Genomic DNA, 55,965 nt, shown 5'->3' with positions numbered 1-55,965 from the left:
GTCCGGTACCGGCGAACCCCTACCAGTGGCCGTACGACGGCACGGTCGACACCGTGCGTACCGCACTGCTCTGTGTGGACTGGCAGACCGACTTCTGCGGGCCGGGTGGCTACGTCGACGCCATGGGCTACGACATCGGCCTGACCCGAGCCGGCCTGCCCGCCACCGCCCGGCTGCTGGCGCACGTCCGGTCGCTCGGCATGCTGGTGGTGCACACCCGGGAGGGACACGACCCCGACCTGTCCGACCTGCCGGCGAACAAGCGATGGCGCTCGGCGCGGATCGGCGCCGAGATCGGCGGGGCCGGTCCGTGCGGCCGGATCCTGGTCAAGGGCGAACCGGGCTGGGAGATCGTGCCCGAGGTCGCCCCGGCCCCCGGCGAGGTGGTCGTCGACAAGCCGGGCAAGGGCGCGTTCTACGCCACCAACCTCGACCTGGTACTGCGTACCCGGGGCATCACCCACCTGATCCTCACCGGCATCACCACCGACGTCTGTGTGCACACCACGATGCGCGAGGCGAACGACCGGGGCTACGAGTGCCTGATCCTGTCGGACTGCACCGGCGCCACCGACAAGGGCAACCACGAGGCCGCCCTGCACATGGTGACCATGCAGGGTGGCGTCTTCGGCTGTGTGGCCACCTCCGACGACGTCATCGCCGCCACGACCGGGTGAGGTGGACCATGCCGACCATCGCCGCCGCGCGACCCTTCCCGTACACCTTCGACCTCTCGACCACGGCGCTGCTCGTCATCGACATGCAGCGCGACTTCCTGGAACCGGGTGGTTTCGGCGAGAGCCTGGGCAACGACGTCGACCAGTTGCGGCGCACGATCGGGCCGCTCGGCGCGCTGCTGGCCGCCGCCCGCGCCGCCGGCCTGACCGTCGTGCACACCCGCGAGGGCCACCTGCCGGACCTCTCCGACTGCCCACCGGCCAAGCTCCAGCGGGGCGCCCCGCGCATGCGCATCGGCGACCCCGGACCCAACGGCCGGATCCTGGTCCGCGGCGAGTACGGCCACGACATCGTCGACGAGTTGGCGCCGCTGCCCGGCGAGCCGGTCGTCGACAAGCCCGGCAAGGGCGCCTTCCACGCCACCGGCCTGGCGGAACTGCTCGCCGAACGGAAGATCGACAGTCTCCTGGTCACCGGCGTCACCACCGAGGTGTGCGTGCACACCACCGTCCGGGAGGCGAACGACCGCGGATACGAGTGCCTCGTGCTCGCCGACTGCGTCGGGTCCTACTTCCCGGAGTTCCACCGGGTCGGACTCGACATGATCGCCGCCCAGGGCGGCATCTTCGGCTGGGTGGCCGACTCGACGGACGTACTCGCCGTGCTGCCCAGCGCCCCCTCGTCGCCCGCCTCCTCCTGACCGGGAGCCGCTCATGGACCCCACCACGACCTCCGCGCCGCGCCTGCCGTACTGGGTGCGCGGCGACACCAACGCGTTCTTCGGCTTCGGCGTCAACGTCCTGGTCAACGTCCTCACCCTGACCGGGCTCTGCATCTTCGTGGTGAACCTGCCCGAAGGCGAGGTGTTCGGCACGATCCTGCCGGCCCTCGGCATCGCCCTGGTGGCCGGCAACGTCTACTACACCCACCTGGCCCGGCGGCTGGCACGACGGGAAGGGCGTACCGACGTGACCGCCCTGCCGTACGGGCCGAGCGTGCCGCACATGTTCATCGTCATCTTCGTCATCATGCTGCCGATCTTCCTGAGCACCGGAGATCCGAGGCGGGCCTGGGAGGCCGGGCTCGCGTGGGCGTTCATCATCGGTGTGATCGTGCTGATCGGTGCGTTCGTCGGCCCGTACATCCGCCGGTACACCCCACGCGCCGCGCTGCTCGGCACGCTGGCCGGCATCAGCGTCACCTTCATCTCGATGAACCCGGCAGGACAGATGTGGCGGATGGCCTGGATCGCCCTGCCGGTCCTCGCGTTGCTCCTGATCGGGCTGCTCACCGACGTGAAACTGCCGTTCAACTTCCCGATCGGGCTGGCCGCCCTGCTGCTGGGTACGGCGATCGGTTGGCTCGGCGGGGCGATGTCGGTGCCGGACGTGACGGCGGCGGCGCGGGACATCGCCGTCGCCTTCCCGACGTTTCAGCTCGACCTGCTGGGGCGCGGCCTGTCCGACATGGCGCCGCTGCTGGCGACCGCGATCCCGCTCGGGGTCTACAACTTCACCGAGGCGATGACCAACGTGGAGAGCGCCGCCACCGCCGGGGACAACTACAACCTGCGCAGTGTCCTGCTCGCCGACGGCGCCGGGGCGGTGGTCGGTGCGGCCCTCGGCTCACCCTTCCCGCCCGCCGTGTACGTCGGGCACCCCGGCTGGAAGGCCGCCGGAGGGCGGACCGGTTACTCGATGGCGACCGGGGTGGTCATCGCGCTGCTCTGCTTCCTCGGGATGTTCTCCCTGCTCGGTGCGATCTTCCCGACCGCGGCGATCGTGCCGATCCTGCTCTACATCGGGCTGCTGATCGGCGCGCAGGCGTTCCAGGCCACGCCCCGGGCCCACGCGGCAGCGGTGGTGGCGGCGCTGATCCCCAACATTGCGGCCTGGGCGACCGGGCAGATGAACAACGCCCTGGCGGCGGCCGGCACCACTGCCGCCGAGGTCGGCAACGAGGCGCTCGCCGGTGCCGGGGTGGTCTACGACGGGCTGCGGATACTCGGGGAAGGGGCCATCCTCGCCGGTCTGGTGCTCGGCGCGATCGTGGCGTTCATCATCGACAAACGCTTCGTCCACGCGGCCGTGTTCGCCGCGTCGGGTGCGGTGCTCGCCTTCATCGGCCTGATCCACGGCGAGGAGGTCCGGTGGAACGCCAACGGGCAGGTGGCCCTCGGGTATCTCTTCGTCGCGGTGATCTGCGGGATCTTCGCGCTCGGGGCGCACCCGCCCCGGGTGCCCGCGCCGGAGGAGGCCGAACTGGATCGCCTGCACAGCGGCGCCACCCCGCCCGGAACCCGGGACGCCCCGACCACCTCGGTCTCCGCGCCGGGCCGTCCGACCGGTGCCGCCCCGGCGGACGACGACACCCGCGAGGCGGCGGTGAGTGGCTGAGGCGGTGTCCCGGTCGGGCGGCAGGTTCCGCCGCCCGACCGGGACACCCCGCCGCCCGCTGTCGTTCCGACTGGAGAGGACGAACCCGATGGAGATCGACCGCGCCGACGTGGTGGCCGAGGTCGCGGCCGTGTTCGCCGGCTACGAGCAGGCCCTGGTCGACGGGGACGCGGAGCGGATCTGCGGCTACTTCCGGGATTCCGACCGGACGGTGCGCTTCGGCCTCGCCGACCACCAGTACGGCTTGGAGGAGCAGCGGAAATGGCGGGCCGCACAGCCACCGCTGCCACCGGGTCGCCGGTTGGTCGACACGGTGATCACCACCTTCGGCCTGGACCTCGCGGTCGTCACCACCCGGTTCGGCTACGCCGGTACGGTCGCCACCGGCCGGCAGACCCAGACCTGGGTACGCCTGCCCGTCGGCTGGCGCATCGTCACCGCGCACGTCTCCGAGCCGCTGCCCGCTGCGCCTGAGGTGTAAGGAGGGGTCCCCTGCTATGCACGAGGCGTTAGCAGGGGGCCCTTCCTTCCAACAAGGCCGGAGCGCGTCAGACGCGGTCGCGGACGTCCCAGAGCCAGACGTCGTCCACCCGCTGCGGCTCGCCGAGCAGGCCGGTCAGCAGATCCCGCAGCACGGCCTCCCGGGGGTGGGCGCCGAGCACCACCACCGAGGCCCGCCAGAAGCGCAGGTCCTCGACGGCCTGCTTGCGGTTCTCGTCGGTCAGATCGGGCACCTCACCGGCGTCGATGGTGCGATAGACGAGGGTGCTGGTGGGCCGGTTCGGCGCACCGAAGACGCCCTCACCGTCGAGGTTGGGGCCGATGAAGTACCCCGCCGGGATCGGGAACTCGTGCTGGGTCAGCGCGCTCCAGCGCAACGTGGACAGACCGTGCACGTTGCTTGGGATGGGCACCGGTACCAGCGTCCGGCCCTCCGGCACGTACGGCCGCCAGGCGCCCGAGGTGATGAAGGTCGGCGGCGGCGGAACCTCCTCGGCGGGCAGCGGGGTGGGGAGCAGCGGCAGGACGGCGAGCGAGATGGCCGCGTACCCGACGCCGCGCTGCCAGGGCGGCCGGTTGCGGGCGGCGGGCGGCGCGGGTTCGCCGGAGCGCGGTGCCGGCACCGGCGACCGGCGGTTGCCGGCCACCGCGTCCCAGGCCAGGGCGAGCAGGACACCGAGCGCGGCGGTGGTGACCAGGGCCAGCCGCGTCGGCATCATCATCTCGACCAGCGGCAGGTCCTCCGAGATGTACGACCACGGACCGGCGATGCCGGTCAACTCGCCGTTGAACCGGATCTCCGGGCCGAGCGAGCCCACCGAGAAGAGCACCACCAGCACGGCGAGGATCCGGGCCACCATCGACCGGCGCACCAGCAGCGCCAGCGCCACCACCGTGAACAGCACCATCGGCCAGCCGAACCAACTGTTCTGCTCGGTCAGTCCGATGGTCGCCTCCACCGCCTCGGTGCCGGCGATGGTGTCGCGGGGGAAGGTGACGAAGGCGACGACGTCCTCACCCCAACTGTGGAACACCCCGCCCTGTAGACCCCGGTAGGACTGTGGGCCGTTGAACTGGTACCAGATCGGGTAGGCGGTGAGCAGCAGGGCGACGACGCCGCCGAGGCCCAGTCCGGCACCGAACGTGCCGGCACGGTCGCGCGCCTGGCGTGGCCGCATGACCGCGTACGCGATCACGATGACCAGGCAGGCCAGCGCGGTGAGCAGCAGCATCTCCTCGTTGATGAAGATCTGGTACGCCACCAGCAGGCCCAGCACCAGCCCGTTGCGCCGCCACCGGCCGGGTTCGGTCAGCCGGAACACCCGCACCACGATCAGTGGCAGCAGGAAGTTGGAGACGAAGTTCGGCTGGCCGTTGGCGTGGTGCACGATGCCGGGGGCGAAGCCGAGGAACGCGCCGCCGACGAAGGCGGCGGCCCGGGAGCGCACCAGGTGCCGGGAGAGCATCCAGTACGAGGTGGCGGCGGTGGCCGCCAGCGCACCGCCCAGGTAGAGCGCGTACACCACCTGCGGGCCGAGCAGCCAGGTGAGCGGGGCCAGCGGCAGGGTCACCCCGAGCAGCGAGGTGTTGGCCATCATGTTCACCCCGTCCGGGGCGTTCTGCCGCGTACTGAACAGCGGGTTCTCCAGGTGCATCACCGAGTACGCACCGTGCGAGAACAACCACTCGAACCAACTGTGGTCGGTGGGCAGATGGGACGAGACGCGGTTCTGCACGTCCACCCAGTAATAGAGGCAGACGAGGACGCCGAGCAGGACGTAGGCTCCGATGGCCAGTACGTCGACGCGCGTCGGCCCGCGTCGGCGACGTCTTGTCGCTGACTCCGCCTCGACGGTCTCGGGGACGGGGTTCAACGAGGAATCAATCACCGGCACAGCCACGACGGGCCATCGTACAGGCGGTCGCCGGGGCGGCCGACGGCTGTGAGGGGCCGTGTCGGCGCACCGCAGGAAGGACGACCGTGACGTTGATCGACCTCGGTGAGATCACCGAGCCGACCGACCACCCGCCGAGACGTCACCGGACCTTCGCCGGCTCGCGCCGCTGGGCAGCCGCGCTGCTCGCGGTGGTCGTGCTGGTGACGATGGCCGGCGCCGCACCGCCGCCCCGCCGGGTGTACGCGACGGTGCCGGTGCCTCTCGGCGCCAGCCTGCTCCTCTCGGCGGACCAGATCTTCGCCGTCATCCCCGGCACCGAGGCCACCGGCGACCGCCCCGAGTTGCTCGCCTTTCCCCATCCCGAGCCGGCCACCGGCACGCCGCCGAAGCTGACTCCGTCGTGGCGGGTCGCCCTGTCGCACGGCCATCGGGTCTTCCGGGTGCAGCCCGTCGCCGAGGACGGGGTGCTGGTCTCGATGTCCGCCGAGGAGACCGAGACCAGCCAGAGCGTGCTGCTCGATGCCCGTACCGGTCGGGAACGCTGGCGCGAGCCGGGCGTGGCGATGTTCGACGACCCCCGCCGCGCACTGCTGCGGACCCATCGCGAGAGCATGCCGAACACGCTGCGGATGATCGAGCTGCCGAGCGCCCGCGAGCTGTGGTCCATTCCGCTCTCGGCGTCCAGCGTCGACTACCGGCTCCGCGACGGAGCGGTCGACGCGGTCGTGGTGTCCACGCTCGACGGCGGCGTCGAGGTGCGCGACCCGGAGACCGGGAAGATCCGGCACCGCCTGCCGCCGCCCGCCGACGACCCGGCCGGCTACCAGTCGGCGTGGGTGGTCGGCGACCTGGTGGCGGTGGTCCGGAACTCGAACACCGTCGCCGCCTACACGGTCGACGGGCTGGTTCCGGTCTGGCAGACCACCGTGCCGACGGTCTACCACGTCACCGACTGCGCCGCGCTGCTCTGCGCCTTTCTGGCCAGCGGCGGGGTGCAGGTCCTCGACCCGGCCACCGGCGCCATCCGGTGGGACAACCGGGACATCGCCGACCTCCTGCTGGTGGGGGAGCGGCGTGCGCTGGTCCTGTCCAGGTGGGCCGAGGGGACGATGGAGTTGGCCACCTTCGACATGACGACCGGGGCGGCGCTCGTCGACCACGGGCCGTGGGAGCAGGTCCACCGGTACGAGTACGCGCCGCACCTGCTCGCCGTACGACCAGTGGCCGATGTCGGCCTGGTGCTCGCCGAGCTCCACCCGGACGCCGACCGGGCCCGGCCGATCGACGTGCTGGTCGGGGGGCGTGGCGAATGCCAGGCCCGCCAAGACCTCGTGGCCTGCCGTCGGCAGGACGGCGACTTCGGGGTCTGGCGACTGCCGGAGTGACACCGGCCCGGGGTGGCACGCCCGACTTGGCGGCCGGCGCTAGGTTGTCGGGTGGTCACCGGCGGAAAAGGGGCGTGACATGCGGGTACTGGTGGTCGAGGACGAGCGCAACCTCGCCGACGCGATCGCGCGCGGCCTGCGCAAACGCGGCATGGCGGTGGATGTCGCGTACGACGGTGACAGCGGACACGAGATGGCCTTCGTCACCCGGTACGACGTGGTGGTGCTCGACCGTGACCTGCCGGGCATGCACGGTGACCAGATCTGCGCCGAGCTGGCCGCCTCCGGCGCGCTGACCCGGGTGCTGATGCTCACCGCCAGCGGCACCGTCGCCGACCGGGTCGAGGGCCTGCAACTCGGTGCCGACGACTACCTGCCCAAGCCGTTCGCCTTCGACGAGTTGGTGGCCCGGGTGCAGGCGTTGGGCCGACGGGCCACTCCGGCGGCACCTCCGGTACTGGAACTGGCCGATCTGGTCGTCGACCCGGCCCGGCGGGTGGCCACCCGGGCCGGGCAGCCGGTGGAGCTGACCAACAAGGAGTTCGGGGTGCTCTGCGAGCTGCTCAAGGCGCGCGGGGCGGTGGTGTCCAGCGAGGAACTGCTGGAACGGGTGTGGGACGCGAACACCGACCCGTTCACCACCATCGTCCGGGTCACCGTGATGACCCTGCGCCGCAAGCTCGGTGATCCGCCGCTGATCGAGACCGTGGTGGGGGCCGGTTACCGCACCGCCGAGGGGCCGGCGTGACGCCCGCCCTGGGGATCGGGCCGGTCACGCGACTGCGACCGCGGCCCACCCTGCGACTGCGACTGACCCTGCTCAACGGCGTCCTGCTGATCGGCGCCGGGGCGATCCTGCTGCTGCTGGCCTGGTTGCTGGTGCGCGACGCGTTGCGCCCCACCGACGAGCTGTTGCCCGGCACCACCGTGGTGCTGGCCGACGGCAGCACCCTGGAAGCCGGGGCGTGGCAGCGGCAACTGGTCAGCGCGGCCTCCGGCGAACTGCTGGCGAAGGGGCTGGCCGCGCTGCTGGCGGTCGGCGCGGCCGGCGTGGTCGGGGCGTACGCGGTCGTCGGGCGGGCACTGCGACCACTGCACCAGGTGACCGCCACCGCGCGGCGACTCGGCGAGACCACCCTGCACCAGCGCATCGGCTACTCGGGGGCGGACGACGAGGTGGCCGAGCTGGCCGACACCTTCGACGCGATGCTGGACCGGATCGGTGCCGCCTTCGAGTCGCAGAAACGGTTCGTCGCCAACGCCTCGCACGAGTTACGCACGCCGCTGGCGGTGATGCGGACCGAGATCGACGTGACGCTCAGCGACGACGACGCGGACGCGGCCGAGTACCGCCGGATGGCGACCGTGGTGCGCGACGCCTCCGAACGGGCCAACGGACTGGTCGACGCCCTGCTGGTGCTGGCCCGCAGCGAGGCGCAGACGGGCCGGCGGCTCGCTCGGCGTACCGAGTGCGACCTGGCCGCCGGCACGCTCAACGCGCTGTCCGCGGTGCGCCGCGAGGTGGACCGGATCAAGCTGGACGTGCGGACCTCGCTCCAGCCGGCACCGGTGGTCGGCGACCCCGGTCTGCTGGACCGGTTGGCCGGCAACCTGATCGAGAACGCGGTCCGCTACAACCACCTGCACGGGCGGCTCTGGGTGCGGACCGGCTCCGACGGCCAGCGGTCGTGGCTGGTGGTGGGCAACACCGGCTTCGAGGTCGACCCGGCCGACGTACCCGGGCTGTTCGAGCCGTTCCGGCGCGGCGGCCGGGAACGGACCGGTGCCCGCGGGTCCGGCCTCGGCCTGTCCATCGTGCGGGCGGTCTGTGACGCGCACGGCGGCACGGTGACGGCGGTGGCACAGTCCGGGGGCGGCCTGGAGGTGACGGTCAACCTGCCGGCGGCCGACTCCGCGCCGACCGTGGAGCAGGGCACACGCTGACCCGATGCGCTGATAATCGCTTGATCCCGGTGAGAGGTTGGGGTCATGACTTCCCGAGTGCGTTGGATCGACGTCGACTGTGCCGACCCGTACACCATGGCGACCTTCTGGGCGGCGGCCACCGGGCTGCGTCCCGACCCGGACGACCGGCCGGGGGACGAGGAGTGCGCGTTGCTGTCCGGCCCGGACACGGCCGGCGGCGGGATGCTCTTCCAGCGGGTGCCCGAGGGCAAGACCGTGAAGAACCGCATCCACCTGGATCTCCAACCGACCGACCGGACCCGGGACGAGGAGGTGGAACGCCTGCTCGGCCTGGGCGCCACGCCGGTCGCCGACCACCGTCGGCCGGACGGCAGGGGATGGGTGGTGCTGGCCGACCCGGAGGGCAACGAGTTCTGCGTGGAACGCAGTCTGGCGGAACACGCCCTGATGGACGGGTGATCGCCCGCCACCGGCCGCAGCGACGCGACGGCCGGGCGGGGGATTCACCCCGCCCGGCCACCGGTGCGTCCGTCAGGACCGTTGTTCGACCTGGCCACGGATGGTGAGGAACTCGGATGCGGCGTCGTCGCGGGAGGACCAGAACAAGACGATCATGCCGACGCTGCCACGGTCCGCCCAGACGCAGATGCCCAGCGCCACGTCGGCCCGGCCGTCGCCGCAGCGGGCCTCGCCGCCGAGCGGGCCCGGCTCGACCGACGTCATGTTGCTGACCGTCAGCTCGGTCGAGATGGCCTGGACCGCCTCGTCGAGTTCCCGCTTGGGGTCGGCCATCAGCCCGGAGACGGCCACGATCATCACGAGGTTCTCCTGCGACGGGTTGCCGTAGAAGGCACCCACCGCACCCGTCTCGTTCTGGATCGAGGACTTGAGTTCCCGGACCATCGAGTCGGAGAGCTGCTGCAACTCCGGTTCGGTGACCTTCTGTCGGCCGGCCAGGGTCTCCGGCGCCACCACCCGGGTCCGGCTGGCGTCGACCGCCTCGCCGACGGTGTCCCGGACCACGAACCAGACGACCGAGCCGCCGCCGACGCAGAGCACCACGAGGACGGCGAAGACGATCAGCACGATCTTCCCCGCGTGGGACTTCTTCGGCGGAGGGGGCGGCGGGAAGGCGCCGTACGGCTGACCGGGCGTGGGATACCCGCCGGCCGGTGGGGGCGGGGGATAGCCGGTCCCCGGCGGCGGGTAGCCACCGGCCTGCGGATACGACCCGCCCGGCGGGTACTGGTCGCCGCTGCGCGGTGGGTAGCTGCCGCCCGGCGGGTACGGGCCGGCGCCGTGCGGATTGTGGTGCTGGTCCGGGTGGGACATGCGGTCGGCTCCTGACGAGGGGTGGAACCGGGATGGTAGCCAGCCGCCGCTCGTGCCGCTTGCCCCGACCGCCGGTCACGGTGGTCACCCCGGGTGGGGCGACCACCGTGACCCGGCTCGACTCAGCCCGCCAGGCCGGCCACGCTGCGCGGCAGGAAGCGCTGACCGGTGACCTGCTCACTGGTGCCGGTCCGGTCCAGGTACGGCGTGACGCCGCCCAGGTGGAACGGCCACCCGGCACCGAGGATCATGCACAGGTCGATGTCCTGCGCCTCGGCGACGACCCCCTCGTCCAGCATCAGCCGGATCTCCTGGGCCAGCGCGTCGAGCGCCTGCTGGCGTACCTGCTCCTCGGTGAGCGGCCGGTCGCCGACCACCAGCAGCTTCGCCACCTCGGCGTTGATCTCGTCGTCCACCACGATCGGCTGGCCGGAGTCCGCGATCCGCTTGAGGTTGTCGCTGACCGTGAACCGGTCCGGGTAGGCCGCGTGCAGCGTGCCGCCGACGTGGTGGGCGACGGCCGGGCCGACGAGCTGGAGCAGTGCCAGCGGTCGCATCGGCAGACCCAGCGGGTCCAGCGCGCGGTTCGCCACCTCCAGCGGGGTGCCCGCGTCCACGGCGGCGAAGACGGTGCCGAGGAAACGGGTGAGCAGCCGGTTGACCACGAACGCCGGGGCGTCCTTCACCAGCACCGACGACTTCTTGAGCTGCTTGCCCACCGCGAAGGCGGTGGCCAGGGTGGCGTCGTCGGTCCGCTCACCACGGACGATCTCCAGCAGCGGCAGTACCGCGACCGGGTTGAAGAAGTGGAAGCCGACCACCCGCTCCGGGTGCTCCAGCTCCTCGGCCATCGCGGTGATCGACAGCGAGGAGGTGTTCGTCGCCAACACCGCCTCCGGCGCGACGATCTTCTCCAGCTCGGCCCAGACCTGCTTCTTGACGGACAGGTCCTCGAAGACGGCCTCGATGACGAAGTCGGCGTCGGCGAACGCGCTCTTGTCGACCGTGCCGCTGACCAGGCCGTACAGCTTGGCGGCGGTGCCCTTGTCCATCCGGCCCCTGCTGACGGCCTTCTCGATCTGGGTGTGCACGTAGCCGACGCCGGAGTCCACCCGGGCCTGGTCCAGGTCGGTGAGCACCACCGGGACCTGGAGGCGGCGGGCGAACAGCAGCGCCAACTGGCCCGCCATCAGGCCCGCGCCGACGATGCCGACCTTGGTCACCGGACGGGCCAGCCCCTTGTCCGGCGCGCCGGCCGGTCGCTTGGCCCGCCGCTGGACCAGGTCGAAGGCGTACAGGCCGCTGCGCAACTCCTCGGAGAAGACCAGGTCGGCCAGGGCCTCGTCCTCGGCGGCGGTGCCGGTGGCGAAGTCGGCGTCCTTCGCCGTCTCCAGCAGGTCCAGCGCCCGGTACGCGGCCGGGACCGCGCCGTGCAGCCGCTGGTCCAGCGTCTGCCGGGCGAAGTAGAGCACGCCCGCCCACATGTCCTTGTCGACCTCGGGGCGGGTGACGGTCACCTCGCCGCGTACCACCCCGGCGGCCCACTCCAGCGACCGCTCCAGGAAGTCGGCCGGCTCCAGCAGCACGTCGGCGATGCCCAGCTCGGCGGCCTGCTTCGGCTTGAGCATCTTGTTCTGCATCAGCGGGTTCTGGATGATCACCTGGGTGGCCGCGGGGATGCCGATCAGGTTCGGCAGGAGCTGGGTGCCGCCCCAACCCGGGATCAGGCCGAGCGACACCTCGGGCAGCGCCAGCGCCGCCGCGCCGCCGGACAGCGTCCGGTAGTGGCAGTGCAACGCCAGCTCCAGGCCACCGCCCATCGCCGCGCCGTTGACGAAGGCGAAGGTCGGGACCGGGCTGTCCTTCAGCCGGGCGAAGACCCGGTGCCCCAGCCGGCCGATCTCCAACGCCTGCGCCCGGTCCGCCAGCAGCGGCAGGCTGGTCAGGTCCGCGCCGACGCAGAAGATGTACGGCTTGCCGGTCACCGCGACGAACGCCGGGTCGGCCGCCAGCGCGGCGCTGATCGCCTCGTCCAGGCTGGTCAGGCCGCCCGGACCGAAGGTGTTCGGCTTGGTGTGGTCGAGTCCGTTGTCGAGGGTGATCAGGGCGGCCGGACGGTCCAGCCCCGGCACGTTCACCTGACGCAGCAGCGCCCTGGTGACCACCTCGTTGGGTGCCGCGAGGCTCATTTGTCTCCACCCTCCCGCTGCGCTGGCTGGCCGGACTCCGTCCAGTGTGGGTTCTCCCAGATGACCGTGCCGCCCATGCCGATGCCGATGCACATCGCGGTGAGGCCGTAACGGACCTCGGGGTGCTCGGCGAACTGCCGGGCGAGCTGGGTCATCAGCCGTACGCCGGAGGAGGCGAGCGGGTGCCCGATGGCGATCGCGCCGCCCCACTGGTTGACCCGGGGGTCGTCGTCGGCGATGCCGAAGTGGTCGAGGAAGGCGAGCACCTGCACGGCGAACGCCTCGTTCAGCTCGAACAGGCCGATGTCGTCGATGGTCAGGCCGGCGATGCGCAGCGCCTTCTCGGTCGACGGGATCGGGCCCACGCCCATCACCTCGGGCTCGACGCCGACGAAGCCGTACGACACCAGCCGCATGGCGATCGGCAGGCCCAGTTCGCGGGCGACGTCCTCGGCGACCAGCAGGCTGGCGGTCGCGCCGTCGTTCAGCCCGGCCGCGTTGCCTGCGGTCACCTTGCCGTGCGGGCGGAACGGGGTCTTCAGCGTGGCCAGCTTCTCCAGGGAGGTGTCCCGGGGGGCCTCGTCGACGGTGGCCAGGCCCCAGCCGGTCTCCGGGTCGCGGATCGCCACCGAGACCAGGTCGTCCTGGAACTTGCCGTTGGCGTACGCCTTCGCGGTCTTCTGCTGCGAGGCGAGCGCGAACGCGTCGGTGCGCTCCTTGGTGATGTGCGGGACCCGGTCGTGCAGGTTCTCCGCCGTGGAGCCCATCACCAGCGCGGACGGGTCGACCAGCTTCTCCGCGACGATGCGCGGGTTCGGGTCGACGCCCTCGCCCATCGGGTGGCGGCCCATGTGCTCGACACCGCCGGCGATCGCGACGTCGTACGCGCCCACGGCGATGCCGCTGGCGACGGTGGTCACCGCGGTCATCGCGCCGGCGCACATCCGGTCGATGGCGAAGCCGGGAACCGTCTTGGGCAGGCCGGCCAGCAGCGCGGCGGTACGGCCGATGGTCAGGCCCTGGTCACCGATCTGGGTGGTGGCGGCGATGGCCACCTCCTCGACCCGTTCCGGGGGGAGCTGCGGATTGCGGCGCAGCAGTTCGCGGATGCATCGGATCACCAGGTCGTCGGCGCGGGTGTCGGCGTACATCCCACCCGCCTTACCGAACGGGGTGCGGACGCCGTCCACGAAGACGACATCCCGAACTTCACGGGGCACTTGAGCCTCCTAGCCAGCACTGGCGTTTCCCTCGAATGCTACTCGCCAGTAATAACCCGTGCCCGCGACCCCGCTGTGGCCCACCCCACACCCCCGCTCGCGCCGACGGCCCGCGCCGACGGCCCGCGTTGATCAAGAGGTTTGCGTCGGCTACCGGCCGCCCATCGGACGCAAACCTCTTGATCAACGCCGGATCAGGTGGGTGGGGAGGGGGAGGTGGGGGGTGGGGTGGTTAGGGCTTCGGCCAGGTCGGGGAGGAGGAGGTTGATCTGCCAGTCTCGGGCGTGGTGGCTGCGGAGCGCCTCGGCGACCGTGTGTTCGGTGATCTCCTCGGGCGGCTGCCAGGCGACCCGACGGATGGTGTCGGGGGAGATCAGGTTCTCCGGCGGCAGGTGGTGCGCGCCGGCCACCCGGAGCACCACCTCGCGGGACCGGGTCAGCCGGGCCGCGGCGGCCGGGTCCCGTTCCGCCCACCGGTGCGGCGGGGGCGGTCCCTCCACCGTCGGCGTCACCGGCAACTCGTCGTCCGGCAAGTGCCGGGCGTCGTCCAACGCCGCCAGCCAGGTCCGGGCCAGCCGGCGTACCGACCGACCGCCGAAACCGGGCAGGGTGAGCAGCGTCTTCTCGTCCTTCGGGTCCAGCTCGGCGGCGGCCACGATGGCCGAGTCGGGCAGCACCCGCCCCGGCGCCGCGTCCCGCCGGGCGGCGATCTGGTCGCGGGCGTACCAGAGCGAACGCACCCGCGCCTGCGCCCGCGCCCCGCGAACCCGGTGGATGCCGGAGGTGCGCCGCCACGGATCGGCCCGGACCCGGGGCGGACGGTCCCCGCTGGCCACCAGCGCGGCGAACTCCTCGGCCGCCCACGCGGACTTGCCCTGCCGGGACAGCTCCGCGTCGAGCGCGTCGCGCAGGTCGGTCAGCAGCTCCACGTCCAACGCGGCGTAGGTGAGCCAGGACTCCGGCAACGGCCGGCTCGACCAGTCCGCCGCCGAATGGTGCTTCTCCAGGCTGAACCCGAGCAACTGCTCGGTGAGCGCGGCCAGGCCGACCCGCTCGAACCCGGCCAGCCGGGCGGCCAGCTCGGTGTCGAACAGTCGGCGTGGTCGCAACCCCAGCTCGGCGAGACAGGGCAGATCCTGGTTGGCCGCGTGCAACACCCACTCGGTGTCCGCGATCGCCGCGTCGAGGCTGCTCAGGTCGGGTAGCGGCAACGGGTCGATCAGCACGGTGCCGGCGCCCTGGCGGCGCAACTGCACCAGGTACGCCCGCTGGCTGTAGCGGTAGCCGGAGGCGCGCTCGGCGTCCAGGGCCACCGGGCCGGTGCCGGCCGCGAAACGGGCCACCACCTCGGCGAGCTGGTCCGGTGTCGCCACCGGTTCGGGAGTGCCCTCACGTGGGGCGGTCAACGGCACGGACTCGCCGCCGGTGGGTTCGGTCCCCGCGTCCGACGGTTCCGGCCGCGCCGACGGCTCGTGGTGCGTGTCGTTTCCCGTACGGCTTGCGGCGGTCCGACGGCGCAGGGGTGGTTCGTCGGTCACCTGGCAACCCTAGTGCGCCAACGGATCGTGCCGCGCGCACCCGCCCCGCCGCGTGTCGGCGGTTCGTCGCCGGGGGGCCGTACCCGCCCCGTCAACCGGCGGCCGCGGCGCGACGCTCGTCCAGCGCGGTGACGCCGGGCGGCGGCAGGCCCGCCGTGGAGGCGAGCAGCGTGCACCAGGCGTACAGGTGCGGGGTCAGCTCCACACCGGTCGGGGTCCACGACGCGCGGATCTCGATGTCGCAGGCGGCCGGCGGCCCGGCCAGGTCACCGAACCGGGTCGACGCGGTCTGGGTGACCGTGCCGCCGATCGCCCGGTGCCCGGCATCGTGCGCCTCCAGCGCGTCGGTGAGCCAGGTCCAGGCCACCCCGGGCAACAGCGGGTCGGCGGCCAGGTCGACCTCCAGCTCGGCGGTCACGTAGGTGACCAGTCGCAGGGTGCCCTGCCAGCCCTCGTGCCCGGCGGGATCGTGCAGCAGGATCAGCCGGGCGGTGGCCACCTCGTCGCCGTCGCGCAGCACCGCCGCGGAGAGCGCGAACGAGTACGGCGCCAGCCGCTGCGGCGCGCCGACCTCCTCCAGCACGATCTCCGGTCGAGGCGCCGTCACCCGGAGCCCGGTGACCGCGCGGGCGAAGGTGTCCGGAAGCGCGATCGGGGCGGCCATGTTCGCAGCCTAAGCCGCCGCCCGGTTCCCGGCTCGGACGGCGCGCCGACGATCTCCCCACACCGCCGCTCCCGCGCGCCGTGCGCGGGCTTCGTGCGCGCGTCGCGCGCGGGCTTCGTGCGCGCGTCGGGAGCGGGCTTGCTGCGTCGCGCGCGGGCTTACTGCAAGGAGGGGTCCCCTGCTATACCGCAGGCGTTAGCAAGGTGCCCTTCCTTTCACGTCACAAAGCCGGCGGTGGGCGCGGAGCGGGCACCGGGCGCGTGGCACGATTGCCGCGATGGCCACCGACACCACGGGCGATGCTGCCCGAGACGACGCAACCCGCCCCGACAGGCCGACCGACTCGCCCTTCGTGCGGGCGTGCCGCCGCCGGTCCGTCCCACACACCCCGGTCTGGTTCATGCGCCAGGCCGGCCGCTCGCTGCCGGAGTACCGCCAGATCCGGGCCAACGTGGCGATGCTGGAGTCCTGCCGCCGCCCCGAGCTGGTCACCGAGATCACCCTCCAGCCGGTACGCCGGCACAACGTGGACGCGGCGATCCTGTTCAGCGACATCGTGGTGCCGGTCGCCGCCGCCGGGGTCGACCTGGACATCGTCCCCGGAACCGGGCCGGTGGTGGCCGAACCGGTACGTTCCGCCGCCGACGTCGAGCGGATCCGGCCGATCGACCTCAGCGACGTCGGGTACGTCGACGAGGCGGTTCGGATGCTGGTCAAGGAACTGGGCGACACGCCGCTGATCGGCTTCGCCGGTGCCCCCTTCACGTTGGCCAGCTACCTGGTCGAGGGCGGTCCGTCGCGGACCCACGCCAAGACCAAGGCGCTGATGTACGGCGAGCCCGACCTGTGGCACGCGCTGGCCGGCCGCTTGGCCGAGGTGACGTTGGCGTTCCTGCGCGTACAGATCGAGGCCGGGGTCTCCGCCGTACAGCTCTTCGACTCCTGGGCCGGTGCGCTCTCCGAGGCCGACTACCGCCGTTTCGTGCTGCCCCACTCGACGACCGTGCTCGGCGGGCTGGCCGACGCCGGTGTGCCCCGGATCCACTTCGGGGTGGGCACCGCCGAACTGCTCGGCGCGATGGGCGAGGCCGGCGCCGACGTGGTCGGCGTGGACTGGCGTACGCCGCTGGACGTCGCGACCGGCCGGATCGGGCCGGACAAGGCCGTGCAGGGCAACCTCGACCCGTGTCTGCTGTTCGCCCCCTGGCCGGTGATCGAGGCCGAGGTGCGGCGGATCCTCGACGAGGGCCGGGCTGCCCCCGGGCACGTGTTCAACCTCGGCCACGGCGTACTGCCGGAGACCGACCCGGAGGTGCTGACCCGGGTGGTCGCGCTGGTGCACGAACTCTCCGCCCGGAACTGACCACCATGGCGACGCGGTGGCGGGTGGCGGTGGTCGGCGGCGGCATCACCGGGCTGGCCGCCGCGCTGCGGTTGCGCGACCGGGCCCCCGAGGGCACCGACATCACCGTGTACGAGCAGTCCGGTGCGCTCGGCGGCAAGCTGCGCACCGGCGAACTGGCCGGCGGACCGGTCGAGTTCGGCGCGGAGTCGTTCCTGATGCGGGACCCGGCCGGCGGCGAGTCGGCGGCGGTGACCCTGGTGCGCCGGCTCGGGCTGGCCGACCGGATCGTGCACCCGACCGTCGGGCAGGCGGCCCTCGCCGTCGACGGCGGGCTGCGCCCGATCCCGGGCGGGACGCTGGTGGGCGTACCCGGGGATCTGGCGAAGGTGGCGGCGGTGGCCCGGCCGACGCCGGAGGCCGACCACGACGGCGGACGGCCACTGCTCGGCCCGGACGAGGACGTCGCCGTCGGCGCGCTGGTCCGCGCCCGCTTCGGCGACGAGGTGGTGGACCGGCTGGTCGACCCGATGCTCGGCGGTGTGTACGCCGGACGCGCCGACGACCTCTCGCTGGCCACCACCATGCCGGCGCTGGCCCGGGCGGCCCGGACGGAGCACACGCTGCTCGGTGCGGTACGCGCGGCGCAGGCCGCCGCCCCCCGCGCCCCCGGTGAGCCGGTATTCGGCACCCTGGCCGGTGGACTGAGCACCCTGGTCGACGCCGCCGCGACGGCCGGCGCGGCGACCGTACGCCGTAACGCGGCGGTCCGCGAACTGACCCCGGTCGGCCCCGGCTGGCGGCTCACCGTCGGACCCACCCGCGACCCGGAGCACGTCGACGTCGACGCGGTGGTGCTGGCCGTCCCGGCCCGCCCGGCGGCCCGCCTGCTCGCCGAGTCGGCCGCCGACGTGGCGGCGCGAATCGGCGACCTGGACTACGCCAGCGTCGCCCTGGTCACCCTGGCCCTGCCGGAACCGGCGCTGCCGGCGCTCTCCGGCTTCCTGGTGCCGAGCACCGAGGGCCTGCTGATCAAGGCGTCCACCTTCTTCACCACCAAGTGGGGACACCTGCGCCGGTCCGACGGGCTGGCCCTGGTCCGCGCCTCGGTGGGCCGCTACCGCGACGAGGCCCAGCTCCAGCGCCCCGACCAGGACCTGGCCGCCACCGTGCACCGGGAGCTGTCGGGGGTACTCGACACGCCACTGCCCGCCCCGGTGGACGGGCACGTGCAGCGGTGGGGCGGCGCGTTGCCGCAGTACACCCCCGGTCATCTCGACCGGGTGGCCGCCGCGCGGGCCGCGCTGCGGGCGACACGCCCGACGCTGGCCCTGGCCGGCGCGGGTTACGACGGGGTCGGCATTCCGGTCTGCGTCCGCTCCGGCGAGGCGGCGGCCGAAGAGATCATCACAGCACTGGGAGGACCGGGGAGATGACCGAGCAGACCAACGCGGCCCGGCTGCGGGAGCTCAACGACACCATCCGCTACACCATGTGGTCGGTGTTCCGGGCCAGCGCGCCGCTGCCGTCGCTACGCGACAACGTCACCGGCGAGGTCGAGTCGCTGATCGAGGAGTTGGCCGGCAAGGACGTCGTGGTGCGCGGCACGTACGACGTGTCCGGCCTGCGCGCCGACGCGGACCTGATGATCTGGTGGCACTCCTCGTCCAGCGACGACCTCCAGGACGCGTACCTGCGGTTGCGGCGCACCACGCTGGGCCGGGCGTTGACCCCGGTCTGGTCGCAGATGGCGCTGCACCGACCGGCCGAGTTCAACAAGAGCCACATCCCGGCGTTCCTGGCCGGCGAGGAGGCCCGCGCCTACCTCTGCGTCTACCCGTTCGTCCGCTCGTACGACTGGTATCTGCTGCCCGACGCCGAGCGGCGTGAGCTGCTCGCCGAACACGGCAAGATGGCCCGGGGCTACCCGGACGTACGCGCCAACACGGTCGCCTCGTTCGCGCTCGGCGACTACGAGTGGATGCTGGCCTTCGAGGCCGACGAGCTGCACCGCATCGTCGACCTGATGCGTGACCTGCGCGGCTCGCGGGCGCGCCTGCACGTCCGCGAGGAGGTGCCGTTCTACACCGGCCGTCGTCGCCCGATCGCCGACATCGTCTCCGCGCTCGCCTAGCTGCTGGGCCGAGGTGTAAGGAAGGGCACCCTGCTAACGCCTCGTGCATAGCAGGGGACCCCTCCTAACGCCGACAGCCGACAGCCGACGCCCGCCGCCCAACGTCGACGTGCCGCGTCGACGGGAGTGTGCCGGGCGGGGCCGCGCCCGAGGGAGGTAGGCGCGGCCCCGCTCGGGGTCAGGTGGTCGCCGTGCAGGTCAGCGTCGGCGCGCTCGACCCGCTGCCGGAGGCCAGGAAGCCGAAGGTGGCGCTGGCACCGGCCCCCAGACCGCCGTTGTAGCCGACGTTCTGGGCGGTCACCGTCGACCCGCTGGACGTGACGGTGGCGTTCCACGCCTGGCTGACCTGCTGGCCACCGGCGTACGTCCAGGTCACCCGCCAGCTCCGGATGGCCGCGCTGCCCGCGGTCACCTGCACCTCACCCTGGAAACCACCGGACCAGGTCGAGGTGACCCGGTACGTCGCCGAGCAGGCACCCGTCGCGGGCGGTGCGGTGGTCGGCGGGGGCGTGGTGGGCGGGTCGAAGGTCGGCGTCGGCGTCGGCGAGGCCGGCGGGGTGGTCGGAGGCGGCGTGGTGCCGCCACCGAACTGCACGTCGCTGCAGATGTAGTACGACTGGTCCGTGTGGCTGGCCTGCCAGACGGTGAACAGCACGTGCCGTCCGCTGCGTCCCGGCGCGTTCACCGGGATCTCGGTGGACACCCCGTCGACCTCGCGCTGCCACTGCGAGGCCGGAGTGTTGCCGATCTGGCCGACCAGTTCCAGGTCGGACCAGGCCAGCGGCTTGGTCAGCGCGTCGTAGCCCTGCCGGGTCGCGTACACCCGGATGTAGTCGGCACCGTGGCTGGCCTGGTCGAAGAACTTGAGCCGGAAGCTGTTGGCCACCGAGGTGGTCCGCCAGGCGCCGACGGCGTCCAACGCGTTGTAGCGTCCGCTCTCGGTACGGCCACCGGAGCAGAGCTGGCCGTTCGGGATGGCGCCCTGGTGGTTGCCGGCCACCCCCTCGCGGAACAGGCCGTTCCAGTTCCACATGGCGTTCGGGTTGGCCTGCCAGGCCTGCCAGCACATCGGGTCCTCGGTGGCCATCCGCGGGTTCTGGAAGTCACCGCCCCAGCGCTGCCAGCAGCCGTAGTTGCGGGAGACCGGGTTGGCCACGGAACCGTGCGCGGACACCGGAGCGACGAGCGCGGTGGAGAGCAGCAGCATGGCACCGGCCGCCACACCCAACAGCGACAGTGCCCGTGATCTTCTGAGTAGCTTGGACATGGAGCCCCCAGGGGGAGTCGTCGGATCGCGACATCGCCCGGATCGCTCGGGAGTTGCCCCTCCCGGCCTGATCACGTTGCCCTGGCTTCGCCCGAAGGATGGCACACACCATCGCCACTGGTCAATGCGGTGGCGGGGTCGGCGGTGCTCGTGGCCGGAGCCGATGTGAAGCGGTTCAGCTCGTACGGCGCATCGGGGTGTGCGAGATGCCGTCCTCGACGTACTCCGGTCCGCTGGTCGTGAAGCCGTACCGGGCGTAGAGCGCCACCAGGTGCGACTGGGCGTCCAGCACGCAGGGCCGGTCACCGATCCGGGCCAGCGCCTCCGTCATCAGGCGCCCGGCGTGCCCGCCGCCGCGTGCCGCCGGGGCCACCACCACCCGTCCGATCCGGGCCACGTCGTCGGGGTCGGCCAGGATCCGCAGGTACGCGACGGGAGCGCCGTCGTGGGTCAGCCAGAGGTGCCAGGTGTCCGGCTCGACGTCCCGCCCGTCGAGTTCCGGGTACGGGCACTGCTGCTCGACCACGAACACGTCGGCGCGTAGGCGTACCAGGTCGTGGAAGGTTCGGGCGTCCAGGTCGGCGAAGCGCGCGACCCGCAGTTCGGTGCTCGACACCCGGCCAGGTTAGGCCGTGCCCACCCGGCGGACCCGGCGGGGCCTGGTGTGAAAGGAGGGGTCCCCTGCTATCGCCTCGTGTATAGCAGGGGACCCCTCCTTTCACCGCGACCAGGCGGTCAGGCGGGTCGGGCGCCCACGGCGTCCCGGATCTGTGCACCCTGCTCGGTCTCCACGGCGCGCGCGCAGTGCCCGCAGCAGAAGAAGCGGCCGGAGACCTCCACGCCGTGCCCGAGGATCTTGACGCCGCAGTGTTCGCAGATCGGGGCCAGCTTGTGGCCGGCGCATTCGAAGCTGTCGAACGTGTGCACGTCGCCGCTGACCGTACGCACCTCGAACGCCAGCCAGTAGTCGTTACCGCAGACCTCGCACGTCGCCACGACACTCACCTCCACTGATAGCCCTTTTGTCCAATCTTGCCCCTGTATCGGGTTTTCTCGACGGGAAATCTCGGCGACTCCTCCGGCCGGTGCGGCGTGTCGGCGGTGGCGGGTCGCCCGTTGTGCGAGGTGTCCTGGCCGAACGGGGGCGATCCGGCGGCCGGTGGCGTCGACGTACCGGTGGTCGTCAACCGGAGGGATCATGATCAAGCGCAGTCGGCTGTTCGGCAGTCAGACCCGTGTCACGTTCTGCCTGCCCCGGGACGCCCCGCCGGGCACGGTGAGCGTGGTCGGCTGCTTCAACGACTGGCGGCCCGGCCGACACGAGTTGATCGCACGCCGCGACGGCACCCGGACGGTGACCGTGCGCCTCGGCCCGGGCCGGTACCGCTTCCGCTATCTCGCCACCGGTGGGCTGTGGTTCGACGACGAGTCGGCCGATCGGATCGACGAGCGGGGGAGCCTGCTGGTCCTCTGATGTGCGGACCGCGCGTTTTATCGATAGCGGTCTTTACTGTTAACAAGGTTTAAATTATGTTGGTGGCACCTCACCAGGCAACATGCCGAAAGGGATTGCCGCCATGCGTCGAAGAATCACCCTCCCGCTCGTCGCCGCCGGGGCCATGGTCTCCACCCTGGCCGTCGCCACCCCGGCCCAGGCCCACGGCTACGTCTCGTCACCGCCGAGCCGCCAGGCGCTCTGCGCCCAGAACCGCGTCCCGGACTGCGGCCAGATCCGCTGGGAGCCGCAGAGCGTGGAAGGCCCCAAGGGACTGCGCAACTGCCACGCCAACATCTCCCACTTCGCCGTCCTCAACGACGACAACCGGGGCTGGCCCGCCACCTCGGTCGGCACCACGGTCACCTTCACCTGGGTCAACACCGCGCAGCACGCCACCCGTGACTGGGAGTACTTCATCGGAAACACCCGGGTCGCGGTGTTCAGCGGCGGCGGTCGCCAACCGGGCGCCACCGTCTCGCACACCGTCAACCTGTCCGGCTACCCGGGTCGCCAGAAGCTCCTCGCCGTGTGGAACATCTCGGACACCGCCAACGCCTTCTACTCCTGCGTCGACCTGCAGGTCGGTGGCGGTACCGGCAACCCCACGCCGAGCCCGAGCCCGACCACCCCGCCGGCACCGTCGCCGACCCCGACGGCCGGCCCGACCACCAACCCGCCGGTCGGAGGCACCTGGACGGCCGGCCGCGCGTACACCGTCGGGGACCAGGTCACCTACGGCGGTCGCACCTACCGCTGCCGGCAGGCGCACACCGCCATCGCCGGATGGGAGCCGCCGAACGTACCGGCGCTGTGGACCCAGGTCTGACCGGCGTGAGGTGCGGTCGGGCCCGGCCCGCACCGCACCTCACGCCGGCTCCCCGACCGGCGGTACGCGCCGTCGTGTCCCGCCCGCGGCACCACCGGCGTACCGTGCCGTCCGTCGTGCCGCATCGCCGACCTGCCGCACTGTCCGTGCAGCCCGCGCTGTCCGCCCTGCTCGTCGTGCTGCTCGCCGCCGGATGCGGCTCGTCCGAGCCGACTGCGGACCGTGCGCCGAGCGGTACGCCGGCAGCGGTCGCCACCCCGGGAGCGCCGTCCGCCCCGACCGAGATGACCGGCATCGACCTGCTGTTCCTGTCGATGATGGCCGGGCACACCGAGCAGACCCTGGAGATCGTCCGGCTGGTCCGGGACCGGCTTGTCGACACCGAGCTGCGGACCCTGGTGGCCGCCGTCGAGGTGACCGAGACCGACGAACTGGCCGACGCCCGCGCCTGGTTGGGGCAGGCCGGACGTACCGCGCGGGCCGACGACCACGCCGGGCACGGCACCGGCCCCGACCAGTTGGCCCGGTTGCGCGACGCCGCACCCGGCGAGGTCGACGCGGTCCTGGTCGAGGTGCTCGGCGCGCACCAGCAGGCCGCCGCCGACCTGGCCCGGGCGCACCTCGCCGCCGGCACCGACGAGCGGGTACGTGACCTGGCGCGGCGCGTCGCCCAGTCGCGTACCGCCCAGGTGGCGATGCTGACGGCGCGCCCGGCAGCCGACGGCTGACCGATCCCGGCGCGGTCTCGGCGTGGTGGCTGGCCGGTCTCGGCGCGGTGGCTGGCCGGGACCGAATGCGGCGCGGGGCTGGCCGGACGCGGCGCGGTGGCTGGCCGGGACCTAACGTGGCCCGGCGGCTGACCGGGCCGGGCTTGGGTTGACGTCTGACGGGGACGCGGCCTGGGCCGACGTCTGACCGCCAGGCGGGCTGGGGCGACGGGGACCGCCACGCGGCGTGGCCCGGCGGTGGCGCGCCGCCGGGCCGGGGAGCGCTCGCGGTCAGGCGGTGCCGGGGTCCAGGCGGATGGAGATCGAGTTGACGCAGTGCCGGGTGTTCTTCGGGGTGAAGCCCTCACCCCGGAAGACGTGCCCCAGGTGACTGTCGCAGCGGGCGCAGCGGATCTCGGTGCGCCGCATGCCGTGGCTGTCGTCCTCGATCTCGGTGATCGCACCCGGGATGGCGTCGTCGAAGCTCGGCCACCCGCAGTGCGAGTCGAACTTCGTGTCGCTCGGGTACAGCTCCGCGCCGCAGGCACGGCAGCGGTACATCCCCGGCGTCTTGGTGTCGACGTACTCGCCGGTCCATGCCCGTTCGGTGCCGGCCTCGCGCAGCACCCGGAACTCCTCGGGGCTGAGCCGGACCCGCCACTCGTCCTCGGTGCGGGGCAGTTCGCTGTCGGGAAGACTCACCGGACAACCGTACGTCGAAGGTCGGACCCATCGCATATGGTCGCGCCATGGCAGGTGCGAAGGCTGCGGCCGAGGAGATCGAGGTCGCCGGGCACCTGGTCCGGCTGTCCAGCCCGGATCGGGTGATGTTCCCCGAGCGCGGCTTCACCAAGGCTGACGTCTTCCACTACTACCGCAGCGTCGGCGACGGCATCATGCGGGCGCTCGGTGACCGCCCGACGACCCTGCAACGCTTCCCGGACGGCATCGAGGGCGAGATGTTCTTCCAGAAGCGGGTGCCGACGCGAGGTGTGCCGCCCTGGGTGCGTACCGCCGAGATCAGCTTCCCCAGCGGACGCAAGGCCGCGGAGCTGTGCCCGGCGGACCTCGCCCACGTGGCCTGGGCCGCGCAGATGGGCACCGTGGTGTTCCACCCCTGGCCGGTGCGGGCCGCCGACGTCGACCGCCCCGACGAGTTGCGCGTCGACCTCGACCCGCAGCCCGGCACCGACTTCGCCCACGCGGCCACCGCCGCGGCCGAGCTGCGCGCGATCCTCGACGAGCTCGGGGTGCCGGGCTGGCCGAAGACCTCCGGCGGCCGGGGCGTGCACGTCTACCTGCGGATAGAACCGCGTTGGAGCTTCGTCGAGGTACGCCGGGCCACCATCGCGTTGGCCCGGGAACTGGCCCGCCGCCGTCCCGAACTGGTCACCACCGCCTGGTGGAAGGAGGAACGCGGCGAACGCGTCTTCGTCGACTACAACCAGACGGCCCGGGACCGCACCATCGCCTGCGCGTACTCGTTGCGGGCCAACGCCCGGGCCACCGTCTCCACCCCGGTCACCTGGGACGAGCTGCCCGACGTCGACCCCGACGACTTCGACCTGCGTACGGTGCCGAAGCGGTTGGCCGAGCGCGGCGACCCGCACGCCGGCATCGACGACGCCGGCTGGGACATCACCCCGCTGCTGGAGTGGGCCGAGCGGGACGCCGCAGCCGGTGAGGGCGACCTGCCGTACCCGCCGGACCACCCGAAGATGCCCGGCGAACCCAAGCGGGTCCAACCCTCCAAGGACCGCGACCGCCCCCGCTGAGCGCGACCCCCTCGGATCACCGCCCGCCGCGTCGTCACACGCTCCGTCGTCGGTGCGTCGCGCCGTGCGGCGTCGCGCCGTGCCCGGTGCGCTCGGCAAGGTCACGCTCGATCCTGGATCGAGTGGCTTCGGAGCGCGCGGACAACCACTCGATCCAGGATCGAGCGGGATCTTGAGCGGTTGGCGGGACCATCGGCCGAGGGGAGGCTCAGAGACTGAGCTTCATGCCCTCGTGGCTCGGGACGAAGCCGAGGCCGAGATAGAACCGGTGCGCGTCGTGGCGGCTCTTGTCGGTGGTGAGCTGCACCAGCCCGCAGCCGCGCTGCCGGGCGCGGTCGATCGCCCAGGTCATCATGAGGCTGCCCACGCCCCGCCCGCGCTGGTCCGAGCGGATCCGCACCGCCTCGATCAACAGCCGTTCGGAGCCGTGGCGGCCGAGCCCGGGAATGAAGGTGAGCTGCATGCATCCCAGCACCTCACCGTCGGCCTCGGCGACGACGAGGTGGTTACGCGGGTCGGCACTGATGTCGGCGAACGCCTTCTCGTACGTGGCGTCGACCTCTCCGACGTCACGGGTACGCCCCAACACGTCGTCGGCGAGCAGGTCGAGGACGGCGGGCAGGTCGGCCCGGACCGCCTCCCGGAAGAACACGTCGCTCATCCCGCGAGCGTCCCACAGCGGCGCGAGCCGATGCGCGGCGGAGCGGCGTCAGCCGTCGCTCTGACGGGTCACGCCCTGCATCACCGCGATCGGTGCGCCGGCGGGTCCGCACTCGACCGGCAGGGGTGGCAGGTGGCCCGGCGGCTCGTCCTCGGTGAGTGGGGCCTCGACGTGTCCGCCGCCGCCCTCGACTCGATCACCCACGACGATCGGGCCGCCATCCGGCACGTGCACACCGATCCGTCCGTCGTCGAGGATCGTGGTTCCCGGTGGCCAGACCACCACCGCTCCAGGGTGCGCCGCGTCGGAGTTTGACCACGCTGCATGGCGTGAGTGGGGACCGGAGCTGATGGCCCCCGTCCGGACCTTGGCGGGGACGTGCCCCCGAAGGGCGCTTTCGTACCGAGATCCAGTGGGGAGGAATGGCAAGATCCGCTCGGGTCGCTAACGGGCGGGGCAGCGCTTGCCTTCGGCGGGCACCGTCAGGTCGATCAGGTACGCGTCGACGGCCTCGGTGATGCAGGGGGTCTGCGGGTACGCGGTGTGCCCCTCGCCCTCCCAGGTCAGCACGCGTCCGACGCCGAGCATCTCGGCCAGGGCCGGGGTCTGCTCGTAGGGGGTGGCCGGGTCGCCGGTGGTGCCGACGACCAGGATGGGCGGGGCACCTTCGGCGCGTCCGGTGGGGTAGGGGTCGGTGCCGCCGGGCCATTCGGTGCAGGAGACCAGGCCGGTGGCCAGCGCCGGACCGAACAGTGGGTACTGGGTACGCCACTGGGACTGCAACTGGCGGATCCGTTCCAGGCTGGGGCGTTCCTCGTCGTCGGCGCAGTTGATCGCGGTGTTGGCGTCGAAGAGGTTGGTGTAGCGACCGTTGTCGTCGCGGTCGGTGTAGTTGTCGGCGAGTTGGAACACCGCTTCGGGGTTGCCCTGCGCCAACTGGTCGATGGCGCGGGCGAGCTGCCGCCAGCCGGTCTCGTTGTACAGCGACGAGATGACCGCGTAGAAGATCCAGCCGGAGGTGGCCTCGCGGCCGTCGGCGGAGCGGACGGGGGAGGACTTGGCCTTGTCGATGGCGGAGACGACCGCGGCCCGGGCGTCGGGGGCGATCGGGCAGTTGCCGGCGTTGGCCGCGCACCAGCGGCCGAAGTTGTCGAAGGCGCGCTCGAAGCCCTTGGCCTGGCTCTCCGAGCCGGCGATCAGATTCTGTCGGGGGTCGACCGCGCCGTCGAGCACCAGCGCCCGCACCCGCTGCGGGAAGAGTTGGGCGTACGTGGCGCCGAGCAGCGTGCCGTACGAGTATCCGAGGTAGGTCGTCTTGTCGTCGCCGACCGCCGCGCGGATCGCGTCCATGTCCCGGGCGGTCTGCTCGGTGGAGTAGAGCTTGAGCTGGTCGCCGTACTTGTCGCCGCAGCTCTGGCCGATCCGCTTGGCCATCGTGACGAGGACGTCGAACTTCTCCTGGCTCTCCGGGTCGGGGTCGTAGCCGAAGACGCCGTCCAGGTCGGCGTCGGAGATGCACTCGACCGGGCTGGACCGGGCCACGCCGCGCGGGTCGAAGCCGATGACGTCGAACCGTTCCAGGATGCTGTCGGGCAGGCCGCCGAACTGCTCGCCGAAGGAGAGGTAGACGGCGGTGTCCACGCCCGAGCCGCCCGGGCCGCCCGGGTTGATCAGCAGGGAGCCGATGCGGTTGCGCTGCTTGTCGGAGCGGACCCGCAACAGGGCGATCTCGAAGGTCTCGCCGACGCCGGGACCGCTGGTGGCGGCGGCGCCGCCGGCCCAGTCGCGCGGCACCTGGATGCGGGCGCAGTCGTACCGGACGCCCGCGGCGCTGCGTCCGACCAGGTCGTCGGGCACCTCGGGGCAGGCCCGCCAGTCGGGTGCCGTGCCGGGCGGGGCGGCGGACCCCTGGGTGTCGACGTCGGCGCGCGGCGCGAAGGCCGGCAGCGTGCAGCCGGTGGTGACGAGCACGACGGCGGTCAGGCCGGCCAGGGTGAGCCGCAGGCGGCGGATCCGGTCGGAAGTACGGGTCACGAGCTGGGCCTCCGTGATCGGGTCGACGGCCGCGGGTCAGTCGGGCGCGGATCCCACCGGCACCGCCGGGTCGCCCCGCAGGACCTGGTCCACGTCGAACCGCACCGGCCGGTCGAGTTGATCGTATCGGCAGGAGCGCGGGTCGCGGTCGGGCCGCCAGCGGACGAACCGCGCGGTGTGCCGGAACCGGTCGCCCTCCATCGCGTCGTACGCCACCTCGACCACCAGTTCCGGGCGGACCGGCTCCCATTCCAGGTTCTTGGTGCCGGTCCACCGGCTGACCCCGCCCGGGATGCGCTGGCCCCGCTCGTGGTCGCCGTGCACCCACGGGTGCTCGGCGCCGACGTCGCGGTAGGGTGCCAACTCCTCCAGCAGCTCGGCCCGGCGGGCCATGGTGAACGAGGCGCTCACCCCGACGTGGTGCAGCACGCCCGCGTCGTCGTAGAGCCCGAGCAGCAGCGAACCCACCACCGGGCCGGACTTGTGCCAGCGGAATCCGGCCACCACCGCGTCGGCGGTGCGCGCGTGCTTGACCTTGAACATCAGCCGCTTGCCCGGCTCGTACGGCAGGTCGGCCGGCTTGGCGATCAACCCGTCCAACCCGGCGCCCTCGAACACGTCGAACCAGCGGCGGGCGGTGTCCGCGTCGGTGGTCACCTGCGTGACGTGCACCGGTGGCCGCACCCCGGCCAGCGCCTGCTCCAGCCGGGCGCGGCGGGTCGGGTAGGGCGCGTCGAGCAGGTTCTCGCCGTCCAGCGCCAGCAGGTCGAAGGCGACGAAGTCGGCCGGTGTGGTCTCGGCCAGCAGGGCGACCCGGGACGCCGCCGGATGGATGCGCTGGGCCAGCAGCTCGAAGTCGAGCCGGGGCTGGCCGTCCGGCCCGTCGCGGCGGATCACGATCAGCTCGCCGTCCACCGCGCAGCGCTCCGGCAACTGCCGCCGGGCCTGCTCCACCACCTCGGGGAAGTAGCGGGTCATCGTCTTGCCGCCCCGGCTGGCCAGCTCCACCTCGTCGCCGTCGCGGAAGACGATGCAGCGGAAGCCGTCCCACTTGGGCTCGTAGGTCATCCCCCTCGCGATCGGGATCGACGCCACGCTGCGTGCCAGCATCGGCTCCACCGGCGGGTTGATCGGCAGGTCCACGGCGTCAGTCAACCAGACCACACCGACAACGGTGCGGCAGATCACTGTCGCGCCGTGGGTGCGCTGTCCGCCCGTACGCCCTGCCGTCCCACCCGGGCGAATCAGAAAAGTGCAGGTCAGAGCTACTTTCGCGGGGTGTCGGAGTGGGTGTGCGGGTGCTGCGGGCGGTGGCGGGTCAGCGTCGAGCTGATCCGGCAGCGGTACGTGTACCGGCTGGTCCACCACTATCCGCGCCGCTTCGGCGGGGGCAAGAACGTTCTCGGCGAGGTGGGCTCGGTGCCCGAGCTGGCGGAGCTGCTGCGTCGGCGTACCCCGGTAAGCCTGGCCGACCTGCGCGAAGCCGCGTGATCCGCTCAGAAGCGTGCGAAGGAGCGGATCGGTGCCCGGGGGCCGAACCTGGGTGCCTGGATCCCGGCGACCTCCAGCAGCCGGCAGACCCGGCCCCGGTGGCCCCGGAACGGCTCCAGCAGCTCCAGCAGCCGCGCGTCGTCACCACGCGGCTCACCGGCGAGCGCCCAGGCCACCGTGTTCGGCACGTGGTAGTCGCCGATGCTGACCGCGTCCGCGTCGCCGTAGGCCACGCGTACCACCTCGGCGGCGGTCCACGCGCCGATGCCGGCGACGGCGGTCAACCGGCGGGTGGCCTCGACGGTGTCGGCGCAGCGCTCCAGCCGGTCGGCGACGGCGGCGGCCCGGCGCAGGGTCTCGGCCCGACGCTGTTCGACGCCGAACGGGTGGAACACCCAGTACGGGGTGGCCGCGACGGCGGCCGGCTCGGGCGGCAGCAGCAACGACACCGGCCCCGGCGCCGGTTCGGCGAAGTGACGGACGGTGGCGGCGTACGCCCGGTACGCCTCCTTGCCGGTCACCTTCTGCTCGAAGACGGCCCGGAGCACGCGGGGGAAGACCAGGCCGGTGGCGGGCATCCGCACCCCGGCGTGGCGGGCTGCGAGTCGCGCCACCACGGGATGCGACCGAGCCAGGTCGGCGAAGCCGGTGAGGTCGTCACGCAGCCCGGCGATGGCGTCGGCGTGCGCGACCACCCAGTCGCCACCCGGCCCGTACCCGTCGGCCCGCACCTCGCCGCCGGTCGGATCCAGCGCGAGGGTGGCGGGTCCGGTCGGGGTGCGGGTGGCCCACCACAGGGTGCCGTCGACGGTCCGGGCGCACGGGTCGTACGGGCTGAAGGTCAGCGGCCGGATCGTGGCGGCCAGCCGGTAGCCGGGTGGCGGGCGCAGCGTCCGGCTCGCGGTCGGCGCGGTCCCGGTCATGGGGTAACTCTGCCACTTCGGTCGACCGCTCGACGGGTGCGTCCCCACGTGCCGACGGAACGACCGTGGCCGGCCGCGCCCGTAACGGGCTGCGACCGGCCACCGGTGCCGGATCGGATCAGTAGTCCGAGCCGCTGTCCGACTTGGTCTTCGACGGCGGCGAGACCGCCTTCGGGGTGCCCTTGGGCAGGCACTCCAGGTTCTTGCTGCCGTCCGGGTTCACCACGAACCAGGTGCCGCCGACGCCCTGGCCCTTCCACTGACCGGCCTTCTTGTCACCGATGTAGGTGTAGAGCGGCCAGCCGTCGAGGGTGATCTGACGGGTGCCGTCGGGGCGGGTGATGGTGCCCACCGCGTCGTCCGAGACGCCCTTGAGCTTCGGGTTGCCGTCGGTCAGCGCGGCCGGCCACACCTCGATGCACTGGCCCTCGCAGTTGCTGGCGGGCGGGTCGTTGGTGTCGTTGTCGAAGCGGTACAGGAGGAACCCGTCCTGGTTGACGACGGCGCTGCCCATCCGGGGGAACTTCTTGCCGGTGAGACTCTCGGTCAGCTCGACGCCGTCGGGCAGGGGAACGTCGTTGTCGTCCCCCGCTCCGGGTGATGCCGAGGCACCTGGGGTGGCGCTCGCCTCCGGGTTCGCGCTGGCCTCCGGGTCAACGGTCACGGTGGGTTCGGCCGCGGCAACGGCGACCGGCTCGGCCGCACCGGCGTTCGTCCCGTCGTAGCCCGCGGGAGCGCAAGCCGTAAGTGCGACCATGGCGCCCACGGCGCTCACAGCGATGACGGTCCGCTTGATCTGTGCCACGTGCCCTCCTCATGCTTGACAGTCACCGGGATATACGGGGTCGGCAGTGTCAAGGTTGAATGCCAAACGGTGGCTCATTTCACAGCGGCCCGTTGAACCGGACGGCCCGAACCTGCGTAGGAGTGCGTATCCGCAGACCAGCGCCATGAAGGCCCGCCTCCGAACGGAGACGGGCCTTCGATCACGCGGTACGGATCAGGGGGCGGGCACGGTCAGCAGCGGCCGGGTGGCGCCTCTGCCGTTCACCTCCTGCACCTCGATGTGCTTGATGTCGTCCATCTGCACCGATGTGGTCGCGGAGAGCGCGGCCCGGGTCGGGTTGCTGGTGGTGCCGTACCCGGAGGTCGGCACCGTCCAGGTGGAGACGACCTCGGTGCTGTCGTCCTTCTTGACCACGACCAGACGGCAGGTGCGCGGCCCGGGCAAGCGGCCCAGGCTGAAGTCCATCTTGGTGCCGAAGTCCTTGCCGATGAGCCAGAACGTGCCCTCGACACCGGTGCTCGGGTCGGTGACGTCGACCTGCTCGCCCTCCTGCTCGTTGCCACCGAAGCCGGGGCCCGGGTTACCGGGGCCGCCGCCCGACGGGTCGAACGGGGCGCTGCTCGGGCCTCCGGCGATCGGCGGCGCGCCGCTCTCGCCGGCCAGGTTGCTGAAGACCACACCGGTCAGGCCGCCGAACACCACCACGGCCGCTGCGGTCGCCAGGATCTGCCGGAACCGGGCCTTGCGCCGGTGGCTGCGCAACGCCACGAGCGTACGGTCCAGCAGGACCGGATCCGAGTGGGTCTGCTCCAGCGCCGTCACCGACTCCTCGTCGATGTCGGAGAGGAGCCCGACCACCGGCACCATCGATTCCAGTTCGGCGGCGCAGGCCCAGCAGGTCGCGAGGTGTTCCTCGAACCGCTCCATGTCCTGTTCGTCCAGTACGCCGAGCGCGTACGCGGCGACGTCCATGTGGTCTACCCGGCTCATTCCGTCACCCCCCGTTCCTGCAGAGCTGTGCGCAGCGCGCGCAGCGCGTAGTAGACCCGCGACTTCGCGGTGCCCAACGGCAGCCCGAGTTCCTCGGCCGCCTCCGGCACCGTCCGGCCCCGGAAGTACGTCGCCACCAGGATCTCCCGGTGCGACTGACTCAACGTACGCAGCGCGTCCGCCACCGTCATCGAGCGGAGCACCCGATCGGTGCTGTCCGACTCGGCGAAGGCGGTCAGGTCCCGGTCGTACGTCTCGGCCGGGCGGGCCTGCTCGCTGCGGTGTTCGTCGATGGCGATCCGGCGGGCGACCGTCACCAGCCACGGCCGGAGCGACCCCTGTCCCTGCGTACCCAACCGGTGCGCGTTGCGCCAGGCCCGCAGCAACGTCTCCTGGACGATGTCCTCCGCGCGCTGCCGATCCCCTCCGGTCAGCCGCATCACGAACATCAGCAGCGGGCCGGCGTGCTCGGCGTACAGCGTGCGGATCAACTGGTCGGAGTGGGCGGCCTCGGTCGTCGTGGCCTGGTGTCGGCCCGGGGCAGGTCGCGGCGTCACCGGGCTATTCTGGCGAGACGTCGCGCGGGAGTCGACCCCACGGTCGGACGTGGTCGGCCGCGACTGGGATCGAGCGGACATCCAGTCCACCCGCACCCGGTCGCCCTGCCAACCGACCGCCAGTGCATGCATGCAGACCTCCGGATGTCCATGGACAGAAAGCCGTCCCCCCACGGGCATGGCTGCCGAGTAGTACGGAGGGCCCCGCCGAACGGATCAACGGCGGACGGAAAAAATCCCCGGCGGAGGCGGTGTGGAGTCGGCGGCGTCGCTGTCGCGCACCACCGGGGCGCCTCCGGCGAACCGGTCGAGGTCCGCGCCGGCCAGCACCCGGCCCGGGAACCAGTCACCGGCGGCCCGCCGGGTCAACGCCGCCACCGGCGGCTCCTGACGGCCCGCGACCAGCACCAGGTTGCCGTAGCGCCGCCCCCGCAGCACCGCCGCGTCGGCCACCAGGCAGGCCCGGGGCAGCAGCTCGCGGACGGTCGCCACCTGCCCCCGGGCGTACCGTAGCGGCGGCCCGTCGGCCAGGTTCGCCAGATACCAGCCGCCGGGCCGCAGCACCCGGGCCACCTCGGCGGCGTACTCGACCGAGGTCAGTCGGGCCGGTGTCCGGGAGCCGGCGAAGACGTCCGCCACGATCACGTCGTAACCGGCGTCCCGCCCGCCGGCCAGCACCGTTCGTGCGTCGTCCACCCGGACCCTGAGGCGCGGATCGGGCCGCCAGGGCAGCTCCCGGCGGACCAGGTCGACCAGCGCACCGTCCACCTCGACCACCCGCTGCACCGAACCCGGGCGGGTGGCGGCGACGTACCGGGGCAGGGTGAGCGCGCCGCCGCCCAGGTGCAGCACCCGCAGCGGCGTACCGGCGGGCGCGACCAGGTCGATCGCGGCGGCCAGCCGGCGCACGTACTCGAACTCCAGGTGGGTCGGGTCGGCCAGGTCCACGTGCGACTGCGGCGCGCCGTCCAGCAGCAACGTCCACGACCCGGGCCGGTCCGGGTCGGGCACCAGCTCGGCCTGCCCGGTGTCGACCCGCGCGGCGATCCGGTCGGTGGTGCGTCGCCGACCCATCAGCGGCCGGTCCGCGCGGCGGCGGTCAGCGCGCGGTGCAGCAGCCGGGAGTCGCCCAGCCGCGAGCGCAGCAACCGTTCCAGCCCGGCGATCGGGACCAGGTTCTGCGGGGCCCGGGGGTCCTTGTAGGGAGTGGACGCGAACCGGGGCAGGGTGACCAGCGACAGGTCGGCCAACCGCACCACCTCGGCGATCTCCAGGTCCGCCGAACACTCCAACCGGACGATCCCGGCCCAGGGGGCACCGGCGGCCACCGGCAGCCGGACATACCACGACCAGCCGCCCCACGCGGTGCCCAACCGGAACACCGGCGAGCGGTGACCGGCGGCGAGCCCGGTGACCACCGCGGTGAGCCGGGCGTCGAGGTACTGGCTGTGCTGAGTCTTGATGTAGCCGAGGGTGCGCGGCAACTGCCGCCGGTTACGCAGCGGTCCGTCCACCACCAGCAGGTCGTCGTCGGTACGGGCGGCGGCCGAGACCTCCACCTCCAGCGCGGTCAGCGGCCCCTGCACGGCGGCCGGCAGCTTCGCCAGCTCCCCGGTGCCGTTGACCCGGTGCACCGGATAGCGGACGGTGCCGGCGACCACGTCGGTGGCCGACGGGCTGGCCGTGAAGAGTCCCCGGCCCACCTTGGCACCGGCCAGCCGGGCCGCGCCGCGCTCCAGGTCGCAGCGGACCACACCGGCGGCGTACGAGGCGGCCAGACCGGGGAACGAGGTGCCGTCCTCCTCCGCCGTCCAGACGCTGGCGTCGATCCGGCGTACCCCGTCCACCAGCAACACCACGTCCGGGGCGCGGACCCCGGGCCGGGGGCCGATCGCCCGCCAGTCCACCACCGGCACCTCGTGGTCCGCCTCCACCCGGGCGCTGCTCGGCGCGGCCGGTCCGGCCGCCGACGCCTCGAACGAGGCCCCGTAGGCGGGATCCCACGCGTCGACGAAGAACCGCCCCGCGCTCACGGCCCGGTCCTGCCGTTCGCGACTGCGGGGCTCCGCTGCGCTGCGCTCCTCGCGCTCACCGGCCGGTCCGTTCGATGCGGGCCGAGCGGGCGTCCTTGCGGACCTCGAAGCGGACCGGGATGCGTTCGGCCAGGGCCGGCACGTGGGTCACCACGCCGACCATCCGGTCACCGCGGGCGGCCAGGTTCTCCAGGGTGGCGGCGACCGTGTCGAGGGTGGCCGCGTCGAGGGTGCCGAAACCCTCGTCCAGCACGATCGACTCCAGACTGGCCGCCGTGGTGGACATCCCGGCCAACTGCTCGGAGAGCGCCAGTGCCAGCGCCAGGGACGCCTGGAACGTCTCGCCGCCGGAGAGGGTGCGTACGCCCCGGCGCAACCCGGCGTCGTAGTGGTCGACGACGAAGAACTCGCCCTTGTCGTGGACCAGGTCGTACTGCCCGCCGGAGAGTTCCCGCAGGATCCCGGAGGCGCCGTCGACCAGCAGGTCCAACGCCTCGGCCAGCAGCCACCGCTCGAAGTTGTTGGCCCGCAGGTGCCCGGCCAGCGCGCGGGCCACCTGGGCCCGGTGTTCGTGCTCGGCCCGCTGGGCGCGCAGTTCCTCGGCCTGGGCACGGCGTTCGGTCAACCGGCGCAGGTCGGCCTCGGCCCGTTCCACGGTGACCGTGGCGGCGCGTACCGGATCGTCGGGTGCGGGCAGCCCGGCGGCGGTGAAGATGCCCGCGATCCGGGCCGCGACCTCGGTGGCCACCGCCTCGGCCACGGCGACCGACTCCGCCGACCCGGCCCGCTGCGCCTGGCGTTGCCGGGCCTGCTCCCGGGCCCACTCCGACAGCGTGCTCCACGCGGCGGCGACGTCGTCCCGGTCGGCTGCCGGCGGCCCGAACCGGGCCACCCCGTCGCGTACGCCGTCGAACCGCCGCCACGCCGACCGCAGGCGCTCCTGCGCCGCGTCCAGCGCACCCCGGGCCCGCCGGGCGGTGTCCCGACCGGCCCGGACCGCCGTCGCCGCCTCGTCGAGTGCCTGCCGCAGCCGCGCGTGCTCGGCCAGGGTCGCCCGCACCGCCTCGGCGGAGGCCGCCCCGGTCAGGCGGTCGTCCACCTCGGCCAGGCGAGTCCGCAACCCGTCCTGCTCGGCGCGGGCCCGCAGCAGCACCCGTTCCAGGTCCCGCGCGGCCGAGTCACGCGCGGCCAGCAGCCGTTTCGCCGCCTCACTGGCTGCCCGGGCCGCCTTGCCGGTCGCCACCGCGTGCGCCACCGCCGAACCGGCGGGCATCGCCGGCACCCGGGCGACGGTCTGTTCGCAGACCGGGCAGGAGTCACCGTCGGTCAGGTGCGCCCGCAACGCCGCCGCCTGGTCGGCCGCCTTCGCGTCCTCGTGGGCCTGGAACGCCGCCGCCAGGTCCGCCTCGGCCCGGTCGGCCGCCGCCCGCGCCTCGGCGACCGCACCGGCCGCCGCCTCGTGCTCGGCACCGGCGGTCTGCACCACGGCGCGTACCCGCTCGGCCTCGGCGGCGAGCCGGTCCCGGTCGGCGTACGCCCGCAGCAGCATCCGCAGCGCGCTCTCGTCACCGGCGGCGGCCAACTCGCCGCGCAGCTTCTCCTCGCGCTCCTCGGCCAGCGACACCGCGCCCGCCGCCGCGTCGGCCTCGGCCCGCGCGGCGTCCACCGCCCGCGCCACCTCGGCCACCCCGTCCGGTGCCCGGACCTCGTCCAGCACGGTCAACTCGGCGTCCAGCGCCGCCAACGCCGCCCCGGCCGTACGCACCGTCGCCCGAGCCGCGTCCAGTTCCGGTACGGCCTCGGCCACCGCCTCGGCCAGTTCCCGCATCCGGTGCACCTGGTCGGTGACCTGTGTGACCGTGGCGTCGTCGGTGTCGGCGAGCCCGGCCAGCAGGTGGTCGACTGTCTCCAGTTTCGCCTCGGCCTGCCCGGCGCGGGTGGTGGCCCGCTGCTGGACCTGCTCGTAGACACCGAGACCGAGCAGGTTGACCAGGATCTGCTGCCGGGTCGCGGGACGGGCGTGCAGGAAGTCGGCGAACTGCCCCTGCGGCAGCACCACGCAACTGGTGAACTGCTCGTACGGCAGGCCCACCGCCTCCAGTACGGCGGTCTCCATTTCGGCCGGCGTACCGGCGACCACCTCGCCCAGGTCCTCCGGGCTGAGCCCGGTGTCCAGCTTGGTGACGTCGAACCCGTCGGGCATCAGTTGCAGACCGGCGTTCGCGGTCTTCGCGTTGCCCCGGCTGTCCCGGCGCACCACTCGGGTGGCCACGTAGCGGGCCCCACCGGACTCGAAGACCAGCCGGACCCGCGCCTCCGTCGACGACGGGGCCAACGCGTTGCTGAGGCCCCGCGCGCCGCCCCAGCGCGGCACCGTGCCGTAGAGCGCGAAACAGATCGCGTCGAGCACCGTCGACTTGCCCGAACCGGTCGGCCCGACCAGGGCGAAGAAGTCGGCGTCGGTGAAGTCGACGGTGGTCTCGTCCCGGAAGACGGTGAAGCCGGCCATGTCCAGCCGCATCGGCCGCATCAGTGATCGACCTCCTCGATCAGCTCGTCGAAGAGTTCCCGCACACCGTCGTCGGCGTGCCCCCGGCTGTCCAGGTAGTCGGCGAAGAGCTGGCGGGGCGACCGGCCGGCCCGCTGGGCGATCCGGGTGCCGCTGCCCGGCGCGGGCACCAGCTCCGGATCGATGCGGATCTCCAACGCGCGGGGGAGCAGTTCCTGGACCTCCTCCCGCAGTCCGGCCCGGGGCTGCTCGCGGACGTACACCCGCAGCCAGCCCTCCGGCGGGGTGATCTCGGCGAGCTGCGTCAGCGTGCCACGCACCGTGCGCAGCGCCGTCGCCTCCGCGACCGGCACCTCCCGGACCCGTGCCGCCGTCGTCGCGGTCACCTCCACCAGGGTCACCGACGGCACGTTCTCCTGCTCGCCGAAGTCCACCGCCAACGGGGCGCCGCTGTAGCGGATCGGGCACGGCCCCTGCACCCGCTGGGCGCGGTGCAGGTGCCCCAACGCCACGTAGTGCGCGGTGCCGGGGAAGACCGTGGCGGGTACGGCGTACCCCAGCACGGTGTGCGCGTCCCGTTCGCCGCCGCCGGTGGTCGCGCCCACCACGGTCAGGTGCGCGGTGACCAGGTGCACCCGGTCCGGCTCGTCGAAGCCCTCGGTCAACCGGGCGAGGATGCGGCCCAGGTGGTCGGCGTACGTCTGGTTGGTCTCGGCGGCGGTCAGCTCGTACATCTCCACCGCGCGGATCGCGTACCGCTGCGACAGGAACGGCAACGCCGCCAGCCGCCAGCGTTCCCCGCCCGCCGTGGTGCCGTCCACCACGTGCTCGGCCGGATCCTCGCGGACCGCGCCGCGCAGCGTGATGCCGGCGGCCTCGGCCCACGGCCGCAGCGCGTCCAGCGCCGCGCCGTTGTCGTGGTTGCCACCGATCGCCACCACGTCGGCGCCGGTGCGGCGCAGCGCGGTCAACGCCCGGGTGACCAGGCGGGTCGCCTCCGCCGTCGGCGCGGCGGTGTCGTAGAGGTCACCGGCGATGACGACCAGGTCGGGCCGCTCCTGGCGGGCGATGTCGATGACCCCGGCGAGCACCTGCTTGTGCTCCTCGGCCCGGGACTGCCCCTTGAGGACCTTGCCCACGTGCCAGTCCGAGGTGTGCAGGATCTTCACGGGTAGCCCTCTCCTCGTGGCGAATCAGATCGTCTAGAAGGGGATGTCGTCGTCGGCGCTGCCGCCGCCGGACCCCACCACGGCGAACGGGTCGGCGGACTGGGTGATCGAGCGCAACGTCTGCGAGGGGGCGGCACCGGCCTCGGAGACCCGGGTGGCCCAGGCCGGGAACGGGAACTCCAGGCAGAGCGGCACCGGGATGTCGGGCTGGTTGACGAACATGGTGCCGGGCTTGGCCAGCAGCGCCCGCTGCCGTTGCGCCGGTGGCAGGAAGCCGTACTCGGGGCGGGACGCCTCGGCCGGGTCGAGTCGACCGACCACCCGGATCGCCGAGTTGGTGACGATGCGCCGCTCCACCTCACTGGCGGTCTGCTGCGCGCCGATCAGGATCACCCCGAGCGAGCGGCCCCGCTCGGCGATGTCCAGCAGCACCTCCTTGATGGGGGAGGATCCCTCGCGGGGGGCGTACTTGTTCAGCTCGTCGAGCACCACGAACAGCAGCGGCTTGGCGCCCTGCTTCTCCTTGTTGTCGAACTCGGTCTTCAGGGTCACGCCGACCACGAAGCGCTGCGCGCGATCCGGCAGGTTGTGCAGGTCGACGACGGTGACCTGGGCCGACTCGGCGGTGTTGATGCTGTGTGGGCGGCGGGTCGCCAGGTCGCCCCGGATCAGCCGGGACAGGTCCTTCTTGCTGCCGATCAGCCGCCGGGCGAAGGCGTTCACCGTGCCCAGGCCGACCGCGCTGCCCGCCCAGTCGCTGCGCGTCTCGTCGTCGCTGAGCTGCTCGACGATGTGGTCGACCAGGTCGGCGTAGGTGCCCAGGCGCACCCCGTCGACGCTGACCCCGCCGTCGGCGGGCTGGGCGTACCGGGCCAGATGGGCGGCGACCGAGTGGACCACCATCGTGTACTGCTGCCGCTCGTCGTCGGCGTCGGCGAAGACGTACGGCAGCAGCCGCTTCTCGCAGAACTCGGTCAGCGTCCAGTAGAAGCTGTCCACCCCGGTCAGTCGGTTGTGCACGTCCGGGGTGCCGGAGGAGTCGCCGACCCTGGGCGGGGCGTACACCCGGACGTCCGGGAAGGCGTCGGCGACGAGACCGAGCCGGGCGTACGCGGCCCGGGTGGCGTCGTCCAGCCGGGCGTTCGGATGGTCGAGGAAGAGCAGGTCCTCGCCCTTGACGTTGAAGATCAGCGCCTTGGCGTTGACCGCGTCCCCGCCGAGCTGGCCGGAGCGGAACACCGAGTAGAGCAGGAAGGTGGCGAAGCTGGTCTTGGTGGCGACCCCGGAGATGCCGGAGATCGACACGTGCGCGCCGCGCGTGCCGTCGAGGAAGTCGGCGTTGAGGTAGACCGGCACGCCGTCGCGCCCGGTGCCCATCGGGACGCGTCGCTCCATCCGGTCGAAGTGCAGCGCCCGGGCGCGGGCGTCCCCCTCGGCCCGGTGCACCACCGCGCCCGGGTGCGGCGGGACGTAGAACTCCGGGTCCACCCGGGTGGTGGTGATCTCGGCGGCCTCCTGCACCTGTGCCGGCAGTGTGCCGTCGGCGATGGCGAACACGTCGGAGTCGAACTGCGCGCCCTCGTGCCGCGCGCGGACCTGGGTCACCACCCCGGCGATGGTCACCGGCTCGCGGTCGGGCAGCTCCCGCCGGGTGACCACCACGTCGTCGAGCTGGAGGTAACTGCCGGGGGAGACCGCCGTCCAGAACTGCAGCGGCGTGGCGTCGGCGGTGCCGAGCACCCGGCCGACCCCCTCGCCCGGGCTATCGATCCCGCCCGGGCCGACCCCCTCGCCCTGGCCGTCGATCGCGCCCGGGCGGTGGATCCCCTGGTCAGTCATCAGGCAGCTCCGGTCGGCAGGTCGTCGCGGTCGGCACACACGCCCTGCATCCTGCCGGAGGAGTACGACAGGCCGCCACGCGACGCGGCGGAGACCACGCCCCGGCCGTCCGTCGGGCGCGTACCGCGACCGACCGTGGACCCTGCGTGGCGGTGGTCGGGACGAGCTACCGGCGGGACGAGCTACCGGTGCCGCCGCGGCGGCTGCCCGCTCGGGTCGAGCCGCCCGGCCAACTCGTGCACGGCCGCCTCGTACCCCCGGTCGGTGTGGTAGGGCCAGTGCTGGTCGATCGGTGGCGGGACGGTGTCGTCCGGGTCGACGACGACCGCGCGGGGATCGCGCAACCGCCGGTCGACCGTACCGGCCGGCCCCGACACGCGCGGGCGCTCGCCGGGGTGGTGGGCGGAGAAGATCGGCCCGCCCACCGGGTCGGTGTTGCGCCACAGGTTCACCCACCGCCAGCCGATCCGGTCGCCCAGTTCGTACAGGGTCGCGTCGCCGAGGAAGGCGGGGAAGAGCCGGGCGTAGAGCCGGTGCAGCGGGCTGCCGTGGGTCAGCAACGCCACCCGCCGTCGTACCCGGTCCGGCAACTGGAGCAGCGTGGCGGCGGCGAGGACCGAGCCGTGGCTGTGCCCGGAGAGCACCACGTCGCCCCGAGCGGTCAGCGCGGTGACCCGCTTGGCCAGCTCCGGCACGGCCCGTTCGGCATAACACGGCGGCGCGAACGGATGCACCGTACGCGGCCAGAAGGTGCCCAGGTCCCAGATCACCGCCACCGTGCGCCGGGTCTCCTCGGACCGGTACGAGAGCACCCCGAGCACCAGGATGCCGAGGCCGACCAGACCGATGACGTACATCCCGACGTCGGTGGCGATGGCCAGGTTCATGGTCGCCTCGCCGTCGGTGTCGATCAGTCGCCGGCTCAGATCCGACGGTCCGATGCCGATCAGGTCGAGCCCCACCACGGCCACGCCGAACAGCGAGAGCACCAGGAACACGATGAAGGCCGGGGTGAGCTGCTCGGCGATCGCGGCCCGGGCGACCACCTCACGGACGACCCGACGTCGGGGGACCGCCTCCGGTGGTACGTCGGGGAAGTCCCGCCGGACGACCTCCTCGGCCATCCGGCGTCGGCGTCGTCGGCTGCTCAGCACCCGCCACATCGTCGTCGCCGCCACCACCACGATCGCCACCAGCCCGGCCAGCGCGGCCCACCGGTAGGAGACGGGCGGCTCCAGCGGTGGCGCTCCGGGCAGGTTCGGCCGGGCCGGGTTCGGGATCTCGCCCCGGTCCAGGAAGTCGGCCACCCGGTAGACCAGGGCGGCGGAGAACCCGTAGGCGGCGGCGACGGCCGCCGCGGCGAACACCGGCGCGGCCAGGCCGCTCAACCAGGACGAGTCCTTCCCCGCGCCGTGTCGCCGCTGGTGCAGGGTGGTGGCGGTGAGCACGGCCAGCAGGGCGGCCTGGACCGCGATCAACGCGGCCACCGCCCCCTCGAATCCGGGAAGCTGTTCCCGGGGCGGGGCCGGCTCCAGCGGGATCATGGTGTAGACCAGCGCCAGCACGGTGAGCCCGGTGGCCACCAGCCGCAGCGGACGGATGCCCCGGAAGTCCACCGGTCCGCGGCCCGGCCCCTCGTCGACCCGGCGGGAGGGTAGACAGAGCAGCACCACGCAGGCGGCGAGCAGGAACCAGGCGGTCACGAACAGCACGTACGCGACCGGGGTGGGACGGATCTTGATCTGTGCGCCGAGCAGGATGGCGTCCAGGGTGCCCAGCCCGACCGCCACGTGGACGGCGCGCAACCGCTGCACCACGAGTGCGTCGTTCCAGAAGCCGGGGCTGTCGATCCGGTCCTCCCCGCCGCCGCCCCGGTCCTCCCCGCCGCCCCGGTCCTGCCCGCGCGCGGCCGGGAACGCCTCGAACACCCGGGCGGAGCGCTCGCCGAGCCACCAGAGCAGCCGCAGCGCACCGATCGGCAGCAGCGCGAGCAACGCCAGGCGTGGTCCCAGCGGCAGGTCCGAGAGCCAGGACAGGTACGGGTGGTTGTGCACGCAGGGCTGGTAGGGCGTGCACTGCCAGCCGACGATGTCCACGGTCACCCCGACGATCGACAGGACGAACGCGGCGGTCAGGGTGGCGGCGAGCAGCCGACACACCGGGCCGATGGGGCTGCCGCTGCCGCCGGTCGGCGGCCGGGCCCACACGGCCAGGTTGACCAGCATGAACGGCAGCAGGAACAGCAACGAGAGGGTACGCACCGCGCCGCCCGCGGTGAGCGCACCCCAGCGGTACGCCTCCACGTGCATCCCGCTCGGGCGGTCGCTGATCCCGAACCCGGGACGGGGGCGGTAGAACCCGGCGTTGGTGTCGCCGGCCACCCGGATCACCACGGGATGGTCGAGCAGCGACTCGGCGGAGGTGCCGGAGACGCCGTGCACCCGCAGCTCGACCACCTCGTGTGCCAACGCCCCGCCTCCCGGCCGTTGCCGATCCCGGTTCACGGTAGAGAGCCGAGCAGCGGCCGGGTGGCGGATTACCACAACTGGATCCGGTCGGGTCAGCCTCTGGCGTAGCGCAGCAGCAGGGTGCCGTCGTCGGCGTGCAGGACGTGCCGCAGCGGCAGATGACGCGCCGGACTCGGGTCACCTGCGGTGATCCGCCCGGCGCCCGCACCGGCGAGCAGCGGGGCGACCGACAGACAGATCTCGTCGACCAGGTCGTCGGTGGTGAGCGCGCCGAACAGGTGCGGGCCGCCCTCGCAGAGCACCTGGTCGAGGCCGCGCCGACGCATCTCGGCGAGGCCGGCGACCAGGTCGACCCGCTCGTCACCGCAGTGCACCACGTCGGCCACGCTGGACAGTCCGGGCGGCGGCGAGGCGTCGGCGCAGGTGAGCACCACGGGGCGTACCGGGGCGTCGGCGAGGGCGGCCTGGTCGGGGTCGAGTCGCCCGCTGCCGGAGACCACCACCAGGGTCGGGTACTCGGCCAGCCCGTGCGCCCGCCGCCAGGCACGACGCCGCTCGTCGAGCCGGATCGCCCGGTAGCCCTCGTGGCGCAGCGTGCCGGCGGCCACCAGCAGCGCGTCGCAGAGCATCCGCAGCAGCCCGAACACCCGCTTGTCCGGTTCGCCGGAGAGCCCGGCGGAGTAGTCGTCGAGGCTGACCGCGCCGTCGACGCTGGTCACGAAGTTCATCCGCAGGTGGGGTCGGTCGGCACGCCGGTAGAGCGCGGTGAGCGTGTCGTCGTCGACCGGACCGGGTGACGGGTCGGGCCAGAGCGCGCGAATCGGAAGTCCGACGGTCATTCGCCGGCCGGACCGGTGACCGGAGGGGTGGGACGAGGGGTACGGTGCTGGCAGTCGCACCAGTTCCGGCCCGGACACTCGTCGTGCCGCCGTGTCCGGCACGCTCGGCAGATCATGCTGGCAGCCTATGCCGAGGAAGGATGACGCAGCATGTCACGTCAGATCTTCGCGCTGCGGATGTCTCTGGCCGGGCTGCGTCCCACGATCTGGCGGCGGGTCCTGGTGCCCGCCGGTTACACCCTCGACCGGGTTCACCGGGTGGTACAGCACGCGATGGGGTGGCGCGACTGCCACCTGCACTCGTTCGAGATCGACGGGGTGCAGTACGGCGAACCCGACCCCGACGGCGAGCTGAGTGTGCACGACGAGTTGGACGTACGCCTGGACGCGGTGGTGGGCAAGGGCAGCCGGATCCACTACACGTACGACTTCGGCGACTGGTGGGAGCACGATCTGGTGGTGGAGGACGCCTTCGCCGCCGACCCGGACGAGCGCTACCCGACCTGCCTGGACGGTGAGCGCGCCGGGCCGCCGGAGGACGTCGGTGGTCCGCAGGGCTACCTGTTGCTGCTCGCCGCGCTGAGCGATCCCGGCCACCCGGAGCACCGGGCGATGCGGGAATGGGTGGGTTCCGGATTCGACCCGGAGGCGTTCGACGCAGGTAGGGTCAGCACGCTGCTGCGCCGACTCTGCTGATTCGTTACTCAGCGATCACGTTGAGCTGCCCCGCGGTCCGTATCGGAGCGCGGGGTAAACATTTTCGCGGTAACGATCTGGGAACGCTCCCAGCGGGCTATTGACACTCCGGATACCTCCCGGCAATCTCATGGGAGCGTTCCCAAGATGGCGTGGATCACAGTCCCGCCCCGGGCGCCCGAACCGACCGACCAGTCGGGGCGGATGGCGCTGCGGCACCCCCCACCACACATAAACCAGCCTCACCACTGAAAGAGGGGTCAGGATGAGCCTCACCACGCGGCGTACCCGCCTGGCGGCAGGCGCGCTGGCGGCGGTCACCGCTGTCGGCGGTCTCGCGGCCTGCGGTAGCGATGACAGCAACACCGGCGAGGGCGGCAAGCCCGCCAAGCTGGTCGTCGACACCTTCGGCGAGATGGGCTACGACGAGCTCGTCAAGCAGTACGAGCAGCAGAGCGGCATCAAGATCGAGCTGCGGAAGACCGCGCAGCTCGGCGAGTACCGGCCGAAGCTGGTCCGGTACCTGGCCACCGGCAAGGGCGCGGCGGACGTCACCGCGCTGGAGGAGGGCATCCTCAACGAGTTCAAGGCCAACCCGCGCAACTGGGTCGACCTCACCCCGCTGATCGACGACCACTCCACGGAGTACCTGCCCTGGAAGTGGGAGCTGGGCAAGGCTCCCGACGGGCGTCTGATCGGCCTGCCGACCGACGTCGGCAGCCTCGCGGTCTGCTACCGCAAGGACCTGTTCCAGGCGGCCGGCCTGCCCACCGAGCGCGACCAGGTCTCGGCGCTCTGGCCGGACTGGAACGGCTTCCACCAGGCCGGTAAGAAGTACAAGGACGCGACCGGCAAGGCGTTCATCGACTCGATCACCGCGGTCTCGAACGGTGTGCTGTTCCAGCAGGGCAGCGACCTGTTCTACGACAAGGAGAACAACATCATCGCGGACTCCAGCCCCGCGGTGAAGGCCGCGTGGGACACCGCGACCTCGATGTCGGACATCTCCGCCAAGGCGGCGACCTGGTCGCCGGAGTGGTCGGGCGGCTTCAAGCAGGGCACCTTCGCGGCGACCTTCTGCCCGTCCTGGATGCTCGGCATCGTGGCGGACAACTCGGGTGAGGCCAACAAGGGCAAGTGGGACGTCGCGGCCGTGCCGGGCGGCGGCGGCAACTGGGGCGGCTCGTGGCTGGCCGTGCCGGAGCAGAGCGCGCACCAGAAGGAGGCGGCGAAGCTCGCCGAGTTCCTGACCAACGCCACCAGCCAGGTCGAGGCATTCAAGGCCAAGGGCCCGCTGCCCACCAACCTGGAGGCGCTGAAGAACGAGGCGTTCCTCAGCTACACCAACGAGTACTTCAGCGGCGCGCCGACCGGCAAGATCTTCGGTGAGAGTGTCGCCAAGATCGAGCCGGTCCACCTCGGCCCGAAGCACCAGGCGGTCAAGGAGAACGCGCTCGAGCCGGCCCTGCGGTCGTTCGAGAACGGGCAGGCCAACAAGGACAAGGCCTGGGAGCAGTTCGTGAAGGACGCCGGTATCCAGGGCGCCTTCTGACAGTGATTTCCCACCGGTGGCGTCCGGGGACTACCCCGGGCGCCACCGGTCGGTCCCCGTCTGGGTTGCACCCTGCGCGTGGGCCCCCTCGGAAGGGCTCCCGCCGGGAAAGGAAAATCATGAGCCTCTCGGCCACGACGGCCCCCCCGTCGAACGTCACACCACCGGGCTCCGAGCCCCCGCGTCGGCGCGGGTTCCTGCTCAACCGCCTGGATCTGAAGTACTCCCCGTACCTCTACATCGCGCCGTTCTTCCTGATCTTCGGCATCTTCGGGTTGTACCCGATGCTGCGGACCGCCTGGATGTCCCTGCACGACTGGGACATGATCGGCGACCAGACGTTCATCGGGCTCGACAACTACGCCGCCCTGATCAAGGACGACTACTTCTGGAACGCGCTCTTCAACACGTTCGGCATCTTCGCGCTGTCGACCATCCCGCAGTTGCTGCTCGCGCTCTTCCTGGCGAACCTGCTCAACAGCACCCTGCTGCGCGCCAAGACCTTCTTCCGGCTGGCGATCTTCATCCCGAACGTGGTCTCGGTGGCCGCCGTCGCGATCGTCTTCGGCATGCTGTTCCAGCGGGAGTTCGGCCTCATCAACTGGGTGCTCAGCTTCGTCGGCGTCGACAACATCGACTGGGACGGCCAGCGGTGGAGCTCCTGGACCGCGATCGCGACCATGGTCAACTGGCGCTGGGTCGGTTACAACACCCTGATCCTGCTCGCCGGGATGCAGGCCATCCCGAAGGACCTCTACGAGGCGGCCTCGATCGACGGCGCCGGCCCGTGGCGGCAGTTCTGGCAGATCACCATCCCCATGGTCCGCCCCACCCTGATCTTCGTGATCATCCTCTCCACGATCGGCGGCATGCAGCTCTTCACCGAGCCGCTGCTCTTCGCCAACGGCAGCATCCTCGGCGGCAACCAGCGGGAGTTCCAGACCCTGGCGATGTACATGTACGAGAAGGGCATCGAGAACCTCAACACCGCTGGCTACGGTGCCGCCGTCGCCTGGGCGATCTTCCTGATCATCGCGTTGATGTCGCTGCTCAACTTCGTACTCGTCCGCCGTTCGGCCAAGTGAGGAGAGAGCTGTGACCTCGGCCTCCCGGCGCCTGTGGCGCACCAGTCCGCTGACCTACATCGCGCTCGTCCTGGCGGCGCTGCTGTCGATCTACCCGTTCTACTACATGGTCGTGATCGGCACCCGCACGCTGGACTCGATCAACGACGTACCGCCGCCGCTCACCCCGGGTGGTGCCTTCGGTGACAACTTCGGGCGCGTGCTCGACAACGACGCGGCCAACTTCCTCACCGGCCTGATGAACTCGATCATCGTCTCCTCGGTGGTGACCCTGTCGGTGGTCCTCACCGGCTCGCTGGCCGGCTTCGCCTTCGCGAAGCTGCGTTTCCGGGGCCGCAACATCCTGCTGCTGATGATCGTCATCACCATGATGATCCCGACCCAGCTCGGCATCATCCCGCTCTGGGGCATGATGCAGGAATTGAACTGGTACGGCACCCTGTACGCCGTCACCGTGCCGTTCCTGGTCAGCGCGTTCGGCGTGTTCATGATGCGGCAGTACGCCAGCCAGGCGATCTCCGACGAGCTGATCGAGGCCGGTCGGGTCGACGGTGCCAGCACGTTCCGGATCTACTGGAACATCGTGCTGCCGGCGCTGCGTCCGGCGGCGGCCGTCCTCGGCCTGCTGACCTTCATGGAGACGTGGAACTCCTTCCTCTGGCCGTACGCGATCCTCACCCCGGAGAACCCGACCCTCCAGGTCTCGCTCTCCTTCCTCTCGTACGCCTACTACACCGACTACTCCCAGGTCTTCGCCGCCACGGCGGTCGGCACCCTGCCACTGGTCCTGGTCTTCATCCTGTTCGGCCGCCAGATCATCGGCGGCATCATGGAAGGTGCTGTCAAGTCGTGAGCAACCCCGCCATCCCACCCGCGGTGGGTGTCCTCGACGAGCGCGCCCCGTTGACCTTCCCGTCCGACTTCCTCTGGGGCGCGGCCACCGCCGCCTACCAGATCGAGGGCGCGGCGCGCGAGGGTGGCCGTACCCCGTCGATCTGGGACACCTTCAGCCACACCGAGGGCCGGACCGTCGCCGGGCACACCGGCGACGTCGCCTGCGACCACTACCACCGGCTCGGTGACGACGTTCGTCTGATGGCCGAGCTGGGGTTGAAGTCGTACCGGTTCTCGGTGTCGTGGCCGCGGGTGCAGCCGGGCGGCTCGGGCCCGGCCAACGCCGAGGGGTTGGACTTCTACCAGCGGCTGGTCGACGAACTGTTGTCCAACGGCATCGAGCCGTGGCTCACCCTCTATCACTGGGACCTGCCCCAGGAGTTGGAGGACGCCGGTGGCTGGCCGGCCCGCGACACGGCCGCCCGGTTCGCCGACTACGCGCAGCTCGTGGCGGGTGCGTTGGGCGACCGGGTGAAGTACTGGACGACGCTCAACGAGCCGTGGTGCTCGGCGTTCCTCGGCTACGGCTCGGGCGTGCACGCGCCCGGTCGGCAGAACGGCGCGGACGCGGTCCGCGCCGGACACCACCTGATGCTCGGCCACGGGCTCGCCGTCCAGGCGCTGCGTGCGGCCATTCCGAGTGCCCAGCTCGGCGTGACCGTCAACCTGTACCCGGTGACCCCGGCCAGTGACGCGCCTGGCGACCTGGACGCCGCCCGGCGCATCGACGGGTTGGCCAACCGGTTCTTCCTGGATCCGATCCTTCGCGGGTCGTACCCGGAGGACCTGGTCACGGACCTGGCGAAGGTGACCGACTTCGGGCACGTCCACGACGGCGACCTGGCGGTCATCTCCAGCCCGCTGGACGTGGTCGGCATCAACTACTACAGCCGGCACGTGGTGGCCGCGCCGGTGCCCGGCGAGGACCCGGAGGAGTACTGGCGGGCCCCGTCGACCTGGCCGGGCAGCGAGAACGTCCGGTTCGTCACCCGCGGATTCCCGGTGACCGACATGAACTGGGAGATCGACGCTCCCGGCCTGGTCGAGACCCTGCGTCGGGTGCACGAGGAGTACACCGACCTGCCGCTCTACGTCACCGAGAACGGCTCGGCTTTCGTCGACGCGGTGGTCGACGGTCAGGTCGACGACGCCGACCGGCTGGCGTACTTCGACGCCCACCTGCGCGCCTCGCACGAGGCGATCAGCGCCGGCGTGCCCCTGCGGGGATACTTCGCCTGGTCGCTGTTGGATAATTTCGAGTGGGCCTGGGGTTATACCAAGCGGTTCGGGATGATCTACGTCGACTACGACAGCCAGACTCGTATCCCCAAGTCCAGCGCCAGGTGGTACGCGGAGGTGATCCGACGCAACGGTCTGGCCGCACAATAGGGCGACGGCCAGCCAGTAACGGGTGGCCCGGCACCAACGCTGAACCAGGTGCCGGGTCCGCCCATGTCGGAGGAGCAGACGATGACAACGCAGCGCACCCGGTCGCTCGGGCGCCCGACCCTCGACGCGGTCGCCGCCCGCGCCGGAGTCGGCCGCGGGACGGTCTCCCGCGTGGTCAACGGCTCCCCCCAGGTGAGTCCCGAGGCCCGCGCCGCCGTGCAGCAGGCAATCGCCGAACTGGGGTACGTGCCGAACCGCGCGGCCCGGGCCCTGGTGACCCAACGCACCGACTCGGTGGCCCTGGTGGTCAGCGAGTCCGGTGAGCGCATCTTCGCCGAGCCGTTCTTCGCCGGCATCGTGCGCGGGATCAGCTCGGTCCTGCTGGAGACGCCGTTGCAGCTCTGGCTGGCGATGGCACAGTCGCCGCTGGAGCGGGAACGGGTCGAGCACCACCTCACCAACCAGCACGTCGACGGGGTGCTGCTGCTGTCGCTGCACGACTCCGACCCGCTGCCCACCCTCCTGGAGGAGCGGGGGCTGCCCACGGTGCTGGGCGGACGTCCGGCCCGGATGCTGCACCCCGAGGCCCAGCCCGCCTCCTTCGTCGACGTCGACAACGCCGGTGGTGCGCGGCAGGCCGTGGAGTACCTCGCCGCCCGGGGACGTCGCCGCATCGCCACCATCGCCGGCCCCCAGGACATGGGCGCCGGCCTGGCCCGGCTCGCCGGCTACCGGGACGCGGTCCGCACCGCCGGGTTCGGCGTCAACCCCGACCTCATCGGGTACGGCGACTTCAGCGAGGAGAGCGGGTCGACCGCGATGCGGCTACTGCTGGACCGCTGCCCCGACCTGGACGCCGTCTTCGTCGCCGCCGACCTGATGGCCTTCGGCGCCATGCGGACGCTGCGCGAGACCGGCCGCCGCGTACCGGAGGACGTGGCCGTGATCGGCTTCGACGACGCGCCCATCGCCCGACAGGCCAACCCGCCGCTCACCTCGGTGTTCCAGCCGGTCGACGAGATGGGCCGGCAGATGGCCCGCCTGCTGGTGGCCCGCATCCGCGGTGACGAGATCCCCGACCCGCACATCGTCCTGGACACCCAGCTCGTCGAGCGCGCCACCGCCTGACGCACACCCTCAGAGCCTGCCCTGCGGCTGATCACCAGCGGCGGGTAGGTGCACGACACCTCAGAGCGGGTCGGCAGCGAGGGCTCGTCGCGGGCCCCTATCCGGGCGGAGGCCGCCGCGACGGACCGAGGCCCTGACCTACCTCTGCTTCGGGCACTGTCGAGCTGACCCGTTTTCGCCATCGCTCGGTCACATGCGATTGGTCGCCGTCGAACAGGCCGCCGCTGGCTGCTCGCTGCCGTGCGAGCCGCCGCTGGCTGCTCGCTGCCGAGTGGGCGACCGGTGACCCGTCTCTGCTCTCAGCTCGACAGGCGCCGGAGCGGTGCAGTACTGCTCGGTCTGGTGCCGCCGGAGCATCGGCGCGTGGTGGCCGAACGGAACAGGGCCGGCGACGGCGGACCGGGCGGCGGGTCAGGCGGGGTGGGTCCAGCGGCGTAGTTCGCGCTTGGCGAGGCTGGCGCGGTGCACCTCGTCGGGGCCGTCGGCGAGGCGGAGCGTACGGGCGTGGGTCCAGAGTGCGGCCAGGGGAGTGTCCTGGCTGACGCCGGCCGCGCCGTACGTCTGGATCGCCTTGTCGATCACCCACTCGGCCATCGCCGGGGTAGCGATCTTGATCGCCTGGATCTCGATGTGTGCGCCCTTGTTGCCGACGGTGTCCATCAGCCAGGCGGTCTTGAGCACCAGCAGGCGGGCCTGCTCGATGCGGACCCGGGACTCGGCGATCCACTCCCGCACCACGCCCTGCTCGGCGAGGGGACGGCCGAACGCGACCCGGTCGGCGGCTCGACGGCAGAGCAGTTCCAGGGCCCGTTCGGCCATGCCGATCAGGCGCATGCAGTGGTGGATGCGGCCGGGGCCGAGCCGGGCCTGGGCGATGGCAAACCCGCTGCCCTCGGCGCCGACGAGGTTCTCCGTCGGCACCCGTACGCCGTCGAAGTCGATCTCGGCGTGACCACCGTGCGGGGCGTCGCTGAAGCCGAAGACGGTCATCCCCCGGCGGACCGTGACCCCGGGGGTGTCCCGGGGGACCAGGACCATGCTCTGCTGCCGGTGCCGGTCGGCGCCCGGGTCGGTCTTGCCCATCACGACGAGGATCTCGCAGGCCGGGTCCATCGCCCCGGACGACCACCACTTGCGGCCGTCGATCACGTAGTGGTCGCCGTCGCGGCGGATCGCGGTGGCGATGTTCGTCGCGTCGGAGGAGGCGACGTCGGGTTCGGTCATGCAGAACGCCGAGCGGATCTGGCCGGCCAGCAGCGGGCCGAGCCACCGCTCCTGCTGGGCGGGGGAGCCGAACTCGGCGAGCAACTCCATGTTGCCGGTGTCCGGCGCGGCGCAGTTGAGCGCCTCCGGGGCCAGGTGCGGGCTGCGGCCGGTCAGCTCGGCCAGCGGCGCGTACTGGAGGTTGGTCAGCCCGGCGCCGTGACGCGGATCGGGGAGGAAGAGGTTCCACAGGTTGCGCCGACGTGCCTCGTCCTTCAACGTCGCCAGCACCGGCGGTCGGGCCCACGGGTCACCGGCGGCGGCCACCTCGGCGGCGTACACGGCCTCGGCCGGGTAGACGTGATCAACCAGGAACTCGGTCAGCTCCCCGCGCAACTGCTCGGTGCGGTCGTCGTACCCGAAGTGCATCATGCCTCCCTCAGCGTGGCCAGCCCGTGGTCGACCAGCGGGGCGACCATGCCGCCGATGGTGTCGAAACCCTCGCCGAGGGTCTGCCCGAGGGTGTGCCGGTAGTGGATGCCCTCGCAGATCACCGCGAGTTTGAAGCAGCCCAGCGCCACGTGCCAGTCGAGCGGGCCGACGTCGACGTCGCTGCGCGCGGCGTACCGGTCGATCAGCTCCGCGCCGGTCGGGAACCCGGCGCGCGGGCCGATGCCGTCGGCGACCGGGTTGTCGACGGGCACCACACCGCCGCCCAGGACGTCCCAGTACGTCAACAGCAGCCCGAGATCGGCCAGCGGATCGCCGAGCGTGGCCATCTCCCAGTCCAGCACCGCGGTCACGCTCATCGAGCCGGTCGCCGGTTCGACGGCGGCGAGCAGGTTGTCCAGCCGGTAGTCGCCGTGCACGATGCGGCCCGTACCGGTGCTGTCGCGGGCCGTGGCGGCGAGCCGGTCGCGTAGCTCGTCGATGCCGGGCAGTGGTCGGCTGCGGGACCGGTCGAGCTGCCCGGCCCAGCGGCGTACCTGCCGGGCCAGGTAGCCGTCCGGGCGGCCGAAGTCGGCCAGGCCGACCGCCGCCGGGTCGACGGTGTGCAGCGTGGCGAGGGTGTCCATCATCGCCATCGCCAGGTCGTGCCGCTGCCCGGCGTCGAGCCGGTCGGTCTGTGCGCGACTCCGGTACACCTCGCCGGGAACGCGCTCCATCAGATAGAACGGCGCGCCGAGCACGTCCTCGTCGGCGCAGAGCAGCAGGGCGCGGGGGACCGGCACGTCGGTGCCGGCCAGCGCCGAGATCACCCGGAACTCGCGGGCCATGTCGTGCGCGGTGGCCAGGACGTGCCCCAGCGGCGGTCGCCGCAGCACCAGGTCACGGCCACCGACCCGGACCAGGTAGGTGAGGTTCGACCGCCCACCGGCGATCAGGTCGGCCCGCAGCGGCTCCCCGGCCGACTCCGGTCGGTGCGACGCGAGGTACGCGCCGAGCCGGTCCAGGTCCAGTCCGGCGGGGAAACGGGCAGCCGGATCGGTCATTCGGACAGTTGATGGCAGCCCCGACGGGTTGTCAAGGTCAGGTTTTGCCCAGGGGACATGCCGCAGCAACAGGGACGAAATGGTCAACTGCCAGGCTCTGGGTCAGCCTGCCGGCATTGTGCCGGCCCGCCGAGCGGAGGGTTCAGATGTTGCTGCGCGTACGGGTCACCCTGCCGGACCGTCCGGGCACCCTCGGCCAGGTGGCCCGCACCCTCGGTGTCTCGGGTGCGGACATCGTCCAGGTGGTCGTCCTGGAACGGCTCGGCGGGCGGGCGGTGGACGACTTCACCGTGGTCTGGCCGGGCGCCGCCCGGGTGGAACGGTTGCTGGCCGGTCTGGCCGCGATCCCGGGCGTACGCGTCGACGGGGTGTGGCGGGCGATCGGCGCGCCCACCACCACCGGGCAGGACGCCGAACTGCTGGCCCAGGTCGCCGCGAACCCGGCCGACGGGCTGGCCACCCTGGTCGACGCGGTACCCGGACTGCTCGCCGCCGAGTGGGCCGTGGCCGCCGTCGTACCGGTCGACTGGGCCTCCCGCACGGGAGGCGGCGGCGCGACGGTCGGGCACGCGAGCTGGCGTACGCCGGTGCCGCCCCGGCTGCCGGAGGTGACCCCGCTGCGCGCCCGGTCGATGACCATGCCCGACGGCAGCCACTTCGCGGTCGCGCCGTTCGGACGCGCCGGTCTGGTCCTGGTGGTCTCCCGCGAGCACAACGAGACGCTGACCCCGGCCGCCTTCCACAGCACCGAGGTCGACCGGCTCGCCCAGCTCGTGCGGGCCAGCGCGGTGATCCTCGGCGACCGACTCGACCTGGTCGGCCCCCCGGCCGTCACCGCCAACCCCTGACCGCCCGCGACCTGGTGTGACGCAGACCGCAGGGCCCGTCGCCGCCGGACACGGCGGGGCAACCGCCCCGCAACAGCCGCAGGCCAGGGTGACAGGTGAAAGGAGGCGACCATGACGCTGTGGCGGATCCGGGCCACCGTGGACGACCGGCCGGGCTACCTGTCGGTGCTCACGGCGAGCCTCGCGCTGCGTGGAGTCAACATCCTCACCGTGCAGGTGCACACCACCGAACGCGGCGCCGTCGACGACTTCCTCGTGGACGCGCCGGACACCCTGGACGAGGCGGGTCTGATCGCCGCCGTGGAACGCGGCCGGGGGCGGGACTGCTGGGTGGCGCGCAGCGAGGCGCGTGGCCTGGCGGACCAGCCGACCCGGGTACTCGGGCTGGCCACCCGGCTGGTCCACGACCCGGACGCGACCGGCCAGGTGCTGCGTGCCCTGCTCGGCGCGGACGAGGTGACCTGGCGTCCGGCGCTCGCCGTGACGCGCGTCGGAGTCGACGAGTCGACGATGCTGCTGGCCGACCCCAACGGCGGCTCCTACCTGCTGCGCCGGGTCGCGCCGAGCTTCACCCCCGCCGAGTACGCCCGCGCGCAGGCCCTGCTGGAGCTGGGCGCCACCGCAGCCCGCCGCACCGCCGAACAGGTCACCGTGGTCCTGCCCGACGGCGCCGAACTGACCGTACGCCCGGCCGTCGCCGACGACCTGGCAGCGGTGACCGAGTTGCACGAGGCGTGCTCGGCGGAGACCCGCCAACGCCGCTACCTGGGCGGTGCCTGCCTGCCCACCCCGGCCCGACTGCGCCAGATCCTGGAACCGGCGCGCGGGCAGACCCTGATCGCCGTGACGACCGGCTCCGACGGGGAGGCGGAGTCGGTCGTCGCGATGGCGAACCTGCTCGCCGAGGGCGACGAGGCCGAGGCGGCCCTGCTGGTCCGCGACGACTGGCAGCGGCGCGGGCTCGGTTCGACCCTGCTGCGCCGGTTGACGCGGCAGGCCGAGTCCGCCGGGTACGCGGCGATGGTGCTGCACATCCAGGCGGACAACACGCCCATGCTGCGTACCCTGCGTCGGCTGGCGCGACCCGCCACCGCCGAACGCGACGGCTCCCTGCTCACCATGACCGTGCCCCTCGGGGCCGAGGTGTCGGCGGCGACGGAACGCGCCGGCTGACAGCACAGACGACCGACCTCCGGTGCGGAGGACGGTGAGGTGGGCGGGGCTCCCGGTGCGGGAGCCCCGCCCACCGCCCTTTGCTGTCCCGCACGCTCTCGTGTGCCGGGTCGCGCGCCTCGCCGTGGGGCACGCCTTGCCGCGTGGTGCCGCGTGGCGCGGTGGACCCCGTCGATCATGGAGTTGTGGTGAGCGTTCTCCGCTGAATTGCCCCTGTTCGTCCGTGCCACAACTCCATGATCGACGGGGAGTCAGGCTGGAGAGCTGTGCCGGGCGGCTGCTGGGGACGGTGAGAGCGCCCGGCCCCGGTGGGGCGAGCGCTCTCAGGTGTCCGGAGAGGTAGGTCAGGCCCGCGTGGGGGGCTGGGCGACGAACGCCCGCCATGCGGTCGGGGCGAACGCCAGCGTCCCGCCGTCACGGTCCTTGGTGTCGCGGACGAGGACGGTGCCGGGGAGGTTGTCCGCCACTTCGACGCAGGATCCGCCGTTGTTACCGCTCTTGCTGCTCTTGTGCCACCGTGCACCGGTCAGGTCCATGATGCTGCTGCCTTCCTGATGACATCGAGGGATTGAGAGCGAGAAAGGGCCTCGCTTCTGATGCGCTCCCACCTGCGATTCAGCGTAGCAACGTCGGCCGCTTCTCCGATGATCTGCGCAGGCGCCTGGCCGTCGACGTGAGCGACGTGCTGACCGCTGGGCAACTCGGCGATGATGAAGCCGCCGCCGAGACCCGGATACATGCCCACGTCCCTCGGCACGATCAACACCTGCACGTTGGGCAGGGCGGCGCATCGGGCGAGATGCTCACACTGGTCGCGCATCAGCTCGCGGTCGCCGTAGGCGGACTGGAACAGCACCAACTCGTGAATGACCGCGACCAGCAGGGGCGGACGCTCACGCCGGAGAATCCCTTGCCGATCGAGGCGGGA

Annotated in this window: 53 protein-coding genes (2 of these 53 running past the window's edge); 24 read left to right on the top strand and 29 right to left on the bottom strand. The window is 72.3% G+C overall.

What is annotated here, in order from left to right:
• The 4 genes from ACIBMZ_RS06525 to ACIBMZ_RS06510 all read left to right on the top strand — a co-directional run.
• Nucleotides 1–677, top strand: partial view of a cysteine hydrolase family protein gene (locus tag ACIBMZ_RS06525; protein ID WP_396691565.1) — the 3' portion only. It extends 13 nt beyond the left edge of the window; 677 of the gene's 690 nt are visible here — the last part of the coding sequence; its start codon lies off the left edge, out of view; the stop codon is at nt 675–677.
• 8 nt (nt 678–685) lie between these two features.
• Nucleotides 686–1,378: a cysteine hydrolase family protein gene (locus ACIBMZ_RS06520; RefSeq protein WP_396691564.1), complete on the top strand. Its 693-nt coding sequence runs from the start codon at nt 686–688 to the stop codon at nt 1,376–1,378.
• Nucleotides 1,379–1,391: 13 nt separating this feature from the next.
• The gene (locus tag ACIBMZ_RS06515; protein ID WP_396691563.1) at nt 1,392–3,074 is read left to right on the top strand and encodes a regulator; all 1,683 of its coding nucleotides are present in this window, start codon (nt 1,392–1,394) and stop codon (nt 3,072–3,074) included.
• 88 nt (nt 3,075–3,162) lie between these two features.
• Nucleotides 3,163–3,555, top strand: coding sequence for an AtzH-like domain-containing protein (locus ACIBMZ_RS06510; RefSeq protein WP_396691562.1), 393 nt, complete (start codon nt 3,163–3,165; stop codon nt 3,553–3,555).
• A 67-nt stretch (nt 3,556–3,622) separates the two neighbouring features.
• Here the strand turns inward: ACIBMZ_RS06510 and ACIBMZ_RS06505 are convergent, their stop codons facing one another.
• On the bottom strand, nt 3,623–5,476 hold the full coding sequence (locus ACIBMZ_RS06505; RefSeq protein WP_396691561.1) for a hypothetical protein: 1,854 nt from the start codon (nt 5,474–5,476) through the stop codon (nt 3,623–3,625).
• A gap of 80 nt (nt 5,477–5,556) precedes the next feature.
• On the opposite strand from ACIBMZ_RS06505, the gene ACIBMZ_RS06500 reads away from it, so the two are divergent.
• The 4 genes from ACIBMZ_RS06500 to ACIBMZ_RS06485 all read left to right on the top strand — a co-directional run bounded on the left by ACIBMZ_RS06500 (nt 5,557) and on the right by ACIBMZ_RS06485 (nt 9,243).
• Nucleotides 5,557–6,858, top strand: a complete 1,302-nt coding sequence (locus ACIBMZ_RS06500) for a PQQ-binding-like beta-propeller repeat protein (RefSeq protein ID WP_396691560.1) — start codon at nt 5,557–5,559, stop codon at nt 6,856–6,858.
• Nucleotides 6,859–6,937: 79 nt separating this feature from the next.
• Complete coding sequence (locus ACIBMZ_RS06495) at nt 6,938–7,606, top strand: response regulator transcription factor (RefSeq protein WP_350693955.1); 669 nt, start codon at nt 6,938–6,940, stop codon at nt 7,604–7,606.
• The gene (locus ACIBMZ_RS06490; protein ID WP_396691558.1) at nt 7,603–8,802 is read left to right on the top strand and encodes a sensor histidine kinase; all 1,200 of its coding nucleotides are present in this window, start codon (nt 7,603–7,605) and stop codon (nt 8,800–8,802) included. The genes ACIBMZ_RS06495 and ACIBMZ_RS06490 overlap by 4 nt, the downstream gene beginning before the upstream one ends.
• A gap of 45 nt (nt 8,803–8,847) precedes the next feature.
• Nucleotides 8,848–9,243 (top strand): VOC family protein, encoded by a 396-nt coding sequence (locus ACIBMZ_RS06485; protein WP_396691557.1) that lies wholly within the window; start codon nt 8,848–8,850, stop codon nt 9,241–9,243.
• Between the two features lie 72 nt (nt 9,244–9,315).
• Here the strand turns inward: ACIBMZ_RS06485 and ACIBMZ_RS06480 are convergent, their stop codons facing one another.
• The 5 genes from ACIBMZ_RS06480 to ACIBMZ_RS06460 all read right to left on the bottom strand — a co-directional run bounded on the left by ACIBMZ_RS06480 (nt 9,316) and on the right by ACIBMZ_RS06460 (nt 15,727).
• Nucleotides 9,316–10,116 carry a hypothetical protein gene (locus tag ACIBMZ_RS06480; protein WP_396691556.1) on the bottom strand — a complete coding sequence of 267 codons (801 nt, stop codon included), beginning with the start codon at nt 10,114–10,116 and terminating at the stop codon, nt 9,316–9,318.
• A gap of 122 nt (nt 10,117–10,238) precedes the next feature.
• Complete coding sequence (locus ACIBMZ_RS06475) at nt 10,239–12,305, bottom strand: 3-hydroxyacyl-CoA dehydrogenase NAD-binding domain-containing protein (RefSeq protein WP_396691555.1); 2,067 nt, start codon at nt 12,303–12,305, stop codon at nt 10,239–10,241.
• Entirely contained in the window at nt 12,302–13,525 is a 1,224-nt protein-coding gene (locus ACIBMZ_RS06470) for a thiolase family protein (protein WP_396691554.1), read from the bottom strand. Before ACIBMZ_RS06470 ends, ACIBMZ_RS06475 begins: the two co-directional genes overlap by 4 nt.
• A gap of 194 nt (nt 13,526–13,719) precedes the next feature.
• Entirely contained in the window at nt 13,720–15,063 is a 1,344-nt protein-coding gene (locus ACIBMZ_RS06465; RefSeq protein WP_396691553.1) for a ribonuclease D, read from the bottom strand.
• A gap of 91 nt (nt 15,064–15,154) precedes the next feature.
• Nucleotides 15,155–15,727 carry a DUF3000 domain-containing protein gene (locus tag ACIBMZ_RS06460; protein ID WP_396691552.1) on the bottom strand — a complete coding sequence of 191 codons (573 nt, stop codon included), beginning with the start codon at nt 15,725–15,727 and terminating at the stop codon, nt 15,155–15,157.
• 277 nt (nt 15,728–16,004) lie between these two features.
• Here ACIBMZ_RS06460 and hemE point away from each other — a divergent pair, with 277 nt between their 5' ends.
• Genes hemE through hemQ form a run of 3 tightly spaced genes read left to right on the top strand, consistent with a single transcriptional unit; the run spans nt 16,005 to nt 19,203 of the window.
• A complete protein-coding gene (gene hemE, locus ACIBMZ_RS06455) occupies nt 16,005–17,090 on the top strand; it encodes a uroporphyrinogen decarboxylase (RefSeq protein ID WP_396691551.1) in 1,086 nt (361 codons plus the stop codon).
• 5 nt (nt 17,091–17,095) lie between these two features.
• A complete protein-coding gene (gene hemG / locus ACIBMZ_RS06450) occupies nt 17,096–18,505 on the top strand; it encodes a protoporphyrinogen oxidase (RefSeq protein ID WP_396691550.1) in 1,410 nt (469 codons plus the stop codon).
• On the top strand, nt 18,502–19,203 hold the full coding sequence (gene hemQ, locus ACIBMZ_RS06445; protein WP_396691549.1) for a hydrogen peroxide-dependent heme synthase: 702 nt from the start codon (nt 18,502–18,504) through the stop codon (nt 19,201–19,203). The genes hemG and hemQ overlap by 4 nt, the downstream gene beginning before the upstream one ends.
• 178 nt (nt 19,204–19,381) lie before the next feature.
• On the opposite strand, the gene ACIBMZ_RS06440 is transcribed toward hemQ, so the two are convergent.
• From ACIBMZ_RS06440 to ACIBMZ_RS06430, 3 genes are all read right to left on the bottom strand, one after another.
• Nucleotides 19,382–20,470, bottom strand: a complete 1,089-nt coding sequence (locus ACIBMZ_RS06440) for a lytic polysaccharide monooxygenase (protein WP_396691548.1) — start codon at nt 20,468–20,470, stop codon at nt 19,382–19,384.
• Nucleotides 20,471–20,645: 175 nt separating this feature from the next.
• Nucleotides 20,646–21,086, bottom strand: coding sequence for a GNAT family N-acetyltransferase (locus tag ACIBMZ_RS06435; RefSeq protein ID WP_396691547.1), 441 nt, complete (start codon nt 21,084–21,086; stop codon nt 20,646–20,648).
• A gap of 119 nt (nt 21,087–21,205) precedes the next feature.
• Nucleotides 21,206–21,466, bottom strand: a complete 261-nt coding sequence (locus ACIBMZ_RS06430) for a Prokaryotic metallothionein (RefSeq protein ID WP_396691546.1) — start codon at nt 21,464–21,466, stop codon at nt 21,206–21,208.
• A gap of 202 nt (nt 21,467–21,668) precedes the next feature.
• Between ACIBMZ_RS06430 and ACIBMZ_RS06425 the strand changes: the two genes are divergently transcribed.
• The 3 genes from ACIBMZ_RS06425 (at nt 21,669) to ACIBMZ_RS06415 (ending at nt 23,522) form a co-directional block, all read left to right on the top strand.
• Nucleotides 21,669–21,944 carry an isoamylase early set domain-containing protein gene (locus ACIBMZ_RS06425; protein ID WP_396691545.1) on the top strand — a complete coding sequence of 92 codons (276 nt, stop codon included), beginning with the start codon at nt 21,669–21,671 and terminating at the stop codon, nt 21,942–21,944.
• Between the two features lie 103 nt (nt 21,945–22,047).
• Nucleotides 22,048–22,794: a lytic polysaccharide monooxygenase gene (locus ACIBMZ_RS06420; protein WP_396691544.1), complete on the top strand. Its 747-nt coding sequence runs from the start codon at nt 22,048–22,050 to the stop codon at nt 22,792–22,794.
• 116 nt (nt 22,795–22,910) lie between these two features.
• Complete coding sequence (locus ACIBMZ_RS06415; RefSeq protein WP_396691543.1) at nt 22,911–23,522, top strand: DUF305 domain-containing protein; 612 nt, start codon at nt 22,911–22,913, stop codon at nt 23,520–23,522.
• A 270-nt stretch (nt 23,523–23,792) separates the two neighbouring features.
• Here ACIBMZ_RS06415 and msrB read toward each other — a convergent pair whose 3' ends face one another.
• Nucleotides 23,793–24,203: a peptide-methionine (R)-S-oxide reductase MsrB gene (gene msrB, locus ACIBMZ_RS06410; protein ID WP_396691542.1), complete on the bottom strand. Its 411-nt coding sequence runs from the start codon at nt 24,201–24,203 to the stop codon at nt 23,793–23,795.
• Nucleotides 24,204–24,250: 47 nt separating this feature from the next.
• On the opposite strand from msrB, the gene ligD reads away from it, so the two are divergent.
• Nucleotides 24,251–25,276 carry a non-homologous end-joining DNA ligase gene (gene ligD / locus ACIBMZ_RS06405; protein WP_396691541.1) on the top strand — a complete coding sequence of 342 codons (1,026 nt, stop codon included), beginning with the start codon at nt 24,251–24,253 and terminating at the stop codon, nt 25,274–25,276.
• A 208-nt stretch (nt 25,277–25,484) separates the two neighbouring features.
• Here the strand turns inward: ligD and ACIBMZ_RS06400 are convergent, their stop codons facing one another.
• The 4 genes from ACIBMZ_RS06400 to ACIBMZ_RS06385 form a co-directional block, all read right to left on the bottom strand.
• Entirely contained in the window at nt 25,485–25,937 is a 453-nt protein-coding gene (locus ACIBMZ_RS06400; protein WP_396691540.1) for a GNAT family N-acetyltransferase, read from the bottom strand.
• 48 nt (nt 25,938–25,985) lie between these two features.
• Nucleotides 25,986–26,222 carry a hypothetical protein gene (locus ACIBMZ_RS06395; protein WP_396691539.1) on the bottom strand — a complete coding sequence of 79 codons (237 nt, stop codon included), beginning with the start codon at nt 26,220–26,222 and terminating at the stop codon, nt 25,986–25,988.
• A gap of 159 nt (nt 26,223–26,381) precedes the next feature.
• Nucleotides 26,382–27,950, bottom strand: coding sequence for an alpha/beta hydrolase (locus tag ACIBMZ_RS06390; protein ID WP_396691888.1), 1,569 nt, complete (start codon nt 27,948–27,950; stop codon nt 26,382–26,384).
• Nucleotides 27,951–28,007: 57 nt separating this feature from the next.
• The gene (locus tag ACIBMZ_RS06385) at nt 28,008–29,114 is read right to left on the bottom strand and encodes an ATP-dependent DNA ligase (protein WP_396691887.1); all 1,107 of its coding nucleotides are present in this window, start codon (nt 29,112–29,114) and stop codon (nt 28,008–28,010) included.
• A gap of 135 nt (nt 29,115–29,249) precedes the next feature.
• On the opposite strand from ACIBMZ_RS06385, the gene ACIBMZ_RS06380 reads away from it, so the two are divergent.
• Nucleotides 29,250–29,462 (top strand): hypothetical protein, encoded by a 213-nt coding sequence (locus ACIBMZ_RS06380; RefSeq protein ID WP_396691538.1) that lies wholly within the window; start codon nt 29,250–29,252, stop codon nt 29,460–29,462.
• Between the two features lie 5 nt (nt 29,463–29,467).
• Here ACIBMZ_RS06380 and ACIBMZ_RS06375 read toward each other — a convergent pair whose 3' ends face one another.
• The 11 genes from ACIBMZ_RS06375 to ACIBMZ_RS06325 form a co-directional block, all read right to left on the bottom strand.
• Complete coding sequence (locus ACIBMZ_RS06375) at nt 29,468–30,385, bottom strand: DNA-3-methyladenine glycosylase family protein (RefSeq protein WP_396691537.1); 918 nt, start codon at nt 30,383–30,385, stop codon at nt 29,468–29,470.
• A 118-nt stretch (nt 30,386–30,503) separates the two neighbouring features.
• Entirely contained in the window at nt 30,504–31,190 is a 687-nt protein-coding gene (locus ACIBMZ_RS06370) for a hypothetical protein (protein ID WP_396691536.1), read from the bottom strand.
• Between the two features lie 195 nt (nt 31,191–31,385).
• Entirely contained in the window at nt 31,386–32,162 is a 777-nt protein-coding gene (locus ACIBMZ_RS06365) for an anti-sigma factor family protein (RefSeq protein WP_396691535.1), read from the bottom strand.
• Nucleotides 32,159–32,851 carry a sigma-70 family RNA polymerase sigma factor gene (locus ACIBMZ_RS06360; RefSeq protein WP_119579049.1) on the bottom strand — a complete coding sequence of 231 codons (693 nt, stop codon included), beginning with the start codon at nt 32,849–32,851 and terminating at the stop codon, nt 32,159–32,161. Before ACIBMZ_RS06360 ends, ACIBMZ_RS06365 begins: the two co-directional genes overlap by 4 nt.
• 84 nt (nt 32,852–32,935) lie before the next feature.
• Nucleotides 32,936–33,793, bottom strand: a complete 858-nt coding sequence (locus ACIBMZ_RS06355; RefSeq protein ID WP_396691534.1) for a spermidine synthase — start codon at nt 33,791–33,793, stop codon at nt 32,936–32,938.
• The gene (locus tag ACIBMZ_RS06350; RefSeq protein ID WP_396691533.1) at nt 33,793–34,752 is read right to left on the bottom strand and encodes a hypothetical protein; all 960 of its coding nucleotides are present in this window, start codon (nt 34,750–34,752) and stop codon (nt 33,793–33,795) included. The genes ACIBMZ_RS06355 and ACIBMZ_RS06350 overlap by 1 nt, the downstream gene beginning before the upstream one ends.
• Before the next feature lie 55 nt (nt 34,753–34,807).
• Nucleotides 34,808–37,282: an AAA family ATPase gene (locus ACIBMZ_RS06345; protein ID WP_396691532.1), complete on the bottom strand. Its 2,475-nt coding sequence runs from the start codon at nt 37,280–37,282 to the stop codon at nt 34,808–34,810.
• On the bottom strand, nt 37,282–38,430 hold the full coding sequence (locus tag ACIBMZ_RS06340) for an exonuclease SbcCD subunit D (RefSeq protein WP_396691531.1): 1,149 nt from the start codon (nt 38,428–38,430) through the stop codon (nt 37,282–37,284). The genes ACIBMZ_RS06345 and ACIBMZ_RS06340 overlap by 1 nt, the downstream gene beginning before the upstream one ends.
• 33 nt (nt 38,431–38,463) lie before the next feature.
• Nucleotides 38,464–40,269 carry an ATP-binding protein gene (locus tag ACIBMZ_RS06335; RefSeq protein WP_396691530.1) on the bottom strand — a complete coding sequence of 602 codons (1,806 nt, stop codon included), beginning with the start codon at nt 40,267–40,269 and terminating at the stop codon, nt 38,464–38,466.
• Nucleotides 40,270–40,451: 182 nt separating this feature from the next.
• Nucleotides 40,452–42,773 (bottom strand): hypothetical protein, encoded by a 2,322-nt coding sequence (locus tag ACIBMZ_RS06330; RefSeq protein WP_396691529.1) that lies wholly within the window; start codon nt 42,771–42,773, stop codon nt 40,452–40,454.
• 56 nt (nt 42,774–42,829) lie between these two features.
• Nucleotides 42,830–43,576 carry a pyrimidine reductase family protein gene (locus tag ACIBMZ_RS06325; RefSeq protein ID WP_396691528.1) on the bottom strand — a complete coding sequence of 249 codons (747 nt, stop codon included), beginning with the start codon at nt 43,574–43,576 and terminating at the stop codon, nt 42,830–42,832.
• Between the two features lie 150 nt (nt 43,577–43,726).
• Here ACIBMZ_RS06325 and ACIBMZ_RS06320 point away from each other — a divergent pair, with 150 nt between their 5' ends.
• The 6 genes from ACIBMZ_RS06320 to ACIBMZ_RS06295 all read left to right on the top strand — a co-directional run bounded on the left by ACIBMZ_RS06320 (nt 43,727) and on the right by ACIBMZ_RS06295 (nt 50,320).
• Nucleotides 43,727–44,272 carry a plasmid pRiA4b ORF-3 family protein gene (locus tag ACIBMZ_RS06320; protein WP_396691527.1) on the top strand — a complete coding sequence of 182 codons (546 nt, stop codon included), beginning with the start codon at nt 43,727–43,729 and terminating at the stop codon, nt 44,270–44,272.
• A gap of 265 nt (nt 44,273–44,537) precedes the next feature.
• A complete protein-coding gene (locus ACIBMZ_RS06315) occupies nt 44,538–45,824 on the top strand; it encodes an ABC transporter substrate-binding protein (protein WP_396691526.1) in 1,287 nt (428 codons plus the stop codon).
• A gap of 119 nt (nt 45,825–45,943) precedes the next feature.
• Nucleotides 45,944–46,909 carry a carbohydrate ABC transporter permease gene (locus ACIBMZ_RS06310; RefSeq protein ID WP_396691525.1) on the top strand — a complete coding sequence of 322 codons (966 nt, stop codon included), beginning with the start codon at nt 45,944–45,946 and terminating at the stop codon, nt 46,907–46,909.
• A 10-nt stretch (nt 46,910–46,919) separates the two neighbouring features.
• Nucleotides 46,920–47,762: a carbohydrate ABC transporter permease gene (locus ACIBMZ_RS06305; RefSeq protein ID WP_396691523.1), complete on the top strand. Its 843-nt coding sequence runs from the start codon at nt 46,920–46,922 to the stop codon at nt 47,760–47,762.
• Nucleotides 47,759–49,192 carry a GH1 family beta-glucosidase gene (locus tag ACIBMZ_RS06300; RefSeq protein WP_396691522.1) on the top strand — a complete coding sequence of 478 codons (1,434 nt, stop codon included), beginning with the start codon at nt 47,759–47,761 and terminating at the stop codon, nt 49,190–49,192. The genes ACIBMZ_RS06305 and ACIBMZ_RS06300 overlap by 4 nt, the downstream gene beginning before the upstream one ends.
• A gap of 81 nt (nt 49,193–49,273) precedes the next feature.
• Nucleotides 49,274–50,320, top strand: coding sequence for a LacI family DNA-binding transcriptional regulator (locus ACIBMZ_RS06295; RefSeq protein ID WP_396691521.1), 1,047 nt, complete (start codon nt 49,274–49,276; stop codon nt 50,318–50,320).
• Between the two features lie 411 nt (nt 50,321–50,731).
• Here ACIBMZ_RS06295 and ACIBMZ_RS06290 read toward each other — a convergent pair whose 3' ends face one another.
• Together ACIBMZ_RS06290 and ACIBMZ_RS06285 are read right to left on the bottom strand one after the other, a co-directional pair.
• Nucleotides 50,732–51,952, bottom strand: a complete 1,221-nt coding sequence (locus ACIBMZ_RS06290) for an acyl-CoA dehydrogenase family protein (protein WP_396691520.1) — start codon at nt 51,950–51,952, stop codon at nt 50,732–50,734.
• Complete coding sequence (locus ACIBMZ_RS06285) at nt 51,952–53,016, bottom strand: phosphotransferase family protein (protein WP_396691519.1); 1,065 nt, start codon at nt 53,014–53,016, stop codon at nt 51,952–51,954. The genes ACIBMZ_RS06290 and ACIBMZ_RS06285 overlap by 1 nt, the downstream gene beginning before the upstream one ends.
• Nucleotides 53,017–53,162: 146 nt before the next feature.
• Here ACIBMZ_RS06285 and ACIBMZ_RS06280 point away from each other — a divergent pair, with 146 nt between their 5' ends.
• On the top strand, nt 53,163–53,864 hold the full coding sequence (locus tag ACIBMZ_RS06280) for an amino acid-binding protein (protein ID WP_396691518.1): 702 nt from the start codon (nt 53,163–53,165) through the stop codon (nt 53,862–53,864).
• Nucleotides 53,865–53,975: 111 nt separating this feature from the next.
• Nucleotides 53,976–55,037 (top strand): GNAT family N-acetyltransferase, encoded by a 1,062-nt coding sequence (locus ACIBMZ_RS06275; protein WP_396691517.1) that lies wholly within the window; start codon nt 53,976–53,978, stop codon nt 55,035–55,037.
• Nucleotides 55,038–55,381: 344 nt separating this feature from the next.
• On the opposite strand, the gene ACIBMZ_RS06270 is transcribed toward ACIBMZ_RS06275, so the two are convergent.
• Together ACIBMZ_RS06270 and ACIBMZ_RS06265 are read right to left on the bottom strand one after the other, a co-directional pair.
• Nucleotides 55,382–55,573, bottom strand: coding sequence for a DUF397 domain-containing protein (locus tag ACIBMZ_RS06270; RefSeq protein WP_396691516.1), 192 nt, complete (start codon nt 55,571–55,573; stop codon nt 55,382–55,384).
• A protein-coding gene (locus ACIBMZ_RS06265; RefSeq protein WP_396691515.1) for a DUF5753 domain-containing protein crosses the window boundary here: on the bottom strand, nt 55,564–55,965 show its 3' portion. Its footprint extends 366 nt past the window's final position; only the last 402 of its 768 coding nucleotides appear in the window; the start codon falls outside the window, past its right edge; its stop codon occupies nt 55,564–55,566. Before ACIBMZ_RS06265 ends, ACIBMZ_RS06270 begins: the two co-directional genes overlap by 10 nt.

This window comes from Micromonospora sp. NPDC049900 (assembly GCF_044461025.1).
Classification (GTDB): domain Bacteria; phylum Actinomycetota; class Actinomycetes; order Mycobacteriales; family Micromonosporaceae; genus Micromonospora.
The sequence above is the reverse complement of the archived record's forward strand: the minus strand, read 5'-3'. Positions and strand labels throughout refer to the sequence as shown.

What these genes read in the sequence shown, in the direction of transcription:
- ACIBMZ_RS06520 (WP_396691564.1), top strand. Translation starts at nt 686, where the DNA reads ATGCCGACCATCGCCGCCGCGCGACCCTTCCCGTACACCTTCGACCTC.
- ACIBMZ_RS06515 (WP_396691563.1), top strand. Translation starts at nt 1,392, where the DNA reads ATGGACCCCACCACGACCTCCGCGCCGCGCCTGCCGTACTGGGTGCGC.
- ACIBMZ_RS06510 (WP_396691562.1), top strand. Translation starts at nt 3,163, where the DNA reads ATGGAGATCGACCGCGCCGACGTGGTGGCCGAGGTCGCGGCCGTGTTC.
- ACIBMZ_RS06495 (WP_350693955.1), top strand. Translation starts at nt 6,938, where the DNA reads ATGCGGGTACTGGTGGTCGAGGACGAGCGCAACCTCGCCGACGCGATC.
- ACIBMZ_RS06485 (WP_396691557.1), top strand. Translation starts at nt 8,848, where the DNA reads ATGACTTCCCGAGTGCGTTGGATCGACGTCGACTGTGCCGACCCGTAC.
- ACIBMZ_RS06480 (WP_396691556.1), bottom strand. Translation starts at nt 10,116, where the DNA reads ATGTCCCACCCGGACCAGCACCACAATCCGCACGGCGCCGGCCCGTAC.
- ACIBMZ_RS06475 (WP_396691555.1), bottom strand. Translation starts at nt 12,305, where the DNA reads ATGAGCCTCGCGGCACCCAACGAGGTGGTCACCAGGGCGCTGCTGCGT.
- ACIBMZ_RS06460 (WP_396691552.1), bottom strand. Translation starts at nt 15,727, where the DNA reads ATGGCCGCCCCGATCGCGCTTCCGGACACCTTCGCCCGCGCGGTCACC.
- hemE (WP_396691551.1), top strand. Translation starts at nt 16,005, where the DNA reads ATGGCCACCGACACCACGGGCGATGCTGCCCGAGACGACGCAACCCGC.
- hemG (WP_396691550.1), top strand. Translation starts at nt 17,096, where the DNA reads ATGGCGACGCGGTGGCGGGTGGCGGTGGTCGGCGGCGGCATCACCGGG.
- hemQ (WP_396691549.1), top strand. Translation starts at nt 18,502, where the DNA reads ATGACCGAGCAGACCAACGCGGCCCGGCTGCGGGAGCTCAACGACACC.
- ACIBMZ_RS06440 (WP_396691548.1), bottom strand. Translation starts at nt 20,470, where the DNA reads ATGTCCAAGCTACTCAGAAGATCACGGGCACTGTCGCTGTTGGGTGTG.
- ACIBMZ_RS06425 (WP_396691545.1), top strand. Translation starts at nt 21,669, where the DNA reads ATGATCAAGCGCAGTCGGCTGTTCGGCAGTCAGACCCGTGTCACGTTC.
- ACIBMZ_RS06420 (WP_396691544.1), top strand. Translation starts at nt 22,048, where the DNA reads ATGCGTCGAAGAATCACCCTCCCGCTCGTCGCCGCCGGGGCCATGGTC.
- ligD (WP_396691541.1), top strand. Translation starts at nt 24,251, where the DNA reads ATGGCAGGTGCGAAGGCTGCGGCCGAGGAGATCGAGGTCGCCGGGCAC.
- ACIBMZ_RS06400 (WP_396691540.1), bottom strand. Translation starts at nt 25,937, where the DNA reads ATGAGCGACGTGTTCTTCCGGGAGGCGGTCCGGGCCGACCTGCCCGCC.
- ACIBMZ_RS06375 (WP_396691537.1), bottom strand. Translation starts at nt 30,385, where the DNA reads ATGACCGGGACCGCGCCGACCGCGAGCCGGACGCTGCGCCCGCCACCC.
- ACIBMZ_RS06365 (WP_396691535.1), bottom strand. Translation starts at nt 32,162, where the DNA reads ATGAGCCGGGTAGACCACATGGACGTCGCCGCGTACGCGCTCGGCGTA.
- ACIBMZ_RS06360 (WP_119579049.1), bottom strand. Translation starts at nt 32,851, where the DNA reads ATGCATGCACTGGCGGTCGGTTGGCAGGGCGACCGGGTGCGGGTGGAC.
- ACIBMZ_RS06355 (WP_396691534.1), bottom strand. Translation starts at nt 33,793, where the DNA reads ATGGGTCGGCGACGCACCACCGACCGGATCGCCGCGCGGGTCGACACC.
- ACIBMZ_RS06345 (WP_396691532.1), bottom strand. Translation starts at nt 37,282, where the DNA reads ATGCGGCCGATGCGGCTGGACATGGCCGGCTTCACCGTCTTCCGGGAC.
- ACIBMZ_RS06335 (WP_396691530.1), bottom strand. Translation starts at nt 40,269, where the DNA reads ATGACTGACCAGGGGATCCACCGCCCGGGCGCGATCGACGGCCAGGGC.
- ACIBMZ_RS06325 (WP_396691528.1), bottom strand. Translation starts at nt 43,576, where the DNA reads ATGACCGTCGGACTTCCGATTCGCGCGCTCTGGCCCGACCCGTCACCC.
- ACIBMZ_RS06320 (WP_396691527.1), top strand. Translation starts at nt 43,727, where the DNA reads ATGTCACGTCAGATCTTCGCGCTGCGGATGTCTCTGGCCGGGCTGCGT.
- ACIBMZ_RS06315 (WP_396691526.1), top strand. Translation starts at nt 44,538, where the DNA reads ATGAGCCTCACCACGCGGCGTACCCGCCTGGCGGCAGGCGCGCTGGCG.
- ACIBMZ_RS06310 (WP_396691525.1), top strand. Translation starts at nt 45,944, where the DNA reads ATGAGCCTCTCGGCCACGACGGCCCCCCCGTCGAACGTCACACCACCG.
- ACIBMZ_RS06295 (WP_396691521.1), top strand. Translation starts at nt 49,274, where the DNA reads ATGACAACGCAGCGCACCCGGTCGCTCGGGCGCCCGACCCTCGACGCG.
- ACIBMZ_RS06290 (WP_396691520.1), bottom strand. Translation starts at nt 51,952, where the DNA reads ATGCACTTCGGGTACGACGACCGCACCGAGCAGTTGCGCGGGGAGCTG.
- ACIBMZ_RS06285 (WP_396691519.1), bottom strand. Translation starts at nt 53,016, where the DNA reads ATGACCGATCCGGCTGCCCGTTTCCCCGCCGGACTGGACCTGGACCGG.
- ACIBMZ_RS06280 (WP_396691518.1), top strand. Translation starts at nt 53,163, where the DNA reads ATGTTGCTGCGCGTACGGGTCACCCTGCCGGACCGTCCGGGCACCCTC.
- ACIBMZ_RS06275 (WP_396691517.1), top strand. Translation starts at nt 53,976, where the DNA reads ATGACGCTGTGGCGGATCCGGGCCACCGTGGACGACCGGCCGGGCTAC.
- ACIBMZ_RS06270 (WP_396691516.1), bottom strand. Translation starts at nt 55,573, where the DNA reads ATGGACCTGACCGGTGCACGGTGGCACAAGAGCAGCAAGAGCGGTAAC.